The sequence below is a fragment of the Aquabacter sediminis genome (assembly GCF_028863665.1).
Classification (GTDB): Bacteria; Pseudomonadota; Alphaproteobacteria; order Rhizobiales; family Xanthobacteraceae; genus L1I39.
In genome coordinates, this window is record NZ_JARBFX010000005.1 from 389434 (window position 1) to 445047 (window position 55614).

Here is a 55614-nt window from a genome sequence, read left to right on the forward strand (position 1 = left end):
TTCCCGCTACGGCACGCTCAAGACCTGGGCCCAGCAGCTCGGCATGATGGATGCCGTGCCGCTCCTGGAGGCCACCTTGAAGGAGGAGAAGGAGACCGACGCGCTCCTGACCCGCCTCGCCGGCGCAGAGGTGAACGCCAAGGCGGCCTGACCGCCTCCAGACCAACGAAGGCTGCGCCAAAGGCTGGCCGGCGCAACGTGCGCCGGCCCACTGCCCGGTTTCCATAGGGAGGTCACCATGTGGCTGAAGCCGAAGCTGATCGCAGAACAGGAAGCAGACGGGCATGATGTGATGCCCGGCTGGTGGGCGGTGGCCGAGGACGGCACGCCGGTCTCCGGTCCCTATCCCAGCCGCGAGGCGGCGGTGGTGGGCATCGGCAAGCGCGGTGCGGAGCAACCCACCGGCCGGCCCGGCGAGGCTGGCCCTCCGCCGGAAGAATAAGGGCCGACCATGGGTCAGGGCCTCAGCAATGGCCCCCTTGGCGCGGGCACGGCGCATCTGTGCATCGACATGCAGCGCCTGTTCGCACCCGGCGGTCCCTGGCCCACGCCCTGGGCGCCCCGCATCCTGCCGGCGGTTCTGGCTCTCGTGGAGCGGGCGCCGGGGCGCACAGTCTTTTCAAGGTTCATGCCGCCCGACAAGCCGGAGGATATGCCCGGCGCCTGGCAGCGTTTCTATGCCCGCTGGCGCCATCTGACGGGCGAGATGATCGCGCCGGAATTGCTCGACCTGGTGCCGGAGCTTGCCGCCTTTTCTCCGCCCGCGCACGTGGTGGACAAGTCCCGCTATTCGGTGTTTTCGGGGCCGCTCTGCCTCCCGACGCTGCGGCGCCTGAACGTGGATACGCTCGTCCTCTCCGGGGCCGAGACGGACGTGTGCGTCCTTGCCACCGTCTTCGATGCGGTCGATCTGGGGTTCCGCACCATCATTGCGCGGGATGCCATGTGCTCGTCCTCGGACACCGGCCACGATGCGGTGGTGACCATGCTCCGCGCCCGCCTGCCGCAGCAGGTGGAACTGGCGGAAACGCAAGAAATTCTCGCGGCCTGGAGCCCTCTTGGCGCCTTCTGATGGTCAGGTCTGGGCCGCCCAACACCGGAGATCCCCATGAATGCACCTCCGCGCCCGCCGCTGCCGCCCCAGCAGCAGCCCATGCCGGGCACCACCAACGCCATGTCGCCGCGCCCGGACCATGGCGAGAGCACCTATGAAGGGTCCGGCCGCCTCAAGGGGATGAAGGCGCTCGTCACCGGGGGCGACAGCGGCATCGGCCGCGCCGTCTGCATCGCATTTGCCCGAGAGGGGGCAGATGTGTGCATTTCATACCTGGAAGAACATGAGGACGCGGAAGAAACGCGCCGCCTGGTGGAGGAGGCCGGGCGCACCGCCATCCTGTCCGCGGGCGACATTTCCGATTCCGCTTTCTGCAAGCGCCTGGTGGATGATGCCGCCGAGGCCTTGGGTGGCCTTGATATTCTCGTCAACAATGCCGCTCACCAGGCGAGCTTCGAGAAGCCGGAAGACATTTCCGACGAGGAGTGGGCGCATACTTTCGCGGTGAACGTTCACGCCATGTTCTATCTCAGCAAGGCCGCGCTGAAGCACATGAAGGCGGGCAGCTGCATCATCAACACGGCCTCCATCAATTCCGACCAGCCGAGCCCCTCGCTTTTGGCCTATGCCACCACCAAAGGCGCCATCCACAATTTCACGGCGGGCCTTGCCCAGGCGCTGGGCGAGAGGAACATCCGGGTGAATGCGGTGGCGCCCGGTCCCATCTGGACGCCGCTCATCCCGTCCACCATGCCGGAGGAGGCGGTGCGCACTTTCGGTGCGTCCGTTCCCATGGGGCGGCCGGGCCAACCGGCGGAACTGGCCACCTCCTATGTGATGCTGGCCGATCCTCGCTCCAGCTATGTCTCCGGCGCGACCATCGCGGTGACAGGCGGGCGGCCGTTTCTGTGACGGCGAAAGGCCCGGGCGCTGGCAGGCGCCCGGGCCTTTCGTGTGCGGCCGGGGCAATCTTTCACCGCGCGCCGATCACCATCTCTTTGATCCAGTTCACCAAAAGGCGGGTGTAGGCCGCCCGGCTGCGCTCATCCGAAAGGCCATGGTCGGCGCCGGATATGACCCTGTAGGTGAGCGAGCGCACCTTCCGGCAGGCGGAGATGTAATTGGCGATGGTGGGATGGGGGATGTAGTCGTCACTCTCGGATTCGACGATCAGCACATCGCCGCGAAACTTCGCACATGCCCCCAGCGCCCGGTTCTCGCGTGGGGATGTCTCCTGCGAGCGGAAGAGATTGAGGTCGATGCGGTCGATCTTGCCTTTGGGCCGCTCCCAATGCTTGTCGCGATAAATGGCGGGTACGCGCAGCGACATCCAGCGCACGGGCCGCGCCTCTGAGAGGAGCGGGGCGAGGTAGGCGCCATAGCTTGAGCCGATCACGGCGATGGCGCGCTGGTCGACGCCGGGCTGGGAGACGAGAAGGTCATAGGCTGCGAGCGCGTCCTCGAAATTCTGCCGGGGCGTTACGGTATCGCGCATTTCGCGGGTGGCGGCGTGGCCGCGCAGGTCGAAGGTCAAGCACATGCAGCCGAGCGCGGAAATTTCCGCAGCCCGCTTCAGATCGCTTTCCTGGCTGCCGGACCAGCCATGGAGGAAGAGAATGCCGGGAACGCCGGTGGCCGGCACCGCGAAGGTGCCGTCCACCATTTCGTCCCCGGCCATGAACTGAACCTTCTCACTCCGCATGGGATCGGGATTCGACGAGCGCGTATTTTGTGAGGTTTCCGACTTCGGGGTCGTCAGCATCGTAGTAGACATGGGCCTCTTCAGGCGGGCTTTCGGCGCGCCCATAGATTTCGTGGCAGGAGGCGACGACAAAGCGCAGTTCGTCATCGCCGGCGAACGCCTGCAGCGCCGCGATCTCCGCGCCGCTGGCGCCGCCGATGCGCCAGCTCTGCTCCAGCACCCCTGAACGCAGGGTGCCGCGCGCGTCGCGGCCGATGACCACGTCGTAATTGCGCCGCGAGGCAAAAAAGCCCGCAAAGTGCCGGTCGGCCGCGCTGTCAAATGCCCGGGCCTGATCCAGAGCCTGGCTCATCTGCGGGGAGAGGGTGGCGCGGGAGAAGGCGGAAAAACCGCCCCGCGCGCACAGGAGTCGCGAGCCGCCATAGGCCTCCCGGCCCTCATTGTCGCGGGTCGCGTGCTGGGTGCCCACATAGGCGATCTCGTGATCGCCGACGCGCACCCGTCCGACGGAAAATGTGGTGACATCGGAGAGGTTGGTTTCCAGCACGACGCCGCAGGCGGCCAGGTGATCGTCGGGCATCATGGCGATGATGGTTTCCGCGTCCACCGCGTCGCGCACCACATGCTGCTGAAGACCCCCATCGGCCCAGGCGGGCTTCAGACGCACGGGGCCATGCGCCAGCAATCGATAGAGCGCGGTGCGCGCGTCGCCCTTGGAGAAGGCGGAAAAGCCCGGCAAGGCGTGGCTCACCATGTCGCGCGCAAAATCCGCGCTCCAGCCCTGCGGATGCGTGCAGCCCGGGCTGGGCAGACCGTGCACGATCGCCTTGCCAGCCACCACGGGATGGGGCGCCACCCCGCCGAACACGTCGTCCTCTCCCGCGATGCTGAGCGCGACCGCCTCCTCCCCGATCAAGGTGAGGTCGGGAACCACATAAGGACGGCCGCGGCGCGCTCCCGCCGCCAGCGGCCCAAGGACCTCGGCCAGGGCAGCAACGCTCCGGCTCCGGTGGCCCAAACGATCCAGGCCGGCGGAGGGGTGATGAACAACGCCACCCGTCCGGTCGGGCGCAGCGGACAGGCCGGGACCGGGATATGGGCTTCGCATGGGCATGGGCGTGGTCATCCAAGGGTTGGGGCGCATCGCGCGGGTCTCCTGATCGCTGGGTCAACGCGGCTCTTGATCCTGCGTTCCCTGCGCAGACCTATCCGCGACAGCCCCTTTACTGCTGTTGGACCGGTGCATTGCCAGGCGCGGCGGGAGCGGTGGGCTGGGCAGGCGTCGCCGGATCAGACGGCGCGGGCGCGAGCGCGGGATCGGGATTGATGGTGCGCGTGGTGGGAATGAGGGCCATCACCATGCCTATGATGAAGACCAGGAAGGCGAGCGCGATAACGACGTTCCTGACAGACATTGAGCTTATTTCCTTATCAACGGACGGGGACGGCTCAGGACGCGTCTTCCCCCGGCAGACGCTGGCCGGTTTCCTGGCGGCGACGGCGGCGCTGCCAAACGCCATAGATGATGAAGCCGAGAAGGAGGGCGGCTCCGCCCACCACCCCGAAGAAGTAGAGGCCGGCGGCCGCATCGCTCGCTTGGGACCAATTCATGGGGGAGTCCTCCGATTCTTTAAGCCGTGCGGAACCTGCATTCCGGCAGCCATCATCGGGGCAACGGGGTGGAGACGGCTTGGTTCCTGAATGCGGGTGCGGCGCGCGGTCTCCCTCAGGCGCTTTCGCGGATCAGGATCGCCAGCAGGCTCGCGCGACGCATGGGCGATCGGTAACGCTTGAGAAGCTGGGAAAAGCGGCTCAGCGTGCCGTCCTCGAAGGCCTCCACCACCGCCGGCAGCACATAGCTCTTGCGGCAGATGGCGGGCGTGTTGTGGAGCGTCTCGGCGGCAATGCGCACCGCCTCCAGGATCTGTGCATTGCGGCGGCGGTCGCTCGTAGCCGGCTCGCGTGACGCCAGTTCCTCCAGCACGCGGGCGGAGGCCACCAGGGTGCGGAAGTCCTTGAGAGACACGGGGATGCCCGCGACTTGCTTGAGATAGGCATTCACGTCGCCCGCCCGCACCGGGCGCACCTCGCCTGCCCCGTTGCGATACTGGAACAGGCGCCGGCCGGGCAATTGGCGCAGCGCGGCCACAAGGGTGCGAAAGCGCGGATCGGAAATGGCACACACCACCTTGCGCCCGCCCTTGGCCTGGAAGCTGAGTTCAAGCCCTGCCGCCCGCTCCTTGAGGTTGGACTTCAGCAAGGTGGCGGCCCCGCGCGTGCCCCGTTCCCGGGCATAGGCCTCCTCGCCCGGGCGGATGGCGGTGAGTGTCACCAGTTCCACCACGCCGGCGAGCGCCAGCAGGCGCGATCCCAGCGGCGCGGAAAGGTCTCGGGCGACGCGCTTGCGGATGCGGGGAAGCGCCTCGGCGAAGCGGGCGAGGCGCTCCGCTTTCAATTGGCCACGGACCGCTTCCCAGTCGGGGTGATAGCGATACTGCACCCGACCGGCCGCATCCCGCCCCACCGCCTGGAGATGGGCGCGCGCATGCGCGGCAAAGCGCACGTCCTTGTAGGCCGGCGGCACAGCCAGGGCCGCGAGACGCGCGATCATCGCCGGGTCGGTGATGGGGGCGCCCGTCCCGTCGAAATAGCGATAGCCCCGGCCGTAACGGCGCCGGGTAATGTCCAGCGTGTCCCGTCGCACCATCACGAGCCGGGCGGCGCGGGCGAGTTGCGCGGTGGTGCGCGCGCGCACCTGTCGCGGGGAGGCGGGGGTGGCTTTCTTTGCCGATGTCCGGGTCGGTCTCGCAGCCGGCTTTTGGGCGGCTTCCGGCTTCGCCACCGACGAGGTGCCCGCGCTCGCCTGCATCTTTGGAGCGGCCTGCGCGGGGGATGGCGGGAGGCGAACGCTCGCGGGACGGGTGGAGGAAGGGGAAGGCTGCAAGGGCATCGGACAAGGTCATCCATCGGGATGGAGCGATGCGCGCCTGCGGAACGCCGGGCTGGCTGATCCTCCCCCGTGGCAGGGAAACGCGCCTGCCGCGTGCCTGTTCCGGACTGCGCGGGAACGCAGGGCCGCACACGGCACTTCCTGCTCCAGACCCAATGCGGGGGCACCCACAGAAGGATGGCCCGATGACAGAGACCCGCACCACCCGTAACAGCACCCCGATGGCAGACACGTCCCCGGAAACCGGTCCGTCATCCAATGCCTCGGCGCGGGTGCGCCAGGCGGTCGACAGTGGCAAGACCCGGGACAAGATCGGCTATTCCGACCCCGCCGCTGCCCCCCTGGGCACTGATGATGAGGCGGCCGGGAACCCGCCCCGCGCGGGCGGGCCGCCGGAGGCTGGTGACCGCATCGCCGATGGAGACACCGCGATCGGCGCGCTCTATGCGCCGGCGAGCGAGGAGGACAACCGCGCCCATGCCACGGCGCCGCCAAGCTGGCGCACCTGGGCCTTCATTGCCGCCGGCATCCTGGTGCTCGGCGTGGTGGTGGCCACCCTGGCCAGTTAAGCCGGGCCTCAGCGCCGCGCGGCATCCTTCTCCTCTCCCACCAGCGCGGCCGTGTCACCAAAAGTGGGTGAGTTGCCCGCCGAAAGATTGGTGGCAGCCAGCAGAAAGCGGATGGGAAAGCGCACGCCTTCGGCCTGGGCGCGTGAGAGGTTGCGGGCTTGAGTCTCCTGCCGCGCGGCCAGGTCGGCCTCCTTCAGCGCTGCCTCTATCTCCTGTTGGGTGAGCAATCCCTTCCGTCGGGCGGTCTCCAGAAGGCGGGACACCGCCAGGAGTAGGCCCTCGAGCTGCAGGTTGGCTGTATTCATAGGGCTCTCCGTTCTCGTTCATCGTCCATGGCATCACACAACCCAAACGGAAACGATGCTGTGAGGTTCCAGATATTGGGGCTGTCGGCGAATATTCTGGGAACCATATCGGTTACTTGAGATGGACATCTTTGTTGATCCTCCAGTGGCCGGACCGGCTTTCGCGCATGCCTGACCGCTATGCGGGAGTTCGGAGGCGCCGGGCGGTTTTCAACGCGTCAGAGGTGGCGAGCTCGTCGCGAGGAGGCCCACATGGTCCCTGTTGGTCCACGATAAGCTGAAAATATTGTTCCGAATTATAATTTTATTTGTAAATAATATTACTTTTAATTTTCTGCAGAAATGAGAATATTTTTTCTTTAAGCGTGAGTTTGAACTTTAAAGTAAGTGTCTTCGTCATTTCTTATCTTGGGCTCTGCTGCTCCGCCCACGGTCATGGGGGTGCGACCGAAAGGCGGCGAACAAGTTGGCGGGCCGGGCGTTGTCTCAGAACATGACCCGCTGCGGCAGGAGAAGAAGAAATGGACGAGAGAACAACCGCCTATCCTGACGATGCCCGTCAGAATCGCGCCGACCGCCGCGCACCGCCGATGTTCCAGCATGCCGCGCTGAAAGGCCCGTTCGATCATGCCGTCCACAACCAAGGGGGCGGAACCACCGGATCTGTGGGCGGCGATCGTCCGGCCGAGGTGCACGACAGCCCCCTCGCGCCGCGCGGGGGAACAGACGTGATCGCTGGGGACGATGCGCCGGAAGCGCATTGGGATGCACCGCTTCCCGTGCGCATCCGCATCGCGTCCGCCGACAATCTGGAGATCCGCACTCTGCGCCATGCGGGCGACCTGGTCTCGGGGCGCCACTTCACCTTCTCCCATTCGGCAGCCCTGCAAGGGTGCGCGGACGATCTGGTGCATGCGGCCCGGACCGGCGACCCCGATGATGTGGCTGCGGCCGCCATGAGTCTCCAGCGCCTCCTGCGGGTTCTGGAACTGGCCTGACCGGCGCGGGGAGCTTTGCCTTGGATCTTCCCCGCAGCGCCGGCGTTGACGTGGCATGACGCGCCTTGCCTCGCCCGCGCCCGCACGATGCGCGACCGATGAACGGCCCCGCTTGCGGGTCCTTACCTACAATGTGCGCCGGTGCCTTGGCCTGGATGGTCGATACGCGCCGGGGCGCATTGCGCGGCTGATCGCGCGGGCCAAGCCCGACGTGGTGGCGCTCCAGGAACTGGACGTGAACCGGCTGCGCAGCGGCAGCGTGGACCAGGCGCTGGCCATTGCCGCCGAACTGCGCATGAACCACCACTTCCATCCCGCCATCACCGTGCTGGAGGAGCTCTATGGGGACGCCATCCTCTCCCTCCATCCCATGCGGCTGATCAAGGCCGGCGCGCTGCCTGGTCCGGTCAACCGCCGGTGGGTGGAGCCGCGCGGCGCGCTGTGGGTGGAAGTGGAGGTCGCCGGCCAGCCGGTGCAGGTGCTCAATGCCCATTTCGGGCTTCTGCCCCGGGAGCGTCTCGAGCAGGCCCGCGCCCTCCTGGGGCCGGATTGGCTGGGGCATCCCGCGTGCCAGGGGCCGGCGGTGCTGCTGGGGGACTTCAATGCCCGCCCCGCCTCCGCCGCCTATCGCCTGCTCGCGACGCATCTGCGCGATGCGCAATTGTGCGATGGGCGTCCCCCCGCCGCCACTTTTCCCAGTCGGTGGCCGCTCCTGCGCATCGACCACGTGTTCGTGCGTGGCGCCCTGGACGTGGAGGGCTCCGAGGTCCTGAGCGGGAGGGAGGCCCGCATCGCCTCAGACCATCTCCCGCTCCTGGCGGACCTTGCCCTTCCCGCCCATGCCTCTTTGCCCCGCGCCCGCGATCTCAATCCTCCCGTCGGTCCCCGTCCTGTCAGCGAGATCACCTTATGACCAGTGCCCATCCTCAGGCGCGCGCCGGGCGCGGCGCCGTTGGACTGCTCGCGCGTGTGCGCGCCATGCTGGCGAGCCGTGCGTTCCAGGTGGGCTTCTTTGCGGCGGCGGCGCTGCTGGGTGTCGGTCTGCTCTGGCATGCCCTGAGCCGCTACAGCCTGGAAGAGATCGTCGCGGCCGTCTCGGCGGTCACCGGCCTGCGGCTTGCCACGGCGGCAGGCTTTGCGGCCGCCAGCTATGTCTGCCTGACCTTCTTCGACTATCTCGCCTTGCGCTGGATTGAGCGCCCGCTGCCCTACCGACAGGCGGCGCTTGCCTCTTTCGCCAGCCTGTCGCTCGGCCATTCCATCGGCTTTGCGGGCTTGAGCTCGGGGGCCATCCGCTATCGCTTCTATTCCCGCTGGGGCCTGAGCGCGGGCGATGTGGCGCAACTGGTGCTGTTCTGCGGGGTCACGGTCGGCCTCGGGCTGTGCATGCTCGCGGGCATCGCTCTGATGGTGGACCCGGGAACAGCGGAGAGCCTGCTGCGCTTGCCGCAAGCGAGCATCCGAGTGGTGGGAGGCATTGCGGTGGCACTTCCGCTCGCCTATCTCGCCTGGGCCATGCTGCCGGAGCGCCATGCCCGCCGCACCTTCTGGCGTCTTCGGCGCCCCACGGCGGGTATCGCTTTGGCGCAGATCGGGGTGGGTACGCTGAACTTCGCCCTGGTCGCGGCGTGCCTGCACCAGGTGCTCGCCCATGTGGCGGAGGTGTCCTATCCCGCCGTTGCCTCCGCCTATGTGGCTGCCAATACGGCGACCCTCATCACCCATGTGCCGGGCGGGCTGGGCGTGGTGGAGACGGTGGTGCAGCACGTTCTGCCCGGAGAGGACCTGATCGGCCCGCTCCTCGTCTATCGCTTCGTCTATTTCCTGGTGCCGCTGGCCCTGGGGCTCGTGCTGCTGGCGATCACGGAACTGGCGGCCAGGCGAGGCAAGATCGCCTGAGGCCACAGCCCTTCGGATTAAGGCGGATCACCGCCAGAGCTTTTGCCACAGCCGGGACAAGGAGAAGGGCTCCACCGGATCGAGAATCGGGGTCCCTGGAATGGGGTCGGTCGGTCCGTCGCGGTAGGGGGCTCTGAACGGCCGCAGTCGGCGGGGACCCCCATTGAGCGCATCGACCGTGGCCACAAGCGAACCGCTCGCCTCAAGATGGGCGGCAACGCGCTCGGGCGCGGCGCCCAGATGCTCGCCCAGCAGGCTGTTCCGGATGGCCGCGACGCAGTCGCGTTGCGCCGCGCTGTCCGCTTCCAGGGTCACGTCGAACTCGCTGTCGAGCCCGACGGAGCGATTGTTGAGGTTGGAGGACCCCACCCAGAGATAGGTGTCATCGGCCACCATCACCTTGGCATGGACCAGGATCGGGCAGGGGCCTTCCGGCCCTTCCACAACCGGGTTGAACACACGCAGGCGGCCATGGCGATCCGCCCGCGCCAGGCGCCGCAGCAGGCGGTTGCGGTTGGCCCCCATGATGGCGCGCTCGAACCAGGAATGGGTGGTGTCGCTGACCACCGCGACGATTTCGGGCCCGTCGGCTTCCCCAAGCCGCTGTTCCAGGATCTCGCTCACATGATGGGCGGTCAGATATTGAGCCTCGATATAGAGCGACCTCCGGGCGGCCTTCAGCACGTCAGCAAGCAGAAGCGGCGCTTCGGCGATGCGGGGCCGGTTCTTCCAGGCCGGCAGAGAGCGGGCGAGCGCCAGGCGGGTGTTCTCAAAGCCGGGTTCGGCGTCCTGCGGCCACAAGGTGGGATCTCCCGCGCGGCAGGGGATGGAAACCTCCTCGCCCGTGCAGCCGGTCCAGCGTTCATTGGCGAGGGCACAGATGGCGGAGGCCGCCGGGCCGTCCAGCATCAGCATGACATCATGGACGGGACCATAGGGGGTGCCGTCTGGCAGGCACCGATGGGGATCCACAGGGTGATGCCGGGACGTATCCCAGCGATCCACCGTCAGGTCCATGCCGCCGGTAAAAGCCAACGCCCCGTCCAGGCAGACGATCTTCTGGTGATGGGCCGCATAGGCAGGGTGGGTCGGGTCCAGCCGGACGCTGATGCGGGGATGATCCTGCCAGGCATCGCCGATCAGCAGCCCCACGGGCGCGCTCGGTCCATGGACGACCGCCGAACTCCACACCAACACGCGCACATGCAGGTCGGGATGGCGCTCCACCTGCCGGCGGAGCAATTCGCCCAGGGTTTCATCACAGGCGGGATCGTCGGGGCAAAGCCGAATGCGTCCGTCGAAATCCCATCCCACCACCAGGATGGAATGGCGCGCCTTCAGGATGGCGGTGCGCAGGGCCGAGAAGTAGGCATGCCCATCCACCAGCACCCGCGCCCGCCGCGCCTGGGTGATGCGCGAGCAATTGCGCCCCTCGCGAAACAACCGGCTGGGGGCCAGATCCGCGTTCAAGTGGGAATCCAGATCGGTTTGCCATTCCCGTTCTGCATTGGTCTGGCGCTGCGTGACCGTCGCATCCGGCTGCAGCGCGGGCGCGGCATTGCGCTCGCGCTTCAGGGCGATCGGGGAGTTCCACAGGGGCAGGGAGGGCGACGCAGCCACGGACATTTGCTCCAATCCATTGGATGTCCTGCCTTCAATGCCGGGCCGGCCGCGTTCGTTCCTGCGTGGGGCTTTGCCGTCGCCCCGCGTCGCCCGAGGTGACGCCCGGGCGCGAAGGCGGGGAACTTAAACCGGGCCTTCAGCCTTTCTCCCGGAATGCCGGTCCCATCCGCCGGGGACCGGCAAGGCGGAGATGGGACGTGATCGATCGTAGAAGCCTGATGCTGGGGGGCCTGCTCCTTCCGGCCCTGGATGTCGTGGCGGGCGTGGGAGCCGCTGCGGCCGCCCCCGCCGACGAGAACACACGGTTCGATGCCGGCACGGTGCGCACGCTCGCCCGCAACCTCGCGTCAGCTCCCTACAAAGCGGGCGACAAGGCCCTGCCCGGCGAGCTCGACAAGCTCAGTTATGACGATTACCGCAACATCCGTTTCAATACCGAGCGCGCCATCTGGCGGGGCGAGGGGCTGCCGTTCGAGATGCAGCTCCTGCATCGCGGCTTTCTCTTCCGCGACCGGGTCGACATCCATCTGGTGGCGGACGGCAAGGCCACCCGGCTGCGCTACGATCCGGCTTTCTTTCGCTTCGAGCATGGCGTGAAGCCCCCGCAGGCCAGTGCGGGGCAGGCCAATGCGGATCTCGGGTTTTCCGGCTTCCGTATTCACGGGCCCCTGAACCGGCCGGACGTGTTCGACGAGATCGCCGTCTTCCAGGGCGCCAGCTATTTCCGGGCGGTGGGCAAGGGGCAGGTCTATGGCTCCTCGGCGCGCGGGCTCGCGGTGCGCACGGCGCATCCCTCGGGCGAGGAATTTCCCATCTTCAAGGCTTTCTGGATCGAGACGCCCCGGCCGGGTGTGCCCTCGGTGGTGATGCACGGCTTGCTGGACAGTCCGAGCGCCGCAGCTGCTTTGCGCTTCACCTTGCGGCCCGGAGAGACCACCGTGATGACGGTGGAGATGGCGCTCTATCCCCGCGAGGACATCGCCGAATCCGGCCTGGGGCCGCAGACGTCCATGTTCCTGTTCGATCCCGGCGACCGCAGCGGCTTTGACGACTTCCGGCCCGCGGTGCGCGACGCCCAGGGGCTCGGCATCATCGACGGGCGCGGCGAATATCTCTGGCGCCCGCTGGCCAACCCGTCGCGACTCCAGATCAGTGAATTTGGCGGCACCAATGTGCGCGGCTTCGGCCTGATGCAGCGCCAGCGCTCCTTCTTCGACTATCAGGACCTGGAAGCGCGCTATGAGCGCCGTCCCAGCCTGTGGGTGGAGCCCATCGGCGACTGGGGCGAAGGCGTGGTGCAATTGGTGGAGATCCCCACCGACCAGGAGATCCACGACAACATCGTCGCCTTCTGGCGTCCAAAGGACCCGCTGCGCAAGGGCGGCGAATACAATTACACCTATCGCCTCCACTGGACCTGGGACATGCCCACCCCGGCGAGCCTTGCCCGCTTCTCCGACATGCGGGTGGGCGGCGATGCGGGACGCCGGCTCATGGTGCTGGATGTGGTGGACGGCCCCCTGCGGGACGTGAAGCTGGAGGACGTGGAGGCGCGGGTTTCGGCGGGCACCGGCAGCATCGCCAACGTGGTCCTCCAGCCCAATCCGGACATTTCGGGGGCCCGCCTGTCCTTCCTGTTCGATCCCAAGGGGGCGGAACTGTCCGAATTGCGGGCTGGCCTTTTTGCCGGCGGCACGCCCATCAGCGAGACATGGCTCTATCGATGGACAGCCTAGCCGAGCCCCTGCGCCGCGAGCGCCCCGCCGAGCCCCTGGAGGCGCCCTCCCGTCCCGCCCCGGCCTTGCCGCCGGAAGCACCCCTGGCCATGCCAACGCAGCCCTTGCACCGGCGCGGCGAACCCATGCGGACGGGCCGGGACGAGGCGCTGCGCCTCCTTGGTCGGCGGCTCTTCGTGTTCGGCGGCGCCATCCTGCTCACCGCGTTTGCGGCCTATGAGATGTACCGGGTGCTCGACGTGGGCGGGCTCACGGGGCTGGAAATGCTGGTCCTGGTCCTCTTCGTGGTGCTTTTTGCCTGGATCGGCCTGTCTTTCATGACGGTGCTGGGCGGCCTCATTGCGCCCCGCTTTCCCCTGGGGGTGCGTCCCGACGGCCCGCTGCCAAACCTTTCGCTGCGCACGGCCATCCTGCTGCCGGTCTATAATGAGGAACCGGCGCGGGTGTTTGCGGGGCTGGAGGCCACCGGCCAGTCGCTCCTGGAAACGGGACGCGGCGATCTCTTCGACGTCTTCGTCTTGAGCGATACCACCAATGCCGACGTGTGGGTGGCGGAGGAAGCCGAGTATCTGGCCTTGCGTGCCCGCATGCCTGCTCTTCGGCTCTATTACCGGCGTCGGGCCGAGAATGTGGACCGCAAGGCCGGCAACATCGCCGAATGGGTGACGCGCTTCGGCGCCGCCTACGAGGCCATGCTGGTGCTGGACGCGGACAGCGTCATGTCCGGCGATTGCGTGGTGCGCGCCACGGCCGCCTTGGAGGCCGATCCTGGGCTTGGGCTGGTTCAGACCTTGCCGGTGATCGTGGGCGGGCGCACGCCGCTGGCGCGGCTCCAGCAATTTGCCGGGCGGCTCTATGGACCGCTCATCGCGCGCGGGCTCGCCTGGTGGCACGGTCCCCATTCCAATTACTGGGGCCACAATGCGGTCATCCGCACCCGGGCCTTCGCCGAGAGCGCGGGCCTGCCCCATCTGAAGGGCCGCAAGCCCTTTGGCGGCCATGTGCTGAGCCATGACTTCATCGAGGCCGCTTTCCTCCTGCGGGCGGGCTGGGGCGTGCGCATGCTGACCCAGCTCACCGGCAGTTACGAGGAAGGGCCGCCCTCCTTGTCGGACCTCACCACGCGCGACCGGCGCTGGTGCCAGGGCAATCTCCAGCATCTGGCCATCCTGCCCGCGCGTGGCCTGCGCGGGCCGAGCCGCATCCATCTCTTGACCGGCATCGGCTCCTACGTGACCGCGCCGCTCTGGCTGTTGCTCCTGGTGGCGGGGCTGCTGACAGCCCTCCAAGCCCGCTTCGTGCCGCCCAATTATTTCCCCTCCGGCTTCGCGCTATTCCCCACCTGGCCGGCGCAGGACCCCATCCGCGCCGCTTGGGTGTTCGGCGGCACCATGGCGGTGCTGCTGGTTCCCAAGCTGTTCGCCTATGGGGCGATGCTGTTCGACGGGGAGGCGCGGCGGGGCTTTGGCGGGGCGGCATGGGCCTTCCTGAACCTCATGTGGGAATGCGTGCTCTCGGCCCTGTGCGCGCCGGTCATCATGGTCTCCCAGTCGCTGCATGTGCTGAGCATCCTGTCCGGTCGCGATGGGGGCTGGCAGCCGCAGCAGCGGGACGACGGCTCCATCGGGTGGCGGGCGGCGTTCTGGCAATTTTTGCCGCAGACGCTGCTCGGCCTCCTCTTCACGGCTGGCACCGCCGCCATTTCCTGGCCGCTGCTCGCCTGGATGTCCCCTGTCATCCTGGGCCTGCTGCTGGCGGTGCCGCTGGCGGTGCTGACCGGGCGCGGCCGTGGCCGACCGGTCTGGCTGGGCATTCCGGAGGATCGCGATCCCCCTGAGGTGCTGCGCCGGGCCATGGACTTGCGCGCCCGCGTGCGGCCGGCCCCACAGGACGCCGTGGCCCGCCTCGCCGCAGATCCCACGCTGCTTGCCTTCCACCGCGCCAGCCTGCCGGAGGGGGGACGACGGCAGCCGGGCGACGTGCGCGCCGAGCGGCTCATGGCCCGCGCCAAGGTGGAGGATGCGTCGAGCCGCGCCGAGGCCCTGTCTCGCCTGACCCCGCGCGAGAAGGTGGCGGCGCTGGGAGATGACGTGGCCCTGGCGGGGCTCCTGGCTTTGCCGGAGAGGACCGATGGGACCGTTCCGGCGAACGGCTGAGGCGCTTTCTCGGCCGACAGCCGGTCGCTCCCGCTCTGTTCCGGTGCCCTCGGCCGTGCATGAGGGGGCGGACCTGCCTTGCGTCAGGGGAACCTCGAATTCGGCGCGGGCCGTGCTAGGTTGCCCGCCGATTCATCGGACGGCCCTCCTGCGGCCGACGCCATCCCATAAGCTCAGAGGCTTCCATGTATCGCGACGTTCTGCTCCACATTGACGGCCAGTGGCGCGCGGCCGAGGGCGGCCGCACCATCGAGGTGCTCAATCCGGCCACCGAAGAGGTGATCGGCACGGTCGCCCACGCCTCGCGCGGGGATCTCGACGCGGCGCTCGCAGCAGCGGAAAAGGGCTTCCGGCAGTGGTCGAAGGTCTCCGCCTATGATCGCGCCAAGGTCATGCGCAAGGCCGCCGATCTCCTGCGCGAGCGGGTGACCGACATCATGCCCCTGATGACGCAGGAGCAGGGCAAGCCGCTGGGCGAGGCCAAGGTGGAAACGCTGGCTGCCGCCGACATCATCGACTGGTTCGCCGAGGAGGCCCGCCGCGCCTATGGCCGCGTGGTGCCCGCCCGCGCGCCGGGCATCTACCAGCTGGTCATCAAGGAGCCGGTCGGCCCCGTGGCCGCCTTCACGCCCTGGAACTTCCCCATCAACCAGGTGGTGCGCAAGGTCTCGGCCGCGCTGGCGGCGGGCTGCTCCATCATCGTGAAAGCACCGGAAGAAACCCCGGCCTCCCCGGCCGAGCTGATCCGCGCCTTCGTGGATGCGGGCGTGCCGGCAGGGGTCGTCAACCTCGTTTATGGCGTGCCGGCCGAGATCAGCGAATATCTGATCCCCCATCCGGTCATCCGGAAGGTGACCTTCACCGGCTCCACCCCCGTGGGCAAGCAACTGGCGGCGCTGGCCGGCCTGCACATGAAGCGGGTCACCATGGAGCTGGGCGGCCATTCCCCCGTCATCGTGTTCGAGGATGCGGACATCGAGGCGGCGGCCAAGCAGATCGCGGCGGCCAAGTTCCGCAATGCCGGCCAGGTGTGCGTCTCGCCCACCCGCTTCATGGTGCAGGAGAAGGCCTACGACCAGTTCGTGGAGCGCTTCGTCGCCTATGCCAAGTCGCTGAAGGTGGGCAATGGCCTGGAGGCCGGCACCCAGATGGGCCCGCTCGCCAATCCCCGCCGCGTGCCGGCCCTTGAGGCGCTGCTGGCGGACGCCACCCAGAAGGGGGCGGAGATCGCCACCGGCGGCAACCGCATCGGCAACAAGGGCTATTTCTTCGAGCCGACCGTTGTCACCGGCGTCAACCGCGAGATGCGGATGATGAACGAGGAGCCCTTCGGCCCGCTCGCCATGATCTTCCCCTTCGCCGACTTCGACGAGGCGGTGGAAGAGGCGAACCGGCTGCCCTATGGCCTTGCCTCCTACGCCTATACCCGCTCGGCCAAGACCGCCAACGCCATCGCCAATTCGGTGGAAGCGGGCATGATGACCATCAACCACCTGGGCCTCGCCTTGCCGGAAGTACCCTTCGGCGGCGTGAAGGATTCCGGCTTCGGCTCGGAAGGCGGCTCCGAGGCCATCGAGGCCTATCTGAACCCCAAGTTCGTGTCCCAGGCGGGCCTTTGAGGGTTGAGGCAAAAGGGGCCGGGCGGTGTTCGCTCGGCCCCTCCTTTCAAAGCGACGTCACCACTTTCTGGCGCTGGCGGCCGAGTCCGGCAATGCCCAGCTCCACTACGTCACCCGGATTGAGGAAGACCGGATTGGGCTTGATGCCCATGCCGACACCCGGAGGCGTTCCGGTGGCGATGATGTCGCCCGGCTCCAGGGTCATGTAGCGGCTGCAATAGGAAACCAGGGTCTTCACATCGAAGATCATGGTGGCGGTGCTGCCCGCCTGCATGCGCCGGCCGTTCACGTCCAGCCACATGTCCAGGGCCTGCGGGTCCGGCACTTCGTCCTTGGTCACGAGCCAGGGGCCGATGGGGCCGAACGTGTCGCAGCCCTTGCCCTTGTCCCATTGCGAGGACTGCATCTGGAAGGCCCGTTCGGAAACGTCATTGACCACGCAATAGCCCGCCACGTAATCGAGGGCGTCGGCCTCCTCCACATAGGCGGCGCGGGTGCCGATCACGACGCCCAGTTCCACTTCCCAATCGAGCTTGGTGGAGTGGCGCGGCTTCAGGATCGGATCGTCCGGCCCGGAAATGGCATTGTTGGCCTTCAGAAAGATGATGGGCTCGCTGGGGGCGGCGAGGCCCGACTCGGCGGCATGGTCGGAATAATTGAGGCCGATGCACACGAACTTGGAAATGCCGGTCCATGGCACGCCGAGGCGCGGGGTGCCCTCTACCTTGGGCAAGCTGGCGGCATCGAGGCCGGCCAGCGGCGCAAGGCCCTTTGCGATCAGGGCGGCATTGATGTCGGGCACCACGCCGGAGAGGTCGCGGAGCGTGCCATCGGCGGCCATGAGGCCGGGCTTCTCGGCGCCGGGGGCGCCGTAGCGGACGAGTTTCATGAGAAGTCTCTTTCAGGTGGGACGGTCACGCGGCTTCGGTGAGATAGGGCTCCACATCGTGGATGTGGCGGCCCTGTTCGATGGGCACGCAATCGGCCGGGAAATCCTGCTGGAAGATGGCGCCGGCCGCCTTGGCGCTGGCGATGAAGCGGTCGAGATGGACCATGGCGCCGGTGGGCAGGTCATGCAGCACCACGAGGGCATGGTCCTGCGCGAAGCACAGGTCCAGCGCCCGCTCCACCCAGCCGGCCGGGTAGGCCCAGTCCTCGGGGATCACATTCCACAGCACCAGCGTGTAGCGATGGGCTTCCAGGTGGGCGAGGGCCTCGCGGTTCAGCAAGCGCTGGTCCAGGAGCCCGCCACCGCCGAAGGGCCGGAAGAAGCGGCGGGGATGGGCGAGGTCGCCGATGGCCGCCTCCGTGCGGGCGATCTCGCCCGCCGACATGCCCTGCTCGGGGCTGAGGCCGAGCGGCACCAGGTGGTTGTAGGTGTGATTGCCGATCCAATGGCCTTCCGCGTGGGCCCGTTCGCTGAGGGCGCGGCGGTCGCGCAGCTTGTCGCCGACCACGAAGAAGGTGGTCTTCAGATCGTGTCGGCGCAGCGTGTCGAGCACCTGCGGGGTGACATCGGGGTCGGGACCATTGTCGAAGGACAAGGTGATGCGGGTCATCACGGGCTCCGGAGAGGGAACGTCAGGGCGAGGCGCGGCAATCAGCCGGCGCCTTCGCCAGAATGGGTGGCGAGACGCCAGTGGCGGGTGCGGCGCTCCAGCAGGCGCACCAACTGGTCGAAGGCGAAGACCAGGGCCACCACCACCAGGATGGCGGCGAACACGCGCGGGCTGTCCAGCATGGTGCGGTAGCGCGTGATGAGATAGCCGATGCCTTCCGACGAGGTGAGCATCTCCGCCACCACGATGCCGACGATCACCAGCGCCCCGCCGACGCGGAAGGACGACAGCACGGTGGGAATGGCGGCTGGCAGGAGCACCCGTGTGATCGTCTGCAGGCGGCTGGCCTTCAGGCTGCGCGCCACTACCAGATAGTGCCGGTCTATGGTCTGCACGCCGGCCATAGTGCCGAGCAGGCAGGGCAGCACGCCATAAAGGCTGGCGAAGGCGATCTTAGCCTGCGGGCCGATGCCGAACCAGGCGGTGAAGAGCGGATAGAGGATGACGAGCGGCACCGCATAGAGCCCCGAGGCGAGCGGCTGCGCCGCCTTCCGAATCCCCGGCACGGAGCCGGCGAGAAGTCCAAGGCCAATGCCACCGCCGCAGGCGAGCACCATGGAAATGCCCATGGCCTGCAGAGAAAAAGCGAGGTGCTTGAGGTAATCGGGCGCACCGCTGACGAGCGCCGCCAGCGTCTGGGTGAGCGGCGGCAGGAAGAGGGAAGGCACCAGCCCCAGGCGCGGCAGGCCCTCCCACAGCACCAGCAAGGCCAGCCAGATGAGCCTGCGGGTGGTGTCGGGGGAGAGGCCGGGCGTGCGGGCGGCCACGGGGCGCCCTTCGGCGCGGGCTTCGGCGAGGGCCATGTCAGCCCCCCGCCTGGGTCTTGATCTGGCTCCAGATGCGCTCGCGCAACTGCGCGAACCGCTCGGTGGCCATCATGGCATAGGTGCGCGGGCGGGGCAGGTCCACCTCCACCCGGTCGACGATGCGGCCCGGGCGGGCGGACATGACAATGATCTCGTCGGCCAGATAGGCCGCCTCGGTGAGGGAGTGGGTGACGAACACCACCGTCTTGCCCGTCTCTTCCCAGATGCGGAGCAATTCGTCGCCCATGGCGATGCGGGTCTGTTCGTCCAGTGCCGCGAAGGGCTCGTCCAGCATCAGGATGGGCGGGTTCTGCACCAGCCCGCGGGCGATGGACACGCGCTGCTTCATGCCGCCGGACAGTTCGTGGGGATAGCGGTCCTCGAAGCCCTTCAGGCCCACCAGGGCCAGTTTCTCGCGGGCGCGGGCCTTCCGCTCGGCCTTGGGCATGCCGCGCAGCGAGAGCGGGAATTCCACATTGTCCAGCGCCGTGAGCCAGGGATAGAGGCTCGCCTCCTGGAACACCACGCCCACCCGGTCTGGGTCCGGCTGGCGCATGGGCGCGCCCCCGCACAAGATCGTGCCGGAGGTGGGCGCGAGCAGGCCCGTCATCATCATGAGCAGGGAGGACTTGCCGCACCCGCTCGGCCCCACGATCACCACGAACCGTCCGGGCTTCACGTCGAGGGCGATGTCAGAAAGGGCCTGCGTCACCCGTCCGCCGGCATCATAGGTATGGTTGAGACCCTCGATGCGGATGGCGCCGGCCTCGCGGCTGGCCGCCTGGTCTGCGGGCGTGCCGGGGGCCATGCGAGCGCTTGTGTCGGTCATGGCGGGGGCTCCGGGAGCGGGTCTGGGGAAGGCCGTGTTCGCGATCAGGGACATCAGCTTCTCCAATGCTCGCAGCGGGCTTCGAACCAGCGGACCGTCTCGTTGAACAGGATGGCGGCGGCGGAAATGATGAGGATGGCGGCCAGCAATTCCTTCAGCTGGAAGTTCTCGCCCCAATTGGCCACCAACTGCCCGAGCCCGGCGCGCGAGGCGTACATCTCGGCCAAAAGGATGCCGGTGAGGTTGAAGATCATGGCGAGCCGCACCGCCTCCAGCAGCACCGGCGCCATGGCCGGCAGGTAGACGCGCAGCGCGATCTGGAGCGGTGTTGCCCCATAGACGCGGGCGACGCGGACCTGGTCGGCCTTGACCGATTCCAGAGCCGAGAAGGCACAGATGAGAACGATGAAGATGGTGGAGAAAACCCCGAAGCCCACCTTCTGCCCGAAGTTGATCCCGAAGGCCAGGATGAACATGGGAAGAAAAATGGTCTTCGGGATGGAGAAGAGCGTAAAGATGATGGGCTGGAGCACGCGGCTCCAATAGGCGCTTTCGCCGATGGCGATGCCCAGCACCACCCCGAGCGGGGCGGCGATGAGGAAGGCGACCATCACCTCCGCCACCGTCACGCCCGCCTGGGCGAGGAAAGCAGGACTGACGAGGAGCGTGCCGGCGGTGGCCAGCACCTCGCCCACCGGGGGCAGCAGCATGGGCTGGACGAGGCCCAGCGAGAGCACGGCCTGCCATAAGGCGAACAGGACGGCCAGCGTGCCAGCCCAGAGCAGGAGCCGCCCGCCCCTCCGCCAGCGCCGGGTGGACGGGGGCGGCGCGGCGTCGGCCGGACGGGTCAGGGCGGAAGAGCCGGTGGGGGCCGCCACGCTCACGACCCGAGGGTGACGGGGGTGAAGGCGGTGCTGACGATCTGGTCCGCCGGGGCCAGATTGGTGAAGCCGCCGATGCGGGCCAGCTCCATGGCCACCTTGATGTCGTCGGGTGTCATGCGCCCGTCGGTGGAGAGGGCGAGGAAGGTCTCCTCATATTCCTGCTTGGCCACGGCCTCGGGAACGTTGTTGGTCTCGGCGATGATCTTGATCGCCTGGTCGCGATTCTTGCGGATATAGTCCACGGCGCCATAAAGCGCCTTCAGCGTATTGGTGAGCAGCTGCGGTTTCTTGGCGATGATGGCGTCGGTGGATGCCCAACCCACCGCCAGGTGCTTGGGGATGGCGGTGGCAAAGTCCAGCAGCGAGCGGGCCTGGTTGTTCTGGAGCAACTGGAAGCTCAGCGGCGAATAGACAATGGCCGCGTCCACATTGCCCGACAAGAGGTTGGGCACCAGGCCGCCCCCGCCCAGCGGCACGCTGGTGAAGTCGATCTTGCGGTCGGAGCGCATCCACAGCGCCATGAAATCGGAGAGGGAGCCGGATGTGGTGATGCCCACCTTCTTGCCCGCGATCCCGGCCACGTCCTTGATGGGGGAGGCGGTGGGCACCAGCAGGCGCCAGCCCGTATTGGTGTCGGCACCAAGTGCGATGATGCGTGTCTCCACCCCCCGCAGGCGGCCGGCGCCCACTTGTGCCACCAGGCCGATGGTGAGGTCCGACGATCCCGCCGCCAGCGCCTCGAAGCCTTCGCCGCCGCTGCGATAGACGGTGAGGTCCGGGTTGAGGCCGTAGCGGGTAAACAGGCCCTGCTTCACCGCCACGTCGGCGACGATGGAGGGCCACCAGGTCTTGGTGGGCAGGCCGATGCGCACGGTCTCGGCGGCAAGGACGGGCCGTCCGCCAATGGCGAAGGCCGCGGCGCCGGCGGCGAGCGCCAGGGCGCCGCGACGGGTGAAGGCGGGGGCGGCGATCTGATTGTTCATTGTCTTTTCCCTCCCAGAAACGTTCCGCGCCAGGCGGCACCGGGTTGCGTGACGCAAACGCGTTGAAGCTGTCGGTGGTGCCGTCAAGCGGCGCATTCGTCGGTCGTTTTGCTGCTCAACTGGCGGATGATCTCGTCCACGCCGAGCACGTCGCCGTATTTCAAATCGATGTCGGCGAGGCTTTGGAGATGAGCGTCGGCGAGGCGGTCGGCGGTGGCTTCGCGGGCCACGATGGTGCGGAACCCGTGCTGGCAGGCATCCACGGCGGAAGCGCGCACGCAGCCGCTTGTGGTGCATCCGGCGATCACCAGCGTGTCCACCTGATGCGCCTTGAGGCGATCGGCCAGATCAGTGGCAAAGAAGCAACTGGCGAAGGGCTTGGCGAACACATGGTCGCCGGCCGCCACATGAAGGCGGGGGTCCTGCGCCACGCCGGGGCTGCCGGTGACGAGGGCCTGGAGCCCATGGATCTTCTTCGCCCACACGCCGGCCTCGCGGGCGGGATCATCGTAGGAGATGGTGGAGAAGAAGACCGGCGCGCCGCGTGTGCGGGCGGCGGCGATGAGGCGGTTGGCTTCGCCGATTTCCCGCTCCATGGCGGCGCCCAAGGGCGCGGCAGGGTCTGTGAAAGCGCAGGTGAAATCCACCACCAGCAAGGCTGGGGCCTGGCCGAAGCCAACGGGGGAGCCGAAGCCGCGCGCGTGCACGGCGGCGAGTTCAGACGTCATGGCGTCTCCTTCCCTCACCGGGGATCTGACGTCCCCGTATCATTGCCGCCGATCATGGGGCCATTCCCCGCTCTTGATTATCGGGAATTAAAAAAAGATATTATTTCCCAACCATCGATAATCCACCAACCGGGACGCGCACATGGCCGCCTTGCCCGACGGCCCGCTGAACGAGGCGAGCATCCTCTCTTTGCGTTGCTTCGTGGCGGTGGTGGAAACGCAGAGCTTCTCCTCGGCGGCACGCCAACTGCGCCTGGCCGCCTCCTCGGTCACCAAGCATGTGCAGGTGCTGGAACATGCGCTGAAGGTGGCGCTCGTCCATCGCAGCACGCGACGCATCTCCGTCACCGATGCGGGCGAGCGCTTCTATGACCAGTGCGTTGGCATCCTCGCCCAGGTGGATGCCGCCGCCACGGTCATGAGCACGGAGCGGGAACTGAGCGGCCACTTGCGGGTGACCGCACCGCCCTCTTTCGTCGCGTCCTCGCTCGGGCCCAATTTGCACGCCTTCCTCGCAGAGCATCCCGGCATCACGCTGGACCTGATGGTTTCGAGCGCCACGCCAGACCTGATCCGCGACCGCATCGACGTGGCCATCACGCTCCAGGAAGAGCCCATCTCCAAGCTCGCCCATGTGCTGCTGGCGCCCTGCGGCCGCATTCTGTGCGCGGCGCCGGCCTATGTGGCCCGGGCGGGCCTGCCGCGCACGCCGGAAGACCTCGCGCACCATGATTGCCTCGCCAGCCGCTTCTCCGACCTGGCCGAGACCTGGCTGCTGCGGGACGGGCCGGACGAGGAGTGGCGGTCCGTTCACACCCGAAGCCGCCTTCTCTCGGATAATGGCGACCTCCTGCGGCTGGCCTGCCTTTCGGGGGCGGGGATCGCGAATTTCTATGCCTTCCATGCCCAGCAGGACCTGGCGGCGGGCCGCCTGATTGCGGTGCTGCCGCAGGTGCAGATGAAGCCGAAGAACATCTATGCGGTGATCCCACATCGCCAGATCGTGCGCCCGCCCACCCGCGCCTTCATCGACTTCGTCCGTCGCGTCGCCACCGCCTCTCCGGTGCCGTGAGAAGCGAGGGCGCCTTCGCTATCACGCGACCCCGCTGATGCGGGCGATCAGGTCTTCGGGCCGGTCGGGAAGGCAATCGCCCCGCCAGGCCACGTGCTGGTCGGGCCGCACCAGAACGGCCTTGCGGTCATAGATGGCCGCCTCCGGCGTCGGTTCGACATCCAGCACCGCCAGGGGCACGCCGCACGCCTGCGCAACGCTCAAGAGCCCGCTCACGTCGAGCGACGGGTCGAAGCGCAGCAAGGTGTAGTCGGGACCGAGCGCGTCATAGAGCGAGCGGCCATCGGCCAGCCAGAAATGAGGCGCGCGGCAGCCGGGCACGGTGGAGGGCTCGAACGTGCCCATGCCATAAGCGGGCTGGGCCTCCCCATCATAGGCGATGAGCGGCGAGCGGTCGTAGAAATAGCCGAAGTTCAGGCCGGCGCAGCAATATTGCTGCACGTTGAGATCATACACATCCTGCCCGAAGGCGGCGCGCAGGGCATCGCCCTCCGGGCCGGGCTTCTCGATGTCCGTCGGCACCGCGCGGCGACGCTTGGCCATCTCTTCGGCATGGCGCATGGCGAAGTGGGAGACCTGCTGGGTGATGGGCTGGCGCTCGGCCTCGTGGGCATCGAGGATGGCCGGGCCACCCCAGCCGTTGAGATGGGCCGCCAGCAGCCAGGACAGGTTGGTGGCATCCGCGATGCCCGCATTCATGCCATAGCCCGCATAGGGCACCCAGATATGGGCGGCATCGCCGCAGATGAAGACGCGGCGATCCCGGAAGCGGTTGGCCACGAGGCGACGGCCGAACCAGTCCTCCCGGCTCACCACGTCATAGGAAAAATCCGGGCCGACGCCGAGAATGGTGCGGATGGCCCAGTCCCGGTCCACGGCCTCGAAGTCTGCCTCCTCGTCGCGCAGATAATTGTGCACCAGCCAAAGCTCTTTCCCGTCAATGGCATAGATGTTGCCGCTGCGGCGGGGATTGAGCGTGAACATGGACCAGGCGGGCGGCAACTGCATGTGCGCGATGAGGTCGGGCGCACGGATGAGGGTGGATTGGACGCGCTGAACCACCGCGTCGCCTTCGAGCCGCGCGCCCATCTGGCGGCGGATCTCCGACTTGCCGCCGTCGCAACCCACCAGATAGGCGGCCTTGATCTCGACGGGCGCGCCGGTCTCAAGATCGCGGGCGGTGGCGGTGACGCCGGTCGCGTCCTGCGTGAAGCGCTCCACCTGCGTGCGGTTGAGGATGCGGATCTTGGGCTGGCGCGCCGCATGGGCGAACAGGATGGGTTCCAGATAGATCTGGTTGATGCGATGGGGCGGCTCGGGGGTGGGCCACCAGGTGTCCGGCCCGTCCTTCGCGGTGTAGCGGTCCCGCCGACAGGGAATGGGGATGCGGGTGATTTCAGCGCCCACCGTCGAGGTGCGGTAGGACACGTCATTGGCATAGTCTTCCGGCAGCCCGGCATGGCGCAAGGCGCTGGCGACGCCCAGCCGGCGGAAGATTTCCATGGAGCGGGCCGAGACGTGGTTGCACTTGACGTTCGGCGGCTCGCCAGCGGCACGGACCTCCACCACCGTCACATCAATGCCCCGGGCGGCGAGGTCGAGCGCGAGGGTGAGGCCGACTGGCCCTGCGCCGACAACAAGCACGGAGGTGGCGAGGGGCTGGGATGGAACGGTCGGCGGGGCAGTGGTCGGCGGGGCAGTCATGGACGCGGTCATGAGCAAGGCCTCTGTTGGGCTGGGCATGCGCAAGGCGGGCCGCGCCGGGGCGCGGCCGCATCAAGGGGCGGGAGGCGAAGAGGGGCGGTTCAGTCGGCGGTGGCGCCGGTCGCCCGCACCACGGGCCCCCATTTGCCGATCTCCGCGCGGATATAGGCGGCAAAATCCGAGGGGCTGTCCGAGACCGGCTGCAGGCCGATCCGCCCGAAGGCCTCCGCCGTCGCCGGATCCGCCACGAAGGCGCGCAACTGCGTGCTGAGCGCCGAGACGATGTCCGGCGCAAGCCCGGCCGGGCCGACAATGCCTTGCCAGGCGGTGGCCTCGTAGCCGGCGATGCCCGCCTCGGCCAGGGTCGGCACGTCCGGCAGGCCGGCGAGGCGCTGGGCCGTGGTTACGCCCAGCGGGATGATCTTGCCCGCCTGGATCTGCCCGAGCGCTGGGGCAAGGTCTGAGACCATGAGGGAAATCTGCCCGCCCACCAAATCGTTCATGGCTGGCGCGCTGCCCTTGTAGGGCACATGGATCACGTCGATGCCGGTGCTGGTCTTCAGCAGTTCCATGAACAGGTGCTGGGGCGAGCCGTTTCCGGCGGAACCATAGGTGAGGGTGCCGGGCTTGGCCTTCGCCAGGGCGACAAGGTCCTTCAGCGTCTTCACACCAGTGGCGGGATTGGCCACCAGAACGAAGGGCACGTTGGCGACGAGGCCCACGGGCGTGAAGGAGGTGACGGGGTCATAGGGCAGCTTCTTGTAAAGCGCCGGATTGATGGCCAGCGTGGTGCTGGTGGCCAGGAGCAGCGTGTAGCCGTCGGGCGTTGCGCGCGCCACGAAATCGGCCCCCACGGCCGAGCCGGCGCCGGGGCGGTTTTCCACCACGAAGGGTTGGCCGAGCTTGTCCTGGAGCCATTTGGCCACCAGCCGGCCGAGCGCATCGCTCGCGCCGCCGGGGGCGTAGGGCACCACCAGGGTGACGGGACGGGTGGGATAGGTCTGCGCGACGGCAGGCGCACCGGCGCACAGGAGGGCGGCCGCAAGGCTCGCGCAGGCGCCGAGCAAGGTGCGGCGGGCGAAGGGGCGCGGGCCGGCGCGGGGGGCGGATCGGGTCTCGTCCATGGCGTGCTCCCTGTGTCGATGCTTTCCCGACCGTGACGGTGAGCCGGATGCATCTTGTTCGTCCGATTCTCGGACGATCATTGTTCGCTCTCAGCGAGACTTTTTGCTTAACATATTAAGGGAACGCCGTTCAAGGCCAATATAGCGCTAGAATGCGTTGCGAAACCATGGCATGACAGACGTCCGAATATCGGACGGCGTGGGTTATGATATGACGACAGATGGCCGGGAGGCGGGGGGCAGTTTCGCGCGGGCACAGCTTCTGCTGCGGGCCATCGCCCAGGCGGGGGCGGCCGGCGCCAGCCTGCGGGACATGATCCGCGCCACCGGCCTGCCGCGTCCCACCGTGCATCGGGTCCTGGCCATGCTGGAGGCCGCCGGCTGGGTCGTCCGCATGCCCGACGGGCTGTCCTTCCGGCTCGGGCTCGAAGTGCTGGCGCTGGGAGCGGGAGCGGCGGCCTGCCATCCCCTCGGCGAAGTGGCCGGCGCGCCCATGGCGCGGCTCGCCCTGGCCATCGCGCAGCCCGTCTATCTGGTGGTGCGGGCCGGGCCGGATTCGGTCTGCGTGGCCCGCGAGGAGAGCGGCCGGCGTATCCAGACCCTGGTCCTCCAGGTGGGCAGCCGCGAGCCGCTTGGCATCGGCGCCGGCTCCATGGCGCTGCTGGCGGCGCTCCCCGAGGATGAGATGCAGGCCTTCATTTCGGCCAATCGCGACCGCTACCGCCAGCGCCCGGATTTCGACGAGATGGCCTTCCTCGCCGCCGTGGAGCGGACGCGCACGCGCGGCTTTGCCGAGCATGACGATCTCTTCACGCCGGGCGTGAGTGGGGTGGGCGTCGCGGTGCGCAACGGCCGGGGCGAGGCCATTGGGGGCATCAGCACGGCCTTTGTGGGCCTGTGGCTGTCGGCCGAGGAGCGGGCCGCCATCGTCCCGCGCATCCGCGCGGCGGCAAACGAGATTTCCGCCCGCCTGCGGGGGGAGGGGGCGGCTGAGGATCGTGTCGAACCGGTGATCGGCCCCCTCAGGCGCCGACCCAGCCGGCCAGAACCGTCAGCACCAGGGGAATGACCGCCGCCGCCACCACCGTCTGCGTGGCGGTGATGCCGGCCATCAGCGGTGCATCACCGCCCAGCTGCCGTGCCATGATGTAGGCGGACGAGGCGGTGGGCAGGACCTGGAACAGGAGCGCGGTGGTCAGCGCCGGGCCGGTGAGGCCGAAGGGGATGGCCAGCAACAGGGTCGCCACCGGCATCAGAAGGAACTTCACTGCCGAGGAGGAGACCACCGGCCCCACCCATTGGCGGGCGGTGGAAAAATCCAGCGCCGCGCCCACGCACAACAGGCCGATGGGCAGCGAGGCCGCGCCCAGCGCCTTCAGCGCCGGCTCGATGCCGGGCGGCACATGCAGGCCCAGCACCTGAAGCGCGATGCCGCCGAGGCAGGCCAGCACCAGGGGATTGGTGGCAAGCTGCCGGGCAATGCCCCGCGCATTGAGCTTGGCGGTGCCATGGCGGGCGAAGACCAGCACGCACAGCACGTTCACCGTGGGCACGATGGCGGCGTTGCAGATGGCCGCCAGCGCGATGCCCTTGGCACCGAACAGGCCCGCCGCCAGCGTCACGCCCACATAATTGTTGAACCGCACGCTGCCTTGGAACACCGAGGTGAAGGCCGGTCCATCCACGCCCAGAAGCGGCCGCGCCGCCACCACCAGGCCCGCCACCAGCAAGGTGGAGGCGATCAGTGTCGTCACCAGCTCCCAGACCGGCAATTGGTCGAGGGTGGCGGTGGCAAGGCCGTGGAAGAACAGCGCCGGCAGCAGCACGAAATAGCCGAGCCGCTCCGCCTGCGGCCAGAAGGCCTCGGCCAGGAATTTGCGCTGCTTCAGGGCGATGCCGAGCCCGATCAGCAGCACCACCGGCAGCAGCGCGAGCAGGACGGCGCCCATCATGCGCGGGCCTCCAGCGCCGCCACCAGCCGGCGGCAGCCTTCCACGAGGGTTGCCTCATCGGTGGCGAACGACAGGCGGATATGGCCGGGCGAACCGAAGGCGCGGCCGGGCACGGTGGCGACCCCGGCGTCCAGCAGCAGGTCGGCCGCCGTCACGTCGTCGCTGCCATCGGCAAGGCGCGGGAAGAAATAGAAGGCGCCGTCGGGCACCGGCACCTTTAGGGCGCGGCTGGCGCTGAGCACCTTCAGGCCGGCATCGCGGCGGGCGCGATAGATGGCGTTGCGCTCGGCCAGCACCTCCTGCGGGCCTTCCAGCGCCGCGATGGCGCCGATCTGGCTGAGCGCGGCGGTCTGGGTGCAGTTCTGGGTCTGGATGGCGGTGATGGCCGAGATGATGCGCGCGGGGCCAAAGCCCCAGCCCACCCGCCAGCCGGTCATGGCATAGGCCTTGGACACGCCGTCGATGATCAGGATGCGCTCCCGCAGGTCCGGTGCCACGGCGGCAATGCTGGCATAGGTGCCGCCGTCATAGCGGATATGGGCATAGATCTCGTCGGACATGATGAGCGCGTCCGGCGCCCCGCGCAGCACTTCCGCGAGCGCTTCCAGCGCTGCGGCACTGTAGAGCGCGCCGGAGGGATTTCCGGGCGCGTTGAGTACCACCCAGCGGGTGCGGGGCGTGAGCGCGGCGGCGAGCGCCTCCGGGCGCAGCAGGAAGCCGTCCTCGGCGGGGCATTCGATCAGCACCGGGGTGGCCCCGGCCATGCGCACCATGTCCGGGTAGCTCGCCCAATAGGGAGTGGGGACGATGACCTCGTCGCCGGGCTTCAGGGTGGCCAGGAAGGCGTTGAAGATCACCTGCTTGGCGCCGCAGCCCACCGCGATCTCGGTGTCGGAATAAGCAAGGCCCCGGTCGCGGAAGATGGCGGTGCGGGCGGCGGCGCGCAGGGCCGGCATGCCGTTGGCGGGGGTATAGCCCAAGGGGCGGCGGGCGGCTGCGATGGCGGCTTCCGCCACATGGGCGGGCGGGGCGAAGTCCGGCTCGCCCAAGGTCAGGTCCACGATGTCCCGCCCCGCCGCGCGCAATTCAGCGGCGCGGCGGGCCATGGCGAGGATGGGCGATCCGCCGGCGGCGGGCGCGGAAGAGGCGGGCGATGCGGGGGACGAGGACATGGAAGGAGGCACCGGAAGGACAGGTTGCAGAAAAACTATCGCCCCCGAGGCCTCGTTAAAAATTCATAATTCTTGTCCCACCGACGAGAATGGCTCATGGTTCGTCGCGCGGAACCCCTCACGCCGCGTGGCCCTTTCCGGCCCCCATTGGAGACCCCATGTCGCTCCGCGCCCTGCGCAGCCTCAAGGCCATCGCCCATCACGGCTCGTTCGCGCGGGCGGGGGAGGCGGTGGGGCTCACCCAGTCGGCCATCAGCCTCCAGGTGCGGGCGCTGGAGGAGGAGTTCGGCGCCCAATTGTTCGACCGTTCCCGCCGCCTGCCGGTGCTCACCGAGGCCGGGCGCATCGTGCTGGCGCGCGCCGAGGAGGTGCTGGCCCTTTATGACCGCATCCCCGAGGCGCTGAGCGACGAGCGCTCGTTGTCCGGCCGGCTGAAAGTGGGGGCGATTCAGACCGCGCTTTCAGGCCCCATGCCCGGCGCGCTGGCGGATTTGCGCCGCGCCCATCCGCGCCTGCGGGTGCATGTGGGGGCGGGTATGTCCGTGGAGCTTGCAGCGCGGGTGGCGAACGGGGAGCTGGATGCCGCCGTCACCACCGAGCCGGTGCGGCCCCATCCGCCCGACCTCGTCTGGACCGAGCTTTATGCCGATCGCTTCTGGCTGATCGCACCGCCGGGCCTTGCGGGCGCCGACGTGGCTTCCTTGCTCGCAGACTTGCCCTTCATCCGGTTCGATGCGCGCGCCTGGGCGGGGCGCATGATCGCGCGGGAACTGCGGCGGCTGGGGCTGAAGGTGCGCGAGGAAATGGTTCTGGACAGCCAGGAGGTCATCCTGCGCATGGTGGAGCGCGGCCTTGGCGTCGCGGTGCTGCCCTTGCCGGACGCGGTGCTGGCGGAAGCGAACCTCACCTGCCTGCCCTTCGGCGACCCGCAGATGCGCCGCCGCGTGGTGCTGCTGGAGCGGCAGGACCGGCCGAGCCGACGCCTGTGCCTGGCGCTGGCCGAGGCGATCCGCGCCAGCATGGCCGCCCTGAGCGCGCCAGCAGCCCCTCAAACGCAGAACGGCCGCCGGCCCCAAAGGGCGCGGCGGCCATCGAAAAAGGCGTGAGGCGCCTCATCCCATCGGCGCCGGCCTTCGACCGGTGCCGAGTGGGTCCGCTCAAGCGCCGCGCGGGCTTGACCAGAGGCCCATGAGTCAAGCTCACGGGCCTTTGGCCTCACTCCACCGTGCTGGTGGTGGTCAGGATCGGCACGTCCTCGCCCTTCTGCACCTCGTAGAGCGCGAAGTCGCGGCTCTTGAGCATGCCGTTGGGCAGAAATTCCACAGAGGAGCTGGCGCCGTCATAATTGATGCCCTTGCCCGCCGCGAGCGCCTTGGCACCCTCTGCGAAGGTGGTGACGCGCTCGCCCGGCCCGTTGGCCACCTTCATGATGGCTTCCGCGATCTTCGGGCCCTCGGTGGACTTGGACGCCTCCATGCCCAGCAGCAGCAGGTTCATCTCGTCATAGGCGGCGCAGCCATAGGGGAACTGCACCTGGCCGTTGGGCTTGGCGCCGACGAGCCGCAGATAGGCGTCATAGGTGTCCTTGCCCACGGGCGGCACGGGCGAGCCGTGCAGGATGCCATCGGCCGCATTGCCTACCGCCTTCTTGAAGTCGGGGCCCACCGCGAAGGACAAGGTGAAGATCTTGCCCGTATAGCCGCCGCGGATCAGCTCGCGATAGATGGGGGTGAAGTCGGTGATGTAGCCGGCGATGAACACGGCCGGCGCGTTCATGGAGATCAGCCGCTCGGCCTCGGCCCGGTAGGAGACCTGGTTGGTGTTGTAATAGAAGGGCTCGCCGATGATCTTCCCGTCGACCTTGTTGAAGGACTTGGTGAAGCTCTCGGCCATGGACGAGGCGAAGTCATTCTTCGGGCCGGCGAAGGCCATCTGCTTGAAGCCGCGCTTGGCCGCAAGGTCCGCCAGCGCCACCGCCCAGGCCGAGTTCAGCGGCTGGAGATTGTAGCACAAATGCTTCTTGTCGCCGTTCGGCAGGTAGTCCGACGAGCCGGTGAAGAGCTGGACGATATTGGCTTCCTGGCAGAGCGGCATGATGGCCAGCGTGACCGAGGAGGCCCATGTGCCGACGATGGCGCTCACCCGGTCGGCGTCGATCATCTTGCGCGCCGCGCGCACCGCCACTTCCGGGTTGGTCTCGGTATTGTCGGTGATCAGCTCCACCTGCCGGCCCATGACGCCGCCATTGGCATTGACCAGCTCCACCACCGCCTTGTGGGCTTTCACCTTTTCCGGGCCATAGGGGCCGCCGCCGCCGGACAGGGGGGTGAGCGAGCCCACCTTGATGGGCGCCGACTGGGCAAGGCCGTGGCGCAGCAGCGCGGGCGTGGCGAGGGCGATTGCGGTGCCGGAGAGAAACAGCCTGCGGGAAACGTCCATGGCCTAACCTTTCGAGGGCGTGAGGGGAGAAGCGGGGGGAGCGGGCGCGCGGCTGACCTCCGGCATGAGCCCGGTGGGGCGGAAGCGGATGGTCAGGATGAGGACCGAGCCGATAACGATGAAGCGCAGGGCCGACATCTGCTCGGGGTCGAGGAAGGAGGTCCAGTGAGAGAGGAAGCGGCTGCCCTCATAGAGGGTCACCACCACCAGCGTGCCCACCACCGTGCCCACCATATTGCCGGCCCCGCCCACGATCATGGACATCCACACCAGGATGGCCACCGGCGTGGTGAAGTTCTCCGGCGTGATGGTCTGGACGTAATGGGCATAGAGCGAGCCGGCCCCGGCCATGAACAGCGCGCCGATGACGAAGGCCTGGAGGCGATAGAGAAAGACGTTCTTGCCCAGCGTCGCCGGCACCAGGTCATCCTCGCGGATGGCGCGCAGCGTGCGGCCATAGGGCGTCGTGGACAGGCGCTGGAGCACGAGGAAGGCCACCATCACCCCCGCCAGCACCACGGCGAGGATCGCCCAGGCGGTGACATCGCGCCCAAGGCCCGACATGACCGGGCGGGTGCTGATGAGAAAGCCGCGCGGGCCGCCCGTCAGCCAGTCCTCATTGTTGAAGACGAGGCGGATGGTCTCGGCAAAGCCCAGGGTGACGATGGCGAGGAAATCCCCCGACAGGCGCAGCGACAAAAGCGAGATCAGCGCGCCCGCAAGGGCCCCCGCGCCCATGGCCACCACGAGCCCGCCCACGAAGGGCAGGTGGAAGGTCTCGGTGGCGATGGCGCTGGCATAGGCGCCGACCCCGAAGAAGCCGACCACGCCGAAATTGATGAGGCCGGTGAGGCCATATTGCAGGTTGAGGGCCAGAGCCAGGATCACATAGATGCCGGCAATGGTGAGGATGGCGACCAGATAGGCGTCCATGGCGTCACTTCCTGTCCACTTTGTCGCCGAGCAGGCCCTGGGGCCGCACCAGGAGGACGAGGGCGATCACCACGAAGCCCACCGCGCCCTTGTAGGTGGGGTTGAGGAAGACGCCGGTCAGCTCTTCCGCAAATCCGATCCCGATCGCCCCGATGGCCGCCCCCAAGGGCGAGCCGAGGCCCCCCACGATGGCGGCGGCGATGACGGGGATGGCCACCGCCCAGTTGAGGTTGGGATCGATGGTCAAATCGAGGCCCACCAGCACGCCGGACAGGCCGAACAGCGCGCCGGCCACCATCACTCCGAAGGCCTCCACGGCGGGCACCGGAATGCCGCGCACATTGGCGAGCGAGGCATTGTCCGCCACCGCGCGCAGGGCCCGCCCGATGGGGGTCAGCGTGAGCAGCGCGCCCACCAGCAAGGTGGCGGCCAGCGAGATGGACAGGACCGCCACGGTCTCCCGCGTCAAACGCATCCCGGCGACGATGATGGGGCCGGTGAGCGGCAGGTCGAAGCCGCGGATCTGCCCGCCATAGAAGAAGCGGATGATGTTCTCGATGACGAAGGACAAGGCGATGGAGACCAGCAGCAACGTGCCGCCGCCCCGCCCGCGCAGGGGCCGGAACACCACCGCGTCCGCCGCCGCAAATCCGAGCGCGCTCACCGCCATGGCGCCCAGGCCGGCGATCCACAGCGGCAGGCCGAGGGCGGCATTCAGCGTCCAGGCGGCGAAGGCGCCGATGGTCACGAAGCCGCCAGCGGCGAAATTGGCATAGCGGAACAAGGTGAAGACGAGGGTGAAGGCGATGGCCGCGGGCGCGATGACGGCGGCGCTCGCCAGCGTGTTGATGAGGAGCTGCATCAGGCGGCCTCGCCGAAGAAGAGGGCGCCGAAATCCGGCTCGCGGGCAAGGGCCGCCGCATCGCCCTGGCGCACAACGCGGCCATCCACCAGGACGAGGGCACGGTCCGCCCGCTCCAGCGCGGCGCGGGCATTCTGCTCCACGATCAGCACGCCGAGATCGGCGGTGGCGGCGAGCTGGCGCAGGATGTCCAGCATCTCGCCCACCAGGAGGGGGGAGAGGCCGGCGGTGGGCTCGTCCACCAGCAGCAGCTTGGGGCGGGCCATGAGCGCCATGGCAAGGCCCACCATCTGGCGCTGGCCGCCGGAAAGGCCGCCGGCGCGCTTGTGCAGATAGGCGCGGATGGTGGGCAGGAGGGCGATCACCTCCTCCCGCCGCCGCGCCACGTCCTTGTGGCCCCAGGCGCTGACGGTGAGGTTCTCGGTGACGGACAGGGTGCGGAAGACGTTCCGCTCCTGCGGCATGAAGACGGCCCCGGCCTGCGCCCGGCCGGCGGGCGGCAGGGGGGCGAGGTCCTGCCCGTCGAGGGTGAGCGTGCCGCCCATGACGCGGGCGACGCCGGCGATGGATTTCAGCAGCGTCGACTTGCCGGCGCCGTTGGGGCCTACCAGGGCCACCATCTCGCCGCGCGCCACCGTGAGGTCCACGTCGTGCACGATGGGGCTGGCGCCGTAGCCCGCCTTCAGGCCGTTGAGGGAAAGAAGGGTCATGCGGCCTGCCCCAGATAGGATTCAATGACGGCGGGATTGGCGGCCACATGGGCGAAGCTGCCCTCCGCCAGCACCTTGCCGGAGGCCATCACCACCACCCGCGAGGAGAGGTCGCGGATGAAGCCGATATTGTGCTCGATCACCAGGAAGGTCTTGCCGTGGTCGCGGTTGAGGCGGGCGATGAGATGCTTGATCTCTTCCACCAGATGGGGCGCGACACCGGCCGCGATCTCGTCGAGCAGGATGATGTCCGCCCCCGCCATGAGGCAGCGCGCCAGTTCCAGGAGCTTCTTCTGGCCGCCGGACAGGTTGGCCGCGCGCTTGGCCGCATGAGGCGTGAGCGAGACCAGGGCGAGCATCTCCCACGCGCGCTCCAGGGCCGCGCGCTCGGCCCGCGCCGTGGCGGCGGGGCGCAGCAGCGCGCCGAAGAGCCGCTCGCCCACATTGTCCTGCGCCGCCAGCATCACATTCTCCAGCACGCTGAGCTGGTCCAGCTCCCGGGCGAGCTGGAAGGTGCGCACCAGGCCGAGGCGCGCGAGGCGGTGGGGCGGAAGGCCGGTGGCGTCCGTGCCGTTCACCGCCAGGCGACCGCCATCGGCTTTCAGCACGCCGGACAGGAGGTTGAAGAGCGTGGTCTTGCCGGCGCCGTTGGGGCCGATGAGGCCCAGGATCTGGCCCCGCTCCACCACGAAGGAGACATCGTCCACCACCGTCACGCCGCCAAAGCGCTTGGTGAGGCCGCTGGCGACCATGGCTGGATCGGTCATGACGACCTCCGCTGGGTGGTTCCGCGCCGGGCCGGCTTGCTTCGCGCGGAGGCTTGCGCTGGCGGTGCCTCGCAGGCCTCGGCACTGGGGAGGGTCTTGGTCGACTTCGGGACTTTGGCCGATTTCGGGGCCTTGGCCGACGCGCGCGGCTTTGCGGCGCCTGTCTTTGCGCCAGCCGGCTGCAGGGCCGGGGACGCGGCGGGCGGGGCGGTGCGGATCAGCGTGTCCACGCAATCGCACAGCGTCGCCAGGACGGCGCGCACGCGCTTCTCGTCGCGGTCGATATTGTCCTGGATCCTCAGGCCGCGCAGCGTCGAGACGATCAGGGTGATGATGATGTGGATGCGCTCGGGCGGCAGGCCCGAGGTGTGGAAGGCGCGGGCGCCCAGTTCCTCATAGGAGTGGAACAGGTCGGTGAGGATCTCGTTCACCGCCTCGCCCACGCGGGTGTCGGAGCGGCCGGACACCATGAGGTCCAGCATGGTCACGAGGGCGTTGGCGCGGAAGACTTCGTCATAGAGGCGGCCGACGAAAGTGGGCACGTCCGTGCGGCCCGCGCTCATGTCATCGGCGAGGCCCGCCACGATATCGCGGGCGCGCTGCCAGAAGTGGGCGGCGGTGTCGATGATGAGGTCATCGCGGGTGGGATAGTGATGCAGCATGGCGCCGCGCGACACGCCGCAGCGCTGGGCGATGGCGGCGGCGGAGGCCGCGTTCACGCCGACTTCGGCGATCAGCTCTTCGGTAGCGGCGCGCAGGCGGGCGCGCATGGCGGCGCCCTTCAGCTCGCGCCCATCCGAGGTCTCCTGCTCCGGCCGTGTGGGGGTGATGATGTCCATGCTCGAACCCTGCCATAGGCACTTTGGTGCCGCGCGACAAAAAAGCAGTCATGACTGATTGTTTTCTGGGCAAACCATGCGGGTCGTCATCGCGTGCGGGCCCAGGGGGAGGCGGTGCGGAGGCGGGGCTTGGTTTTAACAGGGGTGGGGCATGGAGGGACCAGTGGAATCGCAGCGTGAAATTTGTGCAGGCAGTATCTCTAATTACGCGAAGATTTGCAATTACTGAAAAAACTACATTTAAAAACTGTAAAATTATCAATTTAAGTAGATCATTTCATAGAAGATCAGTCAAGTCACCAATCTCATCTTGTTTGCCGCCGCCGCGCCCCCTGGTGTAGGTCAGTATTCGCAGCGGCTCGCGAGCAAGGGTCGCAATGGAGCGGCCCGCCCCCATCGGCCGCTGCGACGGGAACGAGCAGGGAGGGGCACGGTCCCGCACGGGGCGTGCGCCCGAGAGGAAACAACCTGGTGCTGTCCGAAGACCTGACAGAAAAGGCGCGTGTCTCCGGTCCGCCCGTGACCCTGGCGGACCTCGTCATTACGGGCGCCCGCCAGCTGGTTCTGTGCGAGCCGGACCGGCCCGATGGCATCGGCCTGATGGAGGGCGGCTGCCTCGCCATTGCCGGCGAAACCATCCTGGCGGTGGGCACGGCGGACGAAATCCGGCCTTTGATGGATGCCCGCACGCGTGTCATCGACGCGGCCGGCGGCACGGTGACGCCGGGGCTCGTGGACTGCCACACCCATCTCATCTTCGCGGGCGACCGCTCCGCCGAATATTTCCTGCGCACGCAAGGCCTTGATGATGCCGCCCTCACCGCCTCCGGCGTGCCGTGGGGCGTGCCGGCCTCGCGGGCGGCGAACACCGGGCTGTCCGCCGAGGCGCTGGCGCGCATTGCGTTGCCCCGTGCCCGCACCATGCTGGCCGCCGGCACCACGACGCTCGAAACCAAGTCCGGCTATGCGCTGCGCCATGCCTGCGACCTCGCGTCCCTCGAGGCGGCCCAGCGCGTCGCCGCTTTGACGGGTCTGGAGATCGTCGGCACCTATCTTGGCGCCCATGCCCGGCCGGAGCGGGATGCGGAGCGCTATCTGGATACGATCATCGCCGAGACCATTCCGGCGGTGGCCGAACAGGGGCTCGCTGAGTTCTGCGACGTCTATGTGGACCCGGACGTGTTTACCGTGGCCGAATGCGCCCGGGTGCTGAAGGCGGGCGCCGATGCGGGCCTTGGTGCCAAGCTCCACACCGATGCGCGGGTGAATGTGGGCGGCGCGCGCCTCGCCGCCGAAATGGGCGCGGCCAGCGTCGACCACGGCAACATGCTCTCCGACGGAGACTTGCGCGCGCTGGCCGATGCGGGCACCTCCGTCGCCTTCTTCCCCGGCTTCGACTTCGCCATCGGCCACCGCCATCCGGTGGACGCCCGGCGCTTCATCTGCTCGGGCGTCAATGTGGCGGTGGGCACGGACCTTTGCCCGGTCTGCTGGCACCTGTCGCAGCAGGCCTCCATGGGCTTTGCCTGCCGCCTGTCGGGCCTGACGCCCGAGGAGGCGCTGCTGGGCGTCACCTTGAACGCGGCGAAGGCCATTCGGCGTGGGGATCGCATCGGTTCCCTCACGCCGGGCAAGCAGGCGGACGTGGTGATCTTCGACGTGCCCGACTTCCGCCAGCTCGCCTTCCGCTTCGGCGCCAACTCCGCCGCATGGGTCATCAAGAAGGGCCGCGTCCTGGTGGACGGGACGCCGGCCGCCGCCGACAAAGATGGGAGTTCCACATGAGCGACCGCCGCAATGAGGGCCTGTGGGCCTGGCGCCAGCGCGAGAACCACAACCATATGATCGAGCTGCAGGAAAAGGCGCTGGGGCCGACCGGGGAGGGGAGCATCGAGCTCGCCTTTTTCGGCGGCTCCGCCTTCCGCATCACGACGCCCGCGGGCCTGACCCTGATGATCGACCCTTGGCGCAACCCGCCTTGGGGCAATTGGGACTGGTATCATTACGATTTCCCGGCCGAGACCGTGGACATCGCGCTCTCCACCCACGCTCATTTCGACCATGACGGCGTGCATGTCTTGAGCGCCAACGTCATCCTGGACCGCCTGATCGGCACCTATTCCTTCGCCGACGTGAAGATCACCGGCATCGCCGACAAGCATGTCTCCGACAGCAGCCACAATGCCTATGACTGGGCGGAGATGACGCGTCGCCTCACCGACACGCGCACCACCCCGCCCGACAATGCCCGCTCCTTCGACAATTGCCTGATCCTGGTGGAGGTGGCGGGGCTGAAGATCCTCCATTGGGGCGACAACCGGCCCAACCCGCCCGAGCACGTCTGGGAGGCCATCGGTGCGGTGGACATTGCCCTCCTGCCGGTGGACGGCTCCCAGCATGTGATGAGCTATGCCCAGGTGGAAGAGGTAGCGGCGCGGCTCAAGGCCCATCTGGTGGTGCCCCACCATTACGGCATCTGGGACGTGACCATGCGCGCTTCCACCCTCCTGCCGCCGGACGAATGGGTGAATGGCCGGCCGGGGTCCCTCTGGGCGGAAAGCGGGGCCGTGCGGCTCGATGCGGCCAGCGTGAAGGCGCACGACAATGTGGCCCTGTGCTTCGGGCCCCATGTGGCCTTCGACAAGGCGGCGATGCTGGCCAAGGGGCGGCGCTGACGCCTTGCGGGCGGCGCCCTTGGTCGGTCAGGCCACCGCCGCCTGCGCCGTCCTTGGGCAGGCACGGGCGAGGCTGCGCTCGATCTCGGCGCGGCCGATGCCCCGTGTGATGAAGACCAGGAAGGGCGCGCCCGCCTGATCGGCCGGCACATGGGTTGGGGCATGCATCACATGCTGCACCCCGTGAATGGCCAGCGCCTGCGCCGAGGACGTGGTGTGGAGCAGACCCTTCACCCGCAAAATGCGATCCCCATGGGCATGGAGCAGGGCTGACAGCCACAAGGTGAAGGCGGGCCAGTCCAGCGCGCCTTCCACCGGCAGGATGAAGGAGGCGGTCTCCCCCTCATGGGCGCTGCCCTCCGCCAGGAAGGGGGAGGGGGCGGCGGCGAGCTGGTCCTGCCCGCCGAGCACGTCGAACAGGGAGAAGTCCTCGCCTTGCGCATCGAGGATTCGCACATCGGGGGAGATGTCCGCCACCGCCCGGGCGATCTCCTCCAGGTTGGCGCCCTTGCGCATGTCGGTCTTTGTGACCACCACCGTATCCGCCAGCGCCACCTGCCGGCGCGCCTCGGAGCGGTTCGCCAGATTGGCGCGGCCGGCCACCGCATCCACCACCGCCACCACGGAAGCGAGGCGCACATGGGCCTTCAGCCAGGGGTCGCGGGCGAGCGTGGCGATGACGGGAGCGGGGTCGGCGAGGCCCGAGGTCTCCAGGATGGCGCGGGAGAAGCCGGCGCCGGTGCGCGCCATGCGCACAAGGTCATGGATGGCCTTCGAAATATCCGTGCGGCGGGTGCAGCACAGGCAGCCGCCATCCATCAGTTCCACGCGCTCCGCCGCATGGACGAACAGGCGGTGGTCGACGCCTGCCTCGCCGAACTCGTTCACCACGATGCCGGTGTCCCGGCCGCGCCCGGTCTCCACGAAGCGGCGGATGAGGGTGGTCTTCCCGCTGCCGAGGAAGCCGGTGACGAGGGTCAGGGGCAGGCGGTCATCCATGATCGTTCACCGGCACCAGGAGGGGTTCGGACAGGGGATCGACGCGCAGGCCGGAGAGCGCCTCCACCTGCGGCCACAGGTCGTTGAGGGTGGGCACGATCTTCTGCCGGCCCTGGGCATCGCCCAGCACCAAAGCCTCGCCGTCCCAGTCCTCGCAGACGAGACCGGCGGGGCCCACCAGGCCATTGATGAGGCCGATGCGGCGGGCGCGCTCGGCGCGGTAATGCTGGATGTCGGCAAAGGGAAACTGCGTGTCCCGCAGGCGCCCGAAATCGCTCCAATGCTCGCCCGCGCCGAAGATGGCGCACACCTCGCACATGGCCTCTCCTTTCCGCCGGCTCAGCCGGCCGCCTCTCCGCCGCCCAGCGACATTTCCATGTCCGGCAGCATGCTCTGGGTCAGGCTTTCCGATACGCGCTTGCGGGCAAGGCCCGCATGGGAACTGCCGAGGGCGTCCGCCCGCTCGGCGTCGCGGGCGCGGATGGCATAGACCATCTCCCGGTGCTCCCGCAGGATGTTGCCCACATGGGCCTCGTAGGCTTCCGCATTGGGGAAGCAGTCATAGGTCATGGCGAGGCGCGAGATGCGCAGGTTCGTGGTGAGCAGCTGGAGATAGAAGCGCTCCACCACCGAATTGCGGCAGCAGGCGGCGATGGCCGCGTGGAAGCGCCAGTTGATCTCCAGCATGGCCTCGTTGTCGCGCGCCTCCACCGCCGCCTCGAAGGCCGTGCATTCGGCCTCGATCGCCTGGATCTGCGCCTCCGTCCGCCGCAGCGCCGCCCAGCGGGTGACGAGCCGCTGGGCGAGGTCGAACGCCTCCAGGTGCTCGCGAATGTCGTTCCAGCCCATGGGGGCCACCCGCGTGCCCCGGTTGGGCAGGATCTGCACCAGCCCCTCGCCGGAGAGGCGCACCAACGCCTCCCGCAGCGGGGTGCGGGAGAGGCCGAGGCGCTGCACGAGGTCGGCCTCGTCCAGATCCGATCCCGGCGCGAGCGCCAGGGAGACAATCTCGCCGCGGATCACCTGGTAGGCGAACTCCGCCGAGCCGCCCTTCGAGATCTTGGGTGGCGCGAACTGGGGCTTGCCTGATTTTTGTACGCGTCGTTCCGACATGGGTTGTTGCAATGCTCAATTTATTTTGCATAAGATATGTATAAATGAGCGGCTTGTCTAGCCGAAAATTCAGCAATTCCAAATCATTGGGGACGAATCCGTGCTCTGGCAGTCCACCGTCAACGGGCTCCTGCTCGGTGGCCTCTACGGTCTCGCGACCATCGGGTTCTCGATGGTCTGGGGCGTGATGGGGGTCATCAATCTCGCCCATACCGGCTTCATCATGCTGGGGGCCTACACCACCTATGGCCTCTACCGCTGGGCGGGGCTGGACCCGCTGGCCTCCATTCCCGTCTCCATGCTGGTGATGTTCGCGCTCGGCTACGCGCTCCAGGCGCTGGTGCTCAACCGCATCATCCGCACCTCGCTGCTGCTCTCTTTGGTGGTCACGTTCGGGGTGGAGCTGGTGATGGTGGACGCGGTCTCCATCGCCTTCACCTCCGACGTGCGCTCGGTGAATGCCAGCTACGCGGCCTCCTCCATCGAGGTGTTCGGGGTGCTCATTCCCACGGTGCGGCTGATCGCGGCGTGCCTGTCCATCCTGCTGGGTGCCGGCTTCTACGCCTTCCTGCGCTTCACCAATGCGGGCCAGATGATCCTGGCCACTGCGCTCGACCGCGAAATCGCGGCCCTCATGGGCATCAACCCGCAGCGCATCTTCGCGCTCACCGCCGGGGCGGGCGCGGCGCTGGCGGGGGCGACGGGCTCGCTCGCTTCCATGCTGTTCCCCATCATGCCCACCATGGGCAACACCTTCCTCGGGGCGGTGTTCGTCATCACGGTGCTGGGCGGCATCGGCTCGGTGGAAGGGTGCATCGTCGCCGGCTTCATCTATGGGCTGGTGCAGGCCTGGTCGGGCTATGCGCTGGGGGCCAACTACCAGGAGATTGTCGGCTTCGGCCTGTTCCTGCTGGTGCTGGTGCTGCGGCCGCAGGGCCTGTTTGGCAAGGCCTTTTTCGGAGAGCACGCATGAGCCCCGCCGCGCGCACGACGCTCGGCGTCGCCCTTCTCGTCGTGGCCGTGGCACTGCTCGCCGCCGCCCCGCTGGTGCTCAACAATTATTGGCTGCGCGTGCTGACCACGGTCTTCATGTACGCCATCGTCACCCAGGGCCTGAACGTGATCGTGGGCCTTGCCGGCTACCATGCCTTCGGCAATGCGGTGTTCTTCGGCTTCGGCGCCTATGCCTGCGGGGTTGCCATGACGGCGGGCGCGCCGCTGCCGCTCGGCCTCCTGGCTGGCGTGCTGGTCTCGGCGCTGGTGGCGGGGGTGATCGGCTGGCCGATCCTGCGGCTGCGGGGGCATTATTTCGCCATCGCGACGGTGGCTTTGAACCTCGCCGCCATCCAGCTCGTGATCCAGGTGGGCGGCCTCACGGGCGGGGCGCAGGGGCTGGCGCTGCCGCTGTCGGACCTGGCGCCCGGTCCGCTCTACCGGGCCATCTATCTGGTCATGCTGGCCGGCATGGTGGGGGCAACGGCCCTGGTGTGGGTCATCCTGCGCCTGCCCTTCGGCTATGCGCTCCGGGCCATTCGCGACGGCGAGCGGGCGGCGGGCGTGATGGGCATCGACACCACCGCCACCAAGGTCCTCGCCTGGGCCATTTCGGCGGGCATCACCGGCTTTGCCGGGGCGCTCTGGGCCTATTGGATCACCTTCATCGAGCCCTCCAGCGCGTTCGATCCGGCCATCGGCGTGAAGGGCTACATGATGCTGATCTTAGGGGGGCTCGGCACCGTGCTCGGCCCGGTGATCGGCGCCTTCGCGCTGGAATTCCTGGCCACTTTGGTGTGGGGCGGGTTCCTCCAGGCGCACCAGATCGTGTTCGGCATCCTCATCGCCATCATCTGCCTGGTGGCCCCAAACGGCATTCTGGATGCCGGGCGCCGGGCGATCCGCAGCTGGAGGTCGCGCCATGGCGATGCTTGAGGCCCGCGACATCGAGATCCGCTTCGGCGGCGTGAAGGCGCTGGCGGGCGTGTCGTTCGACGTGGAAGAGGGCGAGATTTTCGGCGTCATCGGCCCCAACGGCGCCGGCAAGACGACGCTGCTGAACGCCATTTCGGCGGTCTATCCGCTCAATGGCGGGTCCATCCGCTTCGACGGGGTGGATGCCAGCCGCCTGCCGCCGCACCGGCTCTCCCGGCTCGGCATCGCCCGCACCTTCCAGATCGTCCAGCCATTCAAGCAATTGAGCGTGCGGGAGAATGTGGCGGTGGGCGCGATGTTCGGCCATGCCCGGCTCCGGTCGCGCCCCGCCTATCTCGCCGCCGCCGACGCGGCGCTGGAGCGGGTGGGTCTTGCTCCCAAGGCGGCCTTCCTGCCGCCGCAGCTGACGCTTGCCGACCGAAAGCGCCTGGAGGTCGCCCGGGCGCTGGCCATGGGGCCGAAGATCATCCTGTTCGACGAGGTGATGGCCGGGCTCAACCACACCGAGATCGAGCGCATGATCGACCTCGTCAAGAGCCTCAAAGCGGCGGGGCTCACCGTGGTCATCATCGAGCACGTCATGAAGGCGGTGCTCGCCTTGTGCGACCGCATCATGGTGCTGAATTTCGGCGCCAAGCTCGCCGAGGGCACGCCCGCCGATGTGGTGGCGAACCCCAAGGTGATCGAGGCCTATCTCGGCCAGCGCTTCGCCAAGGCGCAATCGGAGGCCAAGGCCCAATCGGACGCGAAAGCCCGCACCGTCAGCGGGGAGGCCCGGCCATGACCGCGAAGGGATCTTCCAGCATGCTCACCGTCGATCGCCTCGCCGTCTCCTATGGCGACAGCCGGGTCCTGTGGGACGTGGGCTTCGACCTCGCCAAGGGCGAGATCATCGCGCTGGTGGGTGCCAACGGGGCGGGCAAGACCACGCTCCTGCGGGCGCTGACGGGCCTTGTGCCCGTGCGCACCGGCGCCATGGTGTTCGAGGGCACCGACCTCGTGCCGCTGAAGGCCCATGAGCGGGCCAAGCTCGGCATCGCCATGGTGCCGGAGGGCCGGCGGCTCTTCTCCGGTCTCACGGTGCGCCAAAACCTCAAGCTCGGCGCCACCGCCCGCGCCAGCCGTGAGGGGGAGGAGGAGGACCTTTCCTTCGTCTACCAGCTCTTTCCTGAACTGGTACGGCTGCAGAACCGCCTCTCCGGCCTCCTCTCCGGTGGCGAGCAGCAGATGTGCGCCATCGGGCGCGCGCTCATGGCGCGGCCGAGCCTGCTCCTGGTAGACGAGATGTCGCTGGGCCTGGCCCCCGTCATCGTCGAGCGCATCGCCGATGCCATCCGCCTCATCAATCGCGAGCGCGGGATCACCGTGCTCCTGGTGGAGCAGGATGTGGGCCTCGCCCTGGAGATCGCCACCCGCGGCTATGTGCTCGACACCGGCCGGGTGACCATTGACGGCCCCGCCGCGGACCTCCTGCAGCGCGAGGACATTCGCGCCGCCTATCTCGGCCTTCATTGAAACCCCGTGGAGTTGCGCGTGTCCCGACCCTATGACCTCGTGATCGAAAACGGCACGATCCACACCCCCACCTCCTCCTACCGCGCCGACATCGCGGTCCTCGACGGCAAGATCGCCAATATTGGCGGGCCGTTCCTGGAGGCGGAAAAGCGCGTGGACGCCAAGGGGCTCGAAGTCCTGCCGGGCCTCTGGCACGTCCACTGCCATTTCCGCGAGCCCGGCCACACCTACAAGGAGGATTTCCGCACCGGCTCCTCCGCCGCCGCCGTGGGCGGGCTGACCATGTGCATCGACATGACCAACAACACGCCCCACCCCACGACCCTGGAGGATTTCGAGGCCAAGAAGGCCCTCGTCGCCCCCAAGGCGCATGTGGACTATGCCCTTTATGGCGGCGGCCTCTATCCGCGCACGGTGGAGCGGCTCGCCAAGGCCGGGGCCATCGGCATCAAGATCTTCAACACCCGCCACATCAAGGAAGTCTATCCCTATATTTCCGAGCTGGGCGTGCTCGACCACGGCATTCTTTATGAACTCTATGAGGCGACGCGGGACGTGGGGCTGGTGGCCTCCGTCCACCATGACGACCCGGAATGGTGCAAGCGCCTGACCTTCCGCGACTATATCGACAAGGGCCGCACCGACGCGATGGCCTATCATGAGAGCTTCTCGAAGGGCTACATGTATGGCCACGGCATGGTGGCCGGCCTTGCCGCCTCGCTCTATTACGCCCGCATCTGCGGCGTGAAGCTCCATGTGCTGCATCTCGGCGTCATGCCCAAGGGCGCCAATGAGATGATCCACCACGCCAAGTACGACCTCGGCCAGGACGTGTCGTGCGAGCTGGAGCTCGGCACCATGTTCATGAACAAGGAGCAGATGGAGAAGGTGGGGCCGCGCACCTACAATTGGGCCTATGACCCTGAGGCCGGCTGGGATGCGCTGAAGGACGGCACCGCCGACATGATCGTGCTGGAGCACGCCCCCCACACCAAGGAGGACGTGGATTCCGGCTGGCAGGACCTGTTCTCGGTGCCGCTCGGCGTCACCGGCGCGCAGGAATATGTGCCCCTTCTCATGACCGCCGTGAATGAGGGCCGGCTGACCCTCAACGACGTCGCCCGCTTCACCGCCGAGGCCCCCGCGCGGCGCTTTGGCATTTTCCCGCGCAAGGGCGTCATCCAGCCCGGCGCCGATGCGGACTTCACCATCATCGACCTGAAGCGCGAAGGCGTGCTCACGGCGGCCGACATGCTCTCCAAAGTGGGCTTCACCAGCTGGGAAGGCATGAAGACCAAGGGGGCGGCCGCCTACACCATCGTGCGCGGCGGCATTGTCGCGAAAGACGGCAAGCTCCTGGGCGAGCCCGGCTATGGCCAGTTCGTGCCCGGCACCGCCGCCGCCTGACCCTTCCAATTCAAGCAAAACAACCGACCAGAGCAGGAGTGGACCATGCACAGAAGAGACCTGATGAAGGGCGCCGCGGCGCTCGGGATCGCCTCGCTCGGCCTTGGGCCGCTCGCTGCGCCCACCGCCCGCGCCGCCGACAAGCTGAAGATCGGCGCGGCGGTGAGCCTCACCGGCAATTTCGCCCGCGAGGGCAATCTCCTGAAGAACGGCTATGCCTATTGGGAGAAGCTGGTGAACGATGCCGGCGGCCTCTCCGTGGCCGGCGCGAAGGTGCCGGTGGAGGTGGTCTATTATGACGACGAGAGCAAGCCGCAGACCTCCGCGCGCCTCACCGAGAAGCTGATCACCGAGGATGGCGCCAGCTTCATCCTTGGCCCCTATTCCTCGGGCATCGCCACCGCCACGGCGGCCATTTCGGAGAAGTACAAGGTCATCACCATGACCCCCATGGCGACGGCCGACAGCCTCTACCAGCGGGGCTACAAATACATTTTCTGCCCGGCCCCGCTCGCCTCCACCACCCTCGACCCCATGCTGTCGCTCTTGAAGACGGTGCCCACCCCGCCGTCCACCATCGCCATTGCCGGGCCGGACGACCTGTTCCCCAACGTGTTCGCGGCGGCGGTGCAGAAGAAGGCGGAGGCCGAGGGGCTGAAGGTGGTCTATGCCACCAAATATCCCAAGGGCTCGGCGGACCTCTCCAGCGTCGCCACCGCGCTCAAGGAGGCCAATCCCGACGTCCTCATCCTCACCGGCTACGTGCAAGATTCCATCCTGCTGGTGAAGACGCTGCAGACGCTGAAGGTCAATCCCAAGCTCATCGGCTTCGCCTTCGCGGTCGGCATCCCCGACTTCCTCAACGCGCTGGGACCGGCCGCCGAGGACCTGTTCGGCGTGCAGATCTGGGACAAGGCGTTGACTTATAAGGGCCCCGTGGTGGCCGACAGCGCCTTCTACGTGTCGAGCTTCCAGAAGCAGTTCGGCGGCGAGACGCCCACTTACATCACCGCCGCCGGCACGGCGGGCGCGCTGGTGCTGCAGCTCGCCATCGAGAAGGCGGGAAGCCTGGATCCGGCCAAGGTGCGCGAGGCCATGTTGCAGCTCGACACCGACACCTTCTTCGGCCCGGTGAAGTTCAACGATGCCGGCGTCGACGTGAAGGCCTCCGCCATCGTGGCGCAGGTGCAGGGCGGCAAGGCGGTGGCGGTCTATCCGCAAGCCATTGCCGAGGCCAAGGTGGTCTATCCCCGCAAGCCGTTCCAGTGAGAAGAGCCGTTTCCGTGACGATCGACGTTCACGCCCATGCCCTCTCGCGCGATTTCCTCACCGAACTCGCGCGAGAGGGGGCCTTCGGCATCGAGACCTGCCCGGAGGGCTTCCGCTTCTCCGGCTACGGTCCTCTCGATCCCCTCCTGTTCGACCTGGAGGGGCGACTGGAGAGCCTGGAGCGGCGGGGCATCGCGCTCCAGCTCGTCTGCCCGCCGCCGCGCATCGTCTCCACCGCGGGCTGGATGGCGGATTTCGACTTCTGCCGCCGGCTCAATCATCAGACCCTCGCCGTGGCAAAGGCGTCCGGCGGCCGCGTGGGGGGCCTGGCCCTGCCGCCTTTGACGGAGCCGGAGCGCTGCGCCGGAGAGATCCGCCGGGCACTGGGGGAGGGGCATGTGGGCCTCACCTTGCCCACCTCCGCCGGCGGGCGGCCGCTGGACGATCCGGCCTTCGAGCCCATGTGGGCGGAATGCGCCGCCCAGGGCGCCCTCATCTTCATGCACCCGACCTCGGCCATCGAGCGGCCGGCCTTCGGCAGCTACACCATGCTGCAACTGGTGGGCTGGCCCTCGGAAACCGCGCTCTGCGTCGCCCGGCTGATCTTTGCCGGCGTGTTCGAACGCCATCCGGGATTGAACCTGGTGCTCGCCCATGGCGGTGGCACCTTGCCCATGCTGGCGGGGCGGCTGGACCTGGCCTATGAGGCGCCGCTTTACGAGGCCAATCCCGCCTGCCGGACCCACATCACCCGTCCGCCCAGCACATATCTGCGGAACATCTTCTACGACACGGTGGTGGCCCATCCCGAGGCGCTCGGCTTCCTGATCCGCCTTGTTGGGGCGGACCGGGTGATGTTCGGCACCGATTTCCCCTTTGAGGTGGGCGATGCGGAAGGGGCCAAGGCCCTTCCCGCACTGGCCGTATGGGAGGAGGGCGCGCGGAAGGCGATCCTTTCAGGGAATGCCCGGGCGGTGCTGGGGCGCTAAAGGCGCGCCAGTGGGCCGTCTCAAGGGCGCCAAGACCGTCGTCAGAAGACACTCCAGGTGCCCGCCACGATCTCCTTTAGAAGCCGCAAAACCAGGCGGAAGCGGAACAATATGAGGCAGGTCGCGTTGAGGGGTTCCGGGGGCTCATCGCCCCTACCCCCTTCCCGCGCCGGGCAATGGAACCGGTGCTTTAACGGACCTGGACATGACCCTGAGAGGCGTTCTGAAGCACGAGACGGAAGGGCTCCACACCAGGCTTGATGCCGCCCTGTCCGCCCTCGACCTCGCCGACCCCTCCGATTACGGCCTTTTCCTGCGCGTGCATGCGGCCGCCCTGCCGCCGGTGGAGCGCCAGCTGGAGGGTGCGGGGATCGGCGCTCTCATGGATGACTGGCCGCGCCGCGTGCGACGGCCGGCGCTGGATGGCGATCTCGCCGCCCTTGGCCTCGTTCCGCCCGCTCCCATGGCCTTCGCGCCGCTTCTCGGCGCGGACGAGATGCTGGGCGCGCTCTATGTGCTGGAAGGCTCGCGCCTCGGCCACGCGGTGCTGCTGCGCCAGCTCCCCGGGGATGCGCCGACCCGCCGCGCCACCGGATTCTTGGCTCATGGATCGGGTGAGCGCCTGTGGGGTGCCTTCCTCGCCGCCCTTGCCGGGCGAGAGGGGACTGGCGCCGACGAAGCCCGCATGGTTGGGGCGGCCCGTCGCACGTTCGCGGCCTATCTGGCGGCTGTGGGGGACGTGCTCCCCACTGTGCCCGCCTCCTTGTCAGCGACGCCCCCGCCGGCGCCGCGCATGGATCTTGTGTCATGAGGGACATGGCACCGCCCGATCTTCTGGAAGTCTGTGCCCAGGAGCCCATCCGCATCCCCGGGGGCGTTCAGCCCCATGGCGCGCTGCTTGTGCTGCGCCGGGACGACTGCGCCGTGATCCAGGCCAGCGCCAATGCGGGCGCGGTGCTGGGCTTCGCGCTGGCGCCGGAGCAGGCGCCGCCCTTCGTCGACCTGCCGTGGGGCGAGGGATCGTTCGCCGACGAGATCATGCGCTGGAGCGCCGATGGCGAGAACTTCTACCTGAAGGCGCATCGCCTGGCGGCCGGCACGTTCGAGGTCTCCGCCCACCGCACGGCCCAGGGTCTCATCCTGGAGTTCGAGCCGGCGATGGAGCTGGGCGATGCCAGCGAAACCTTCTATCCGGTGCTGCGCGCCTTCCTGGAGGAAAGCGAAGGCCTGCCCGACACCTTGCACCTGTCTCAGGCGGTGGCCGCGCGCGTGCGCCGCCTCACCGGTTTCAACCGGGTGATGGTCTATCGCTTCGACCCCGAGTGGAACGGAACCGTCATCGCCGAGGACGGCGATGGCACGCTGCCCTCCTATCTGGACCTGCGTTTTCCCGCCTCGGACATTCCCGCCCAGGCGCGCGAGCTTTATCGCCTGAACCGACTTCGCATCATCCCCACCTGTGCCTACGAGCCCGTGCCGCTGGTGCCCGAGCTGAGCCCGCTGGATGGCGTGCCGCTCGACATGAGCTTTGCGGCGTTGCGCAGCGTGTCGCCTGTGCATCTGGAATATATGCGCAACATGGGCACGACGGCGTCCATGTCCATCTCGCTCATCGTGGCGGGCAAGCTGTGGGGGCTGATTTCCTGCCATCATGCCGGCGAGCGCCGCGTGGGCGCGCAGGTGCGCGCCGCCTGCGACTTCCTCGGCCGCATGGTCGCCCAGCAGATCGATGCGCGCGAGCGGGGCGCGGAGGTGACAGAGCGCCTGCGTCTCCACCAGTTGGAAACGGAGCTGGTGGCCCATCTTGCCCGCGCGCCGGCCTTCCAGGTGGGGCTGGTGGAGCGGGCGGCGCAATGGCTCGACATTGTCAATGCCAATGGCGCTGCAGTGCTCACCGAAGGCACCGTTCTCACCGCCGGCGTTACCCCGCCTGTGGAGCAGGTGGCGGAGCTGGCCGAGTGGCTGCGCACCCAGAATATCGAGCAGGCCTTCGCCACCGATTGCCTTTCCCGCCACTGGCCGCGCGGCCTCGACATGGCGGACGTGGCGAGTGGCATCCTGGCCGTGCCCATTTCGCGGCTGCATTCCAGCTTCATCATCTGGTTCCGTCCGGAGGTCATCCGCACCGTCACCTGGGGCGGTGATCCCTCGGCGGCCAAGCAGCAGGATGCGCAGGGCCGGCTCCATCCCCGCCGTTCGTTCGAGAGCTGGAAGGAGCAGGTGCGCCATCGCTCCACGCCCTGGCGCGCGGCGGAACTGATGGCGGCGGCGGATTTCCGCGTCGCCGTGGTGAACTTCGTGCTCCAGCGGGCCGAGGAACGCGCGCAATTGTCTGAGGAGCTCCAGCGCTCCAACAAGGAGCTGGAAGCCTTTTCCTATTCCATCTCCCACGATTTGCGGGCGCCCTTCCGCCACATCGCCGGCTATGCCCAATTGCTGGCGGAGGAGGAGCCCACCCTCAAGCCGCTCTCCCATCATTATCTGGAAGGCATCTCCCGGGCGGCGCTGTCGGCCGGTCAGTTGGTGGACGACCTCCTCCACTTCTCCCAACTCGGCCGCGCCAGCCTGAAAATGTCGCGGATCGACATGGCCAAGGTCATGGAGGAGGTGCGGCACAGCCTGGATGCCACCGAGACCGATCGGGACATCGACTGGCAGGTGGGGGAGATGCCGCCGTGCTGGGGCGATCCGTCCCTGGTGCGCCAGGCCTTGTTCAACCTGGTCGAGAATGCGGTGAAATATACCCGGGGGTGCGATCCCAGCCGAATCCGTGTGGAGGGCCGGGAGGAGGGCGACATGGTCGTCTACTCCGTCGTCGACAATGGCATCGGCTTCGACATGGCCTATGGCGGCAAGCTGTTCCAGGTGTTCCAGCGCCTGCACCGGCCAGAGGAATTCGAGGGGACGGGGATCGGGCTCGCGCTGACCAAACGGATCATCGACCGCCATGGGGGAAGCGTGCAGGCCAAGGGCGCCGTGGGACAAGGCGCCACCTTCTCCTTCTCCCTTCCCAGAAACGCGAAAGGAAAAGGCCGTGGCGACACTTAGGCCAATCCTCCTGGTGGAGGACAATCCGGCTGACGTGGAGTTGACGCTGGCCGCCCTCAAGAAGACCAAGCTCGCGAACGACATCATCGTCGCCCGCGACGGGGTGGAGGCGCTCGACTTCATCTTCTCGCAAGGCCAGCACGCCAACCGGGACACCGGCCATCCGGCCGTCGTTCTGCTCGACCTGAAGCTGCCCAAGGTGGATGGCCTGGAGGTGCTGGAGCGCGTCAAGCAGCACCCGCGCCTGCGCGCCATCCCCATCGTGATGCTCACCTCCTCCCGCGAGGAGAGCGACATCGTTCGGTCCTACCAGTTCGGCGTCAATTCCTTCGTGGTCAAGCCCGTGGAATTTTCCGCCTTCTTCAAGGCCATTCGGGATCTCGGCGTGTTCTGGGCAGTCCTGAACGAGCCCCCTCCCGGAGACATCTGACGGCAATGGCGACCCCGCTCCAGTTCCTCCTGCTTGAGGACAGCCCCGTCGATGCCGAGCTCATCGCCCACCAGCTTCGAAAAGTGGAGGGCGCGCCGCAGGTGACGCAGGTCAGCATTCGCCCCGAATATGAGGCGGCGCTGGCACGTGCCTCCTATGACCTCATCTTCTCGGACTATTCGATCCCCGACTTCCTCGGCCTCGATGCGCTGTCCATCGCGCGCGCCCTCCAGCCGGAGACGCCCTTCATCTTCATCTCCGGCGTGCTGGGCGAGGAGCGGGCGACGGAGGCCATGCGGGCCGGGGCCACAGACTATGTCACCAAGCGCGACCTCGCCCGCGTTCCCATGGTGGTGGAGCGGGCGCTGCGGGAAGCGCGCGACCGCCGCGCCGCACGCGAGGCGGCCACCGCCCTGGCGCTGAGCGAGGAGCGCTATCGCAGCCTGTTCAATTCCATCGAATCCGGCTTCTGCATCTTCGAGGTGGAGTTCGATGCGGACGGCAAGGCGCAGGATTATATCTTCCTTGAGCTTAATCCTGCTTTCGAGCGCCAGACGGGTCTGCGCGAGGCAGTGGGCCGCCGCATGCGGGACTTGGCACCGGAGCACGAGCAGCACTGGTTCGACATCTATGGCGAGGTGGCCCGCACCGGCGAGCCCAAGCGATTCGAGCAGAAGGCCAGCGCCCTGGAGGGCCGTTGGTTCGATGTCTTCGCCTATCGGGTGGGACGGCCGGAGGAACGGCGCGTCGCCGTTCTCTTCAACGACATCACCCAGCGCCGGCTCAATGACGAGGCGCTGAAGGAGAGCGAGGCCCACTACCGTTTCGCCGTCGAGCTGAACCCCCAGGTGGCCTGGACCGCCACCCCCGACGGCCAGTTCGACCGCGTGGCCGAGCGCTGGTCCGCCTGGACCGGGACGAGCGGGCTCTGCGAAAGCTGGACGCACGGCATCCACGAGGAGGATCGCGCGCGGTGCCTGGCCGCCTGGCACAGGGCGGTGGCGACGGGCGAGCCTTTCGACGTGGAATTGCGCATCCTGCGCAAGACCGGCGAGGTGCGGTGGGCGCGCTCGCGCGCCTTTCCCCGCCGTGACGAGAGCGGAGCCATCGTCAAATGGTACGGCACCACCGAGGACAATCATGAGCGCAAGCTCGCCGAGGAGGCCCTGAAGCGCCTCAATGAAACGCTCGAGCAGCGCATCATGGAGCGCACGGCCGAACTGGTGCGCGCCCAGGAGGCGCTGCGCCAGTCGCAGAAGCTGGAGGCCATGGGCCAGCTCACCGGCGGGGTGGCCCATGACTTCAACAATCTGCTCACCCCCATCATCGGCTCGCTGGACCTGCTCCAGCGCCGCAATGTGGGCGACGAGCGCACCAAGCCGCTCATTGAAGGCGCGCTCCAGGCCGCCGAGCGGGCAAAGACCCTCGTGCAGCGTCTGCTCGCCTTCGCCCGCCGCCAGCCGCTCCAGCCCACCTCCGTGGATCTGGCGGCGCTGGTGAAGGGCATGGGCGAGCTGGTGGCCTCCACCTCTGGCCCGCGCATCAAGGTCACCGCAGATGCGCCCGAGACCTTGCCGCCCGCCCATGCGGACGCCAACCAGGTGGAAATGGCCATCCTCAACCTGGCCGTGAATGCCCGCGACGCCATGCCCGATGGCGGCCAGCTGCACATTTCCGCGCAGGAGGAGGTGGTGGGCGCCGACCATGCCGCCAAGTTGCCGCCGGGGCGCTATCTGCGCCTCTCCGTGGCCGATACCGGCACCGGCATGGATGCGCAGACGCTGGCCCGGGCGGTCGAGCCCTTCTTCAGCACCAAGGGCATCGGCAAGGGCACGGGCCTGGGCCTGTCCATGGTGCATGGCCTGGCCGCGCAACTGGGCGGCGGCCTGACTTTGCACAGCCGGGTGGGGCTCGGCACCCGCGCGGACCTGTGGCTGCCGGTGGCGGACGAGAGTGCGCCCGCGCCGGCGCGGCCGCAGGAAGGGCAGGTGCGCGCGGGCCGGGGCACGGTGCTGCTGGTGGAGGACGAGCAATTGGTGCGCATCTCCACCGCCGAGATGCTGAACGATCTCGGCTATCAGGTGGTGGTGGCAAGTTCCGCTGAGCAGGCGTTGCATCTGCTGGGCCAAGGCGTGAAGCCCAACGTGCTCGTCACCGACCACCTGATGTCCGGCATGACGGGGGCGGAGCTCGCCCATTCCGATGCGGTGAAGGCGGCGGGGCTGCCGGTGGTTCTGGTGACCGGCTATGCGGATGATCCGCGCGTGGCGGAAAGCCTGGTGCGCCTGAACAAGCCCTTCCGTCGCGCGGAGCTGGCGCAGGCGCTGGTGGAGGCCGGGCAGAAGGAGCACGGCGCCCCGGCAGCGTGATCTAGCCCTTCACCTCGCGCAGCACCTGCGAGCGGGCGGCGATGTCGCCGAGGGCCTGGCGGATGGCGTGCTGGAAGGCGAGCGCCAGCTGCGACTGGGGCAGGTCGCGGCGATGCACCAGCACCGGCCGGATGGCCAGTTCCGGCACGAAGCGCACCATGGCGAGCCCCCCATAGGCGCCCGCCAGCACCGGGAAGGGATCGATGATGGCCACCCCCAGTCCGCGCGCCACCATGGCGCAGGCGGCAGTGGACTGGTTGACGGTGCTGGCGATCTGGAAGCGGGGATGGGCCTCGTGAAAGGCGCCGCGCACCGCCCGGCCGAGCGTGGTGCCGTCGGAAAAGGTGATGATGGATTCGCCCATGAGCTCGCTCGCGCTGAGGCGCGCGGCGCCGGCGAGGGCATGATCGCGCGGCAGCACGCACACCATGTCCGCCTCGCACAGGACCGAGGCCTCAAGCCCGGGATCGCGCACAGCCACGTCGGCAATGGCCAGATCCGCCTCGTTGCGGCTCACCTGCTCGATGGCATCCTTGGTGGCATAGGCCATCACGTCCACCGACAGGCTCGGCCAGTCCTGCCGCAGCAGGGCAACCGCGTCGGGCACGATGGAATTGGCGATGGAGGAGGAGGTGGCCAGCCGGATGCGGCCCGAGCGGCCGTCACGGATCTGGTCGGCGAGGTCCCGCAAATTCTCCACGAAGCCCGCGAGGCGCTTGACCTCCGGCAGGAGAAGCTGCGCCTCGGGCGTGGGCTGGAGGCGCCCCCCCACCCGGCGGAAGAGGGGAATGCCCAGTTCCTGCTCTGCCAGATGCACGGTCTTGGTGATGGAGGGCTGGGACACCCGCAGCCGGCGGGCGGCCGCGCTCACCGAGCCCAGATCCATCACCAAATCGACAATCAGCAGGTGACGGATGTTCATGGCGAAACCGGGCTGGCTCCCCCCGCGCGGCGCCAGCGGGTGCGCGGAAATCCCGCTTTGCGGCGAGGGTAGCTTCGGGCTTGCCGGGTGTCGAGCCATGGTGGCCGTGTCGCTCACAGCCCCAGGAAGGCGGCGGCGTTGTGATAGGCCCAGCGGGCCCGCACGTCGTCGGGAATGGGCAGGGCGTCGAGTTCCGCCACCGTGCGCGCCACCGGCAGCATGGGAAAGCCGGTGCCGAAGATGATCTGGTCTTTCAAGACCTTGGCGCCATAGACGAGGAGCGCCTCATAGCCCGCATGGGGCCGCTCCAGGAGGCTCGGGCGCACCGAGACGATGCCGATATTCAGGTTCTTGTGCCGCCAGGCCACCGCGATCAGTTCCTGCACCCAGGGCCAGCCGGGCGGGGAGGCGCAGATGCGCAGGTCCGGGAAGGTGCCGGCCACTTCGTCCAGATAAGAAGGGCGGCCATAATCCAGGAGGCTCGCGGTGGAAAAGTTGATGCCGCAATGGATGTTGACGGGGATGTTCAGCTCCAGGCACGCCTCGTAGAGCGGGAAGAGCAGCGGGTCGCTGGGCTTCAGGCGCAATTCGAAGCATTGCAGGTTGAGACCCTTGAGGCCGAGGCCGCGCACCGCATGGCGCAACTCGTCCACCGCCGCCGGGCCCTTGTGGGGGTCCACCCCGGCAAAGCCGATGAAGCGGCCGCCCTGTCCGGCGCAGAACTGCGCCACGTCCTCATTGGCGATCTTGAAGCCGAAGGTGGTGGTCAGGTCCCGCGCCTTGATGACGATGTGGCGGGCATCCACGGCGTCATAGGAGGCCAGATAATCGGCGAAGGCGTCGGGGCCGATCTCGGCGGCGCTGGCGGTCTCGCTGGATTTGTAGACCCGGCGATAATTGGCGAGGTGCCCCGCC

General features: G+C 68.0%; 56 protein-coding genes (2 of these 56 cut by a window edge). 27 read left to right on the forward strand and 29 right to left on the reverse strand.

Annotated elements, in window-relative coordinates; all coding sequences use genetic code 11:
* The 4 genes from PV781_RS12810 to PV781_RS12825 form a co-directional block, all read left to right on the forward strand.
* On the forward strand, positions 1-151 hold the final stretch of the coding sequence (locus tag PV781_RS12810) for a YciE/YciF ferroxidase family protein (RefSeq protein WP_274776014.1). It extends 353 nt beyond the left edge of the window; only the last 151 of its 504 coding nucleotides appear in the window; the start codon falls outside the window, past its left edge; the stop codon is at positions 149-151.
* A gap of 87 nt (positions 152-238) precedes the next feature.
* A complete protein-coding gene (locus tag PV781_RS12815; protein ID WP_274776015.1) occupies positions 239-442 on the forward strand; it encodes a hypothetical protein in 204 nt (67 codons plus the stop codon).
* 9 nt (positions 443-451) lie between these two features.
* On the forward strand, positions 452-1072 hold the full coding sequence (locus PV781_RS12820) for a cysteine hydrolase family protein (protein ID WP_274776016.1): 621 nt from the start codon (positions 452-454) through the stop codon (positions 1070-1072).
* A gap of 36 nt (positions 1073-1108) precedes the next feature.
* Positions 1109-1966 carry an SDR family oxidoreductase gene (locus tag PV781_RS12825; RefSeq protein ID WP_274776017.1) on the forward strand — a complete coding sequence of 286 codons (858 nt, stop codon included), beginning with the start codon at positions 1109-1111 and terminating at the stop codon, positions 1964-1966.
* A gap of 61 nt (positions 1967-2027) precedes the next feature.
* Here the strand turns inward: PV781_RS12825 and PV781_RS12830 are convergent, their stop codons facing one another.
* From PV781_RS12830 to PV781_RS12850, 5 genes are all read right to left on the reverse strand, one after another.
* A complete protein-coding gene (locus PV781_RS12830; protein WP_274776018.1) occupies positions 2028-2732 on the reverse strand; it encodes an alpha/beta hydrolase family protein in 705 nt (234 codons plus the stop codon).
* Between the two features lie 13 nt (positions 2733-2745).
* The gene (locus PV781_RS12835; RefSeq protein ID WP_274776019.1) at positions 2746-3900 is read right to left on the reverse strand and encodes a DUF3182 family protein; all 1155 of its coding nucleotides are present in this window, start codon (positions 3898-3900) and stop codon (positions 2746-2748) included.
* A 79-nt stretch (positions 3901-3979) separates the two neighbouring features.
* Positions 3980-4171, reverse strand: a complete 192-nt coding sequence (locus PV781_RS12840; RefSeq protein ID WP_274776020.1) for a hypothetical protein — start codon at positions 4169-4171, stop codon at positions 3980-3982.
* A gap of 34 nt (positions 4172-4205) precedes the next feature.
* Complete coding sequence (locus PV781_RS12845; RefSeq protein ID WP_274776021.1) at positions 4206-4367, reverse strand: hypothetical protein; 162 nt, start codon at positions 4365-4367, stop codon at positions 4206-4208.
* Between the two features lie 115 nt (positions 4368-4482).
* Positions 4483-5511, reverse strand: coding sequence for a DNA topoisomerase IB (locus tag PV781_RS12850; RefSeq protein WP_274776022.1), 1029 nt, complete (start codon positions 5509-5511; stop codon positions 4483-4485).
* A 380-nt stretch (positions 5512-5891) separates the two neighbouring features.
* Between PV781_RS12850 and PV781_RS12855 the strand changes: the two genes are divergently transcribed.
* Positions 5892-6275, forward strand: a complete 384-nt coding sequence (locus PV781_RS12855) for a hypothetical protein (protein ID WP_274776023.1) — start codon at positions 5892-5894, stop codon at positions 6273-6275.
* A gap of 8 nt (positions 6276-6283) precedes the next feature.
* Here PV781_RS12855 and PV781_RS12860 read toward each other — a convergent pair whose 3' ends face one another.
* Complete coding sequence (locus PV781_RS12860) at positions 6284-6580, reverse strand: hypothetical protein (RefSeq protein WP_274776024.1); 297 nt, start codon at positions 6578-6580, stop codon at positions 6284-6286.
* A 521-nt stretch (positions 6581-7101) separates the two neighbouring features.
* Here PV781_RS12860 and PV781_RS12865 point away from each other — a divergent pair.
* The 3 genes from PV781_RS12865 to PV781_RS12875 all read left to right on the forward strand — a co-directional run bounded on the left by PV781_RS12865 (position 7102) and on the right by PV781_RS12875 (position 9477).
* Entirely contained in the window at positions 7102-7578 is a 477-nt protein-coding gene (locus PV781_RS12865; RefSeq protein ID WP_274776025.1) for a hypothetical protein, read from the forward strand.
* Between the two features lie 112 nt (positions 7579-7690).
* Complete coding sequence (locus PV781_RS12870) at positions 7691-8491, forward strand: endonuclease/exonuclease/phosphatase family protein (RefSeq protein ID WP_274776026.1); 801 nt, start codon at positions 7691-7693, stop codon at positions 8489-8491.
* 65 nt (positions 8492-8556) lie between these two features.
* On the forward strand, positions 8557-9477 hold the full coding sequence (locus tag PV781_RS12875) for a putative bifunctional lysylphosphatidylglycerol flippase/synthetase (RefSeq protein WP_425532398.1): 921 nt from the start codon (positions 8557-8559) through the stop codon (positions 9475-9477).
* 27 nt (positions 9478-9504) lie between these two features.
* Here the strand turns inward: PV781_RS12875 and PV781_RS12880 are convergent, their stop codons facing one another.
* A complete protein-coding gene (locus PV781_RS12880) occupies positions 9505-11097 on the reverse strand; it encodes a phospholipase D-like domain-containing protein (RefSeq protein ID WP_274776028.1) in 1593 nt (530 codons plus the stop codon).
* Positions 11098-11300: 203 nt separating this feature from the next.
* Between PV781_RS12880 and PV781_RS12885 the strand changes: the two genes are divergently transcribed.
* The 3 genes from PV781_RS12885 to PV781_RS12895 all read left to right on the forward strand — a co-directional run bounded on the left by PV781_RS12885 (position 11301) and on the right by PV781_RS12895 (position 16611).
* Entirely contained in the window at positions 11301-12836 is a 1536-nt protein-coding gene (locus PV781_RS12885; protein WP_274776159.1) for an OpgD/OpgG family glucan biosynthesis protein, read from the forward strand.
* Positions 12812-14992 (forward strand): glucans biosynthesis glucosyltransferase MdoH, encoded by a 2181-nt coding sequence (mdoH, locus tag PV781_RS12890; protein ID WP_274776029.1) that lies wholly within the window; start codon positions 12812-12814, stop codon positions 14990-14992. The genes PV781_RS12885 and mdoH overlap by 25 nt, the downstream gene beginning before the upstream one ends.
* 185 nt (positions 14993-15177) lie before the next feature.
* The gene (locus tag PV781_RS12895; protein WP_274776030.1) at positions 15178-16611 is read left to right on the forward strand and encodes an NAD-dependent succinate-semialdehyde dehydrogenase; all 1434 of its coding nucleotides are present in this window, start codon (positions 15178-15180) and stop codon (positions 16609-16611) included.
* 46 nt (positions 16612-16657) lie between these two features.
* On the opposite strand, the gene PV781_RS12900 is transcribed toward PV781_RS12895, so the two are convergent.
* The 7 genes from PV781_RS12900 to PV781_RS12930 all read right to left on the reverse strand — a co-directional run bounded on the left by PV781_RS12900 (position 16658) and on the right by PV781_RS12930 (position 22460).
* Positions 16658-17500 (reverse strand): fumarylacetoacetate hydrolase family protein, encoded by an 843-nt coding sequence (locus PV781_RS12900; protein WP_274776031.1) that lies wholly within the window; start codon positions 17498-17500, stop codon positions 16658-16660.
* Between the two features lie 25 nt (positions 17501-17525).
* The gene (locus PV781_RS12905; RefSeq protein WP_274776032.1) at positions 17526-18170 is read right to left on the reverse strand and encodes a polysaccharide deacetylase family protein; all 645 of its coding nucleotides are present in this window, start codon (positions 18168-18170) and stop codon (positions 17526-17528) included.
* Between the two features lie 41 nt (positions 18171-18211).
* Complete coding sequence (locus PV781_RS12910; protein ID WP_274776033.1) at positions 18212-19033, reverse strand: ABC transporter permease; 822 nt, start codon at positions 19031-19033, stop codon at positions 18212-18214.
* Position 19034: 1 nt separating this feature from the next.
* On the reverse strand, positions 19035-19865 hold the full coding sequence (locus tag PV781_RS12915) for an ABC transporter ATP-binding protein (RefSeq protein WP_274776034.1): 831 nt from the start codon (positions 19863-19865) through the stop codon (positions 19035-19037).
* 53 nt (positions 19866-19918) lie between these two features.
* Positions 19919-20743, reverse strand: a complete 825-nt coding sequence (locus tag PV781_RS12920) for an ABC transporter permease (protein ID WP_274776035.1) — start codon at positions 20741-20743, stop codon at positions 19919-19921.
* 2 nt (positions 20744-20745) lie between these two features.
* On the reverse strand, positions 20746-21732 hold the full coding sequence (locus tag PV781_RS12925; protein WP_274776036.1) for an ABC transporter substrate-binding protein: 987 nt from the start codon (positions 21730-21732) through the stop codon (positions 20746-20748).
* A gap of 83 nt (positions 21733-21815) precedes the next feature.
* Complete coding sequence (locus PV781_RS12930) at positions 21816-22460, reverse strand: isochorismatase family protein (protein ID WP_274776037.1); 645 nt, start codon at positions 22458-22460, stop codon at positions 21816-21818.
* A 142-nt stretch (positions 22461-22602) separates the two neighbouring features.
* Between PV781_RS12930 and PV781_RS12935 the strand changes: the two genes are divergently transcribed.
* Positions 22603-23532, forward strand: coding sequence for a LysR family transcriptional regulator (locus PV781_RS12935; RefSeq protein ID WP_274776038.1), 930 nt, complete (start codon positions 22603-22605; stop codon positions 23530-23532).
* Positions 23533-23553: 21 nt separating this feature from the next.
* Here the strand turns inward: PV781_RS12935 and PV781_RS12940 are convergent, their stop codons facing one another.
* Positions 23554-25248, reverse strand: coding sequence for an FAD-dependent oxidoreductase (locus PV781_RS12940; RefSeq protein WP_425532395.1), 1695 nt, complete (start codon positions 25246-25248; stop codon positions 23554-23556).
* Between the two features lie 89 nt (positions 25249-25337).
* A complete protein-coding gene (locus PV781_RS12945) occupies positions 25338-26360 on the reverse strand; it encodes a Bug family tripartite tricarboxylate transporter substrate binding protein (protein ID WP_274776039.1) in 1023 nt (340 codons plus the stop codon).
* Positions 26361-26571: 211 nt separating this feature from the next.
* On the opposite strand from PV781_RS12945, the gene PV781_RS12950 reads away from it, so the two are divergent.
* Positions 26572-27429, forward strand: a complete 858-nt coding sequence (locus PV781_RS12950) for an IclR family transcriptional regulator (protein ID WP_274776040.1) — start codon at positions 26572-26574, stop codon at positions 27427-27429.
* On the opposite strand, the gene PV781_RS12955 is transcribed toward PV781_RS12950, so the two are convergent.
* The gene (locus PV781_RS12955) at positions 27383-28312 is read right to left on the reverse strand and encodes an AEC family transporter (protein WP_274776041.1); all 930 of its coding nucleotides are present in this window, start codon (positions 28310-28312) and stop codon (positions 27383-27385) included. The two genes, PV781_RS12950 and PV781_RS12955, sit on opposite strands and share 47 nt — an antisense overlap.
* Entirely contained in the window at positions 28309-29484 is a 1176-nt protein-coding gene (locus PV781_RS12960; protein WP_274776042.1) for a pyridoxal phosphate-dependent aminotransferase, read from the reverse strand. Before PV781_RS12960 ends, PV781_RS12955 begins: the two co-directional genes overlap by 4 nt.
* 158 nt (positions 29485-29642) lie before the next feature.
* Between PV781_RS12960 and PV781_RS12965 the strand changes: the two genes are divergently transcribed.
* Entirely contained in the window at positions 29643-30590 is a 948-nt protein-coding gene (locus tag PV781_RS12965; protein WP_274776043.1) for a LysR family transcriptional regulator, read from the forward strand.
* Positions 30591-30699: 109 nt separating this feature from the next.
* On the opposite strand, the gene PV781_RS12970 is transcribed toward PV781_RS12965, so the two are convergent.
* Genes PV781_RS12970 through PV781_RS12995 form a run of 6 tightly spaced genes read right to left on the reverse strand, consistent with a single transcriptional unit; the run spans position 30700 to position 36034 of the window.
* Positions 30700-31923 (reverse strand): ABC transporter substrate-binding protein, encoded by a 1224-nt coding sequence (locus PV781_RS12970; protein WP_274776044.1) that lies wholly within the window; start codon positions 31921-31923, stop codon positions 30700-30702.
* A gap of 3 nt (positions 31924-31926) precedes the next feature.
* Positions 31927-32856, reverse strand: coding sequence for a branched-chain amino acid ABC transporter permease (locus tag PV781_RS12975; protein WP_274776045.1), 930 nt, complete (start codon positions 32854-32856; stop codon positions 31927-31929).
* A gap of 4 nt (positions 32857-32860) precedes the next feature.
* Positions 32861-33718, reverse strand: coding sequence for a branched-chain amino acid ABC transporter permease (locus tag PV781_RS12980; protein ID WP_274776046.1), 858 nt, complete (start codon positions 33716-33718; stop codon positions 32861-32863).
* On the reverse strand, positions 33718-34428 hold the full coding sequence (locus PV781_RS12985) for an ABC transporter ATP-binding protein (protein ID WP_274776047.1): 711 nt from the start codon (positions 34426-34428) through the stop codon (positions 33718-33720). The genes PV781_RS12980 and PV781_RS12985 overlap by 1 nt, the downstream gene beginning before the upstream one ends.
* Entirely contained in the window at positions 34425-35195 is a 771-nt protein-coding gene (locus PV781_RS12990) for an ABC transporter ATP-binding protein (protein ID WP_274776048.1), read from the reverse strand. The genes PV781_RS12985 and PV781_RS12990 overlap by 4 nt, the downstream gene beginning before the upstream one ends.
* Positions 35192-36034, reverse strand: coding sequence for a TetR family transcriptional regulator (locus PV781_RS12995; RefSeq protein ID WP_274776049.1), 843 nt, complete (start codon positions 36032-36034; stop codon positions 35192-35194). Before PV781_RS12995 ends, PV781_RS12990 begins: the two co-directional genes overlap by 4 nt.
* Positions 36035-36505: 471 nt before the next feature.
* Between PV781_RS12995 and hutI the strand changes: the two genes are divergently transcribed.
* Both hutI and PV781_RS13005 read left to right on the forward strand, forming a co-directional pair.
* Positions 36506-37819, forward strand: coding sequence for an imidazolonepropionase (hutI, locus tag PV781_RS13000; RefSeq protein WP_274776050.1), 1314 nt, complete (start codon positions 36506-36508; stop codon positions 37817-37819).
* Positions 37816-38709: an MBL fold metallo-hydrolase gene (locus PV781_RS13005; protein WP_274776051.1), complete on the forward strand. Its 894-nt coding sequence runs from the start codon at positions 37816-37818 to the stop codon at positions 38707-38709. Before hutI ends, PV781_RS13005 begins: the two co-directional genes overlap by 4 nt.
* A gap of 27 nt (positions 38710-38736) precedes the next feature.
* Here PV781_RS13005 and PV781_RS13010 read toward each other — a convergent pair whose 3' ends face one another.
* From PV781_RS13010 to PV781_RS13020, 3 genes are read right to left on the reverse strand one after another with little or no spacing between them, the layout of a single operon-like run.
* Positions 38737-39708, reverse strand: coding sequence for a CobW family GTP-binding protein (locus tag PV781_RS13010; protein WP_274776052.1), 972 nt, complete (start codon positions 39706-39708; stop codon positions 38737-38739).
* Positions 39701-40027, reverse strand: coding sequence for a hypothetical protein (locus PV781_RS13015; protein WP_274776053.1), 327 nt, complete (start codon positions 40025-40027; stop codon positions 39701-39703). Before PV781_RS13015 ends, PV781_RS13010 begins: the two co-directional genes overlap by 8 nt.
* Before the next feature lie 20 nt (positions 40028-40047).
* Positions 40048-40821: a GntR family transcriptional regulator gene (locus PV781_RS13020; RefSeq protein WP_274776054.1), complete on the reverse strand. Its 774-nt coding sequence runs from the start codon at positions 40819-40821 to the stop codon at positions 40048-40050.
* A 100-nt stretch (positions 40822-40921) separates the two neighbouring features.
* Here PV781_RS13020 and PV781_RS13025 point away from each other — a divergent pair, with 100 nt between their 5' ends.
* From PV781_RS13025 to PV781_RS13075, 11 genes are all read left to right on the forward strand, one after another.
* Positions 40922-41794, forward strand: a complete 873-nt coding sequence (locus PV781_RS13025) for a branched-chain amino acid ABC transporter permease (RefSeq protein ID WP_274776055.1) — start codon at positions 40922-40924, stop codon at positions 41792-41794.
* Complete coding sequence (locus tag PV781_RS13030; RefSeq protein WP_274776056.1) at positions 41791-42750, forward strand: branched-chain amino acid ABC transporter permease; 960 nt, start codon at positions 41791-41793, stop codon at positions 42748-42750. The genes PV781_RS13025 and PV781_RS13030 overlap by 4 nt, the downstream gene beginning before the upstream one ends.
* A complete protein-coding gene (locus PV781_RS13035; protein ID WP_274776057.1) occupies positions 42737-43534 on the forward strand; it encodes an ABC transporter ATP-binding protein in 798 nt (265 codons plus the stop codon). Before PV781_RS13030 ends, PV781_RS13035 begins: the two co-directional genes overlap by 14 nt.
* Complete coding sequence (locus tag PV781_RS13040; protein WP_274776058.1) at positions 43531-44265, forward strand: ABC transporter ATP-binding protein; 735 nt, start codon at positions 43531-43533, stop codon at positions 44263-44265. The genes PV781_RS13035 and PV781_RS13040 overlap by 4 nt, the downstream gene beginning before the upstream one ends.
* An 18-nt stretch (positions 44266-44283) precedes the next feature.
* A complete protein-coding gene (locus PV781_RS13045) occupies positions 44284-45672 on the forward strand; it encodes a dihydroorotase (RefSeq protein WP_274776059.1) in 1389 nt (462 codons plus the stop codon).
* A gap of 45 nt (positions 45673-45717) precedes the next feature.
* Positions 45718-46941, forward strand: a complete 1224-nt coding sequence (locus PV781_RS13050; RefSeq protein ID WP_274776060.1) for an amino acid ABC transporter substrate-binding protein — start codon at positions 45718-45720, stop codon at positions 46939-46941.
* Between the two features lie 14 nt (positions 46942-46955).
* Positions 46956-47930, forward strand: a complete 975-nt coding sequence (locus tag PV781_RS13055) for an amidohydrolase family protein (protein ID WP_274776061.1) — start codon at positions 46956-46958, stop codon at positions 47928-47930.
* A gap of 205 nt (positions 47931-48135) precedes the next feature.
* Positions 48136-48741 (forward strand): biliverdin-producing heme oxygenase, encoded by a 606-nt coding sequence (locus tag PV781_RS13060; protein WP_274776062.1) that lies wholly within the window; start codon positions 48136-48138, stop codon positions 48739-48741.
* Positions 48738-50978, forward strand: coding sequence for an ATP-binding protein (locus tag PV781_RS13065; RefSeq protein WP_274776063.1), 2241 nt, complete (start codon positions 48738-48740; stop codon positions 50976-50978). Before PV781_RS13060 ends, PV781_RS13065 begins: the two co-directional genes overlap by 4 nt.
* Positions 50965-51408 (forward strand): response regulator, encoded by a 444-nt coding sequence (locus tag PV781_RS13070; protein ID WP_274776064.1) that lies wholly within the window; start codon positions 50965-50967, stop codon positions 51406-51408. Before PV781_RS13065 ends, PV781_RS13070 begins: the two co-directional genes overlap by 14 nt.
* Positions 51409-51413: 5 nt before the next feature.
* Positions 51414-53777, forward strand: a complete 2364-nt coding sequence (locus tag PV781_RS13075) for a response regulator (RefSeq protein WP_274776065.1) — start codon at positions 51414-51416, stop codon at positions 53775-53777.
* 1 nt (position 53778) lies between these two features.
* Here the strand turns inward: PV781_RS13075 and PV781_RS13080 are convergent, their stop codons facing one another.
* Entirely contained in the window at positions 53779-54699 is a 921-nt protein-coding gene (locus PV781_RS13080; RefSeq protein WP_274776066.1) for a LysR family transcriptional regulator, read from the reverse strand.
* 113 nt (positions 54700-54812) lie between these two features.
* Positions 54813-55614 carry the 3' portion of an amidohydrolase family protein gene (locus tag PV781_RS13085; RefSeq protein ID WP_274776067.1) on the reverse strand. 50 nt of this gene lie beyond the right edge of the window, so only the last 802 of its 852 coding nucleotides appear in the window; the start codon falls outside the window, past its right edge — the gene reads right to left on this strand; it ends in the stop codon at positions 54813-54815.

Bases quoted from the DNA above. Each gene is read 5' to 3' on its own strand.
- PV781_RS12815 (WP_274776015.1), top strand. From the start codon at position 239: ATGTGGCTGAAGCCGAAGCTGATCGCAGAACAGGAAGCAGACGGGCAT.
- PV781_RS12820 (WP_274776016.1), top strand. From the start codon at position 452: ATGGGTCAGGGCCTCAGCAATGGCCCCCTTGGCGCGGGCACGGCGCAT.
- PV781_RS12825 (WP_274776017.1), top strand. From the start codon at position 1,109: ATGAATGCACCTCCGCGCCCGCCGCTGCCGCCCCAGCAGCAGCCCATG.
- PV781_RS12830 (WP_274776018.1), bottom strand. From the start codon at position 2,732: ATGGCCGGGGACGAAATGGTGGACGGCACCTTCGCGGTGCCGGCCACC.
- PV781_RS12835 (WP_274776019.1), bottom strand. From the start codon at position 3,900: ATGCGCCCCAACCCTTGGATGACCACGCCCATGCCCATGCGAAGCCCA.
- PV781_RS12840 (WP_274776020.1), bottom strand. From the start codon at position 4,171: ATGTCTGTCAGGAACGTCGTTATCGCGCTCGCCTTCCTGGTCTTCATC.
- PV781_RS12845 (WP_274776021.1), bottom strand. From the start codon at position 4,367: ATGAATTGGTCCCAAGCGAGCGATGCGGCCGCCGGCCTCTACTTCTTC.
- PV781_RS12855 (WP_274776023.1), top strand. From the start codon at position 5,892: ATGACAGAGACCCGCACCACCCGTAACAGCACCCCGATGGCAGACACG.
- PV781_RS12860 (WP_274776024.1), bottom strand. From the start codon at position 6,580: ATGAATACAGCCAACCTGCAGCTCGAGGGCCTACTCCTGGCGGTGTCC.
- PV781_RS12865 (WP_274776025.1), top strand. From the start codon at position 7,102: ATGGACGAGAGAACAACCGCCTATCCTGACGATGCCCGTCAGAATCGC.
- PV781_RS12875 (WP_425532398.1), top strand. From the start codon at position 8,557: ATGCTGGCGAGCCGTGCGTTCCAGGTGGGCTTCTTTGCGGCGGCGGCG.
- mdoH (WP_274776029.1), top strand. From the start codon at position 12,812: ATGGCTCTATCGATGGACAGCCTAGCCGAGCCCCTGCGCCGCGAGCGC.
- PV781_RS12895 (WP_274776030.1), top strand. From the start codon at position 15,178: ATGTATCGCGACGTTCTGCTCCACATTGACGGCCAGTGGCGCGCGGCC.
- PV781_RS12900 (WP_274776031.1), bottom strand. From the start codon at position 17,500: ATGAAACTCGTCCGCTACGGCGCCCCCGGCGCCGAGAAGCCCGGCCTC.
- PV781_RS12905 (WP_274776032.1), bottom strand. From the start codon at position 18,170: ATGACCCGCATCACCTTGTCCTTCGACAATGGTCCCGACCCCGATGTC.
- PV781_RS12910 (WP_274776033.1), bottom strand. From the start codon at position 19,033: ATGGCCCTCGCCGAAGCCCGCGCCGAAGGGCGCCCCGTGGCCGCCCGC.
- PV781_RS12915 (WP_274776034.1), bottom strand. From the start codon at position 19,865: ATGACCGACACAAGCGCTCGCATGGCCCCCGGCACGCCCGCAGACCAG.
- PV781_RS12925 (WP_274776036.1), bottom strand. From the start codon at position 21,732: ATGAACAATCAGATCGCCGCCCCCGCCTTCACCCGTCGCGGCGCCCTG.
- PV781_RS12930 (WP_274776037.1), bottom strand. From the start codon at position 22,460: ATGACGTCTGAACTCGCCGCCGTGCACGCGCGCGGCTTCGGCTCCCCC.
- PV781_RS12935 (WP_274776038.1), top strand. From the start codon at position 22,603: ATGGCCGCCTTGCCCGACGGCCCGCTGAACGAGGCGAGCATCCTCTCT.
- PV781_RS12940 (WP_425532395.1), bottom strand. From the start codon at position 25,248: ATGACCGCGTCCATGACTGCCCCGCCGACCACTGCCCCGCCGACCGTT.
- PV781_RS12945 (WP_274776039.1), bottom strand. From the start codon at position 26,360: ATGGACGAGACCCGATCCGCCCCCCGCGCCGGCCCGCGCCCCTTCGCC.
- PV781_RS12950 (WP_274776040.1), top strand. From the start codon at position 26,572: ATGACGACAGATGGCCGGGAGGCGGGGGGCAGTTTCGCGCGGGCACAG.
- PV781_RS12955 (WP_274776041.1), bottom strand. From the start codon at position 28,312: ATGATGGGCGCCGTCCTGCTCGCGCTGCTGCCGGTGGTGCTGCTGATC.
- PV781_RS12960 (WP_274776042.1), bottom strand. From the start codon at position 29,484: ATGTCCTCGTCCCCCGCATCGCCCGCCTCTTCCGCGCCCGCCGCCGGC.
- PV781_RS12965 (WP_274776043.1), top strand. From the start codon at position 29,643: ATGTCGCTCCGCGCCCTGCGCAGCCTCAAGGCCATCGCCCATCACGGC.
- PV781_RS12970 (WP_274776044.1), bottom strand. From the start codon at position 31,923: ATGGACGTTTCCCGCAGGCTGTTTCTCTCCGGCACCGCAATCGCCCTC.
- PV781_RS12975 (WP_274776045.1), bottom strand. From the start codon at position 32,856: ATGGACGCCTATCTGGTCGCCATCCTCACCATTGCCGGCATCTATGTG.
- PV781_RS12980 (WP_274776046.1), bottom strand. From the start codon at position 33,718: ATGCAGCTCCTCATCAACACGCTGGCGAGCGCCGCCGTCATCGCGCCC.
- PV781_RS12985 (WP_274776047.1), bottom strand. From the start codon at position 34,428: ATGACCCTTCTTTCCCTCAACGGCCTGAAGGCGGGCTACGGCGCCAGC.
- PV781_RS12990 (WP_274776048.1), bottom strand. From the start codon at position 35,195: ATGACCGATCCAGCCATGGTCGCCAGCGGCCTCACCAAGCGCTTTGGC.
- PV781_RS12995 (WP_274776049.1), bottom strand. From the start codon at position 36,034: ATGGACATCATCACCCCCACACGGCCGGAGCAGGAGACCTCGGATGGG.
- PV781_RS13005 (WP_274776051.1), top strand. From the start codon at position 37,816: ATGAGCGACCGCCGCAATGAGGGCCTGTGGGCCTGGCGCCAGCGCGAG.
- PV781_RS13010 (WP_274776052.1), bottom strand. From the start codon at position 39,708: ATGGATGACCGCCTGCCCCTGACCCTCGTCACCGGCTTCCTCGGCAGC.
- PV781_RS13015 (WP_274776053.1), bottom strand. From the start codon at position 40,027: ATGTGCGAGGTGTGCGCCATCTTCGGCGCGGGCGAGCATTGGAGCGAT.
- PV781_RS13020 (WP_274776054.1), bottom strand. From the start codon at position 40,821: ATGTCGGAACGACGCGTACAAAAATCAGGCAAGCCCCAGTTCGCGCCA.
- PV781_RS13030 (WP_274776056.1), top strand. From the start codon at position 41,791: ATGAGCCCCGCCGCGCGCACGACGCTCGGCGTCGCCCTTCTCGTCGTG.
- PV781_RS13035 (WP_274776057.1), top strand. From the start codon at position 42,737: ATGGCGATGCTTGAGGCCCGCGACATCGAGATCCGCTTCGGCGGCGTG.
- PV781_RS13040 (WP_274776058.1), top strand. From the start codon at position 43,531: ATGACCGCGAAGGGATCTTCCAGCATGCTCACCGTCGATCGCCTCGCC.
- PV781_RS13050 (WP_274776060.1), top strand. From the start codon at position 45,718: ATGCACAGAAGAGACCTGATGAAGGGCGCCGCGGCGCTCGGGATCGCC.
- PV781_RS13060 (WP_274776062.1), top strand. From the start codon at position 48,136: ATGACCCTGAGAGGCGTTCTGAAGCACGAGACGGAAGGGCTCCACACC.
- PV781_RS13065 (WP_274776063.1), top strand. From the start codon at position 48,738: ATGAGGGACATGGCACCGCCCGATCTTCTGGAAGTCTGTGCCCAGGAG.
- PV781_RS13075 (WP_274776065.1), top strand. From the start codon at position 51,414: ATGGCGACCCCGCTCCAGTTCCTCCTGCTTGAGGACAGCCCCGTCGAT.
- PV781_RS13080 (WP_274776066.1), bottom strand. From the start codon at position 54,699: ATGAACATCCGTCACCTGCTGATTGTCGATTTGGTGATGGATCTGGGC.